Below are 45216 nucleotides of genomic sequence, written 5' to 3'. Positions count from 1 at the left end.
TACCACACCTTATTCCAAAACAGTGATTAGTTAGATGAGTCTTTGAATTCGTATTTTGAACCAGGTTTTGTGGTCTAAGTGTTGTGGATAACCATTTTCACACGTTTCTATAAAGAAAGAATGTTTATTTATGAAACTAGTTGGTATCGATGTTGGAAAGAACAGTCATCATTTTTGTATTATGGACAAAGAAACCGGTGAATTCAATTTTGCACCTTCTTCTTTTTCTAACAACAAAGAAGGATTTGACTTTCTGATCAACTCTCTTAAACCGTATTCTAAAAAATCAATTCTATTAGGTATGGAAGATACCGGGCATTACCATGTCGCGCTTCTTAAATTTCTTCTTAGCAATGGATATACTGTTGCCTTGATCAACCCTAAAACGACTGAGCTTACACGTAAGATGGAAGGTGGCATTACTAACGTTGACCGTTTTGATTTATATGAACAAAGACAATTGACTCTTCATCACCATAATCTAAAGGAAGAACTCAATATATACTGTAATCGACTACAGAAATCAATTGATCTTGTTTTTCCTGAATTCAATACCTTATTCGGTTCTAAATATGGTGTTGTTTACATGAATCTTCTTAAAACGTTTGGCAGCGCTGAAGCAATCGCTTCTACAGACATTCGTACAATCCGTAAATGTTTTGAAATCAAAGGTAAGGGCAATCGCATTTCATTGACACCTGAAAAGTTAAAAGAATGCGCTAAGAATTCTATCGGAATCTCTTCCGAAGTTGAAACTATACAGATCAAACACTTGGTAAGCCAAATCATGCTTATTAAAGAGCAAATCGCTGAAATAGATAAAAAAATAGAAGAGTTATCAATCACAAACAACTCTCCTATCCTAAGCATTCCAGGAATTTCTCATTTCTCTGGTACTTCTATTTTAGCCGAATTAGGAGATATTGGCAATTATTCCAAACCTTCTCAGATCATTAAATTTGCAGGAGTAGCACCCTATCACTATGAATCGAGTCAATTTACCGCCCAACATACTGCCATAACCAAGAAGGGATCCAAATATCTTAGAAAGACTTTGTATCAAATCATATTGTCTGTAATCAACTTTAATCCTGTATTCAAGGAACACTATCAATTGAAAATATCTCAAGGTAAAGGACTCCGTTGTGCTCAAGGTCACTGCATTAGAAAGCTGCTTAGAATCATTTATCATTTACTAGAAACAGGACAATCGTTTGATCCTACATTATTAAGATAAGACAAATGCATCTGAACTTTTAAAAAATCACATTTTAAAAGTTTTTTCGTCATGCCTAAATTTAATCCAATATTCACAATTTCAAAGATCAATTTAAAACTAACTAAAAAATCCAGTTGTTTTATATTTTCAAACTTTTTCATAAAAAATACTTGAATTTTATATAGTTAGCTCCCTCGAGTTGTACAGATATGGTAGCGCAAGCGGAAAACGTTTTTTAGCCTTTTTGACACATAATTTACATTACTTCCAAAAGCTTTCTTTGCACAAAAAAATAGCTAAAGTAATCAAAACCTTAGCTATTCAATCAACTGTTAATACATTCCCTGAGGCATTGTAGGTGCTGGTTCTTCTTTATCAATTTTAGCAACTCCAGCTTCTGTTGTTAAGAACAAAGCTGAAATACTAGAAGCATTCATCAATGCATTACGAGTTACTTTTGTAGGATCAATGATACCAGATTCAATCATATCTACCCATTCACCATGTTTTGCATCAAATCCTACATTTTCACCTGCTTCTTTTTGTCTTTCAACAATCTCTTCACTGTTATATCCAGCATTATCAGCAATCTGTGCAATTGGAGCTAACAATGCATCAAATACAACTTTAATACCTTTTTGTACATCAACTACATCCGATTTTATTTCATCTTTTAATGCCACATAAGCCTTTACTAAACAAGATCCACCTCCAACTACAATACCTTCACTAACAGCAGCACGAGTTGAGTTCAACGCATCTTCAATACGAAGTTTCTTTTCTTTCAATTCACTTTCAGTTGCAGCACCCACTTTAATGATTGAAACACCATTTGATAATTTACCTAAACGCTCTGCCATACGTTTCTTATCATAATCACTTGTTGTATTTTCCATTTGTGCTTCAATTTCAGATACACGGGCAGCCACATCTTCTTTACTTCCAGCTCCACCAATCATTGTCGTATTATCTTTTGTGACAACAATCTTTTTAACTGTACCCAAATCCGATAACTGCATATCTTTTAATTCCATATTCAAATCTTTTGAATAGAATTTAGCACCTGTCATAATCGCAATATCTTGCAACATTTCTTTTTGGTTGTCGCCAAAGCCTGGAGCTTTAGTTGCAACTACATTGAATGTTCCACGAAGTTTATTTAATGCCAAAGTAGAAACTACTTCATTTTCTAAATCTTCCGCAATAATCAATAACGCACGATTTGCCTGAACCAATTGTTCAAGTAAAGGTAAAATTTCCTGAATGTTTGTGATCTTTTGATCCGTTACTAATACATAAGCATTTTCCATTATAGCTTCCATCTTTTCACGATTACTAACCATATATGGAGAAACATAACCCTTGTCATATTGCATACCTTCACTAATCTCAAGTTCTGTTTCAAAGCCTTTTGAATCATCTGTTGAAATGACACCATCACGACCAACTTTTTCCATCGCATCCGCAATAATCTTACCAATTTCTTCCGATCCAGATGAAATTGTCGCAACATTGGCAATATCTTTACTGCTTTCTACTTTCTTAGAAACAGATAAGATATAATCACTTACTGCCTTAGCTGCTTTTTCAATACCTTCTCGCATCAATACAGGATTTGCCCCACGATCCACTTGACGTAAACCATTTTCAATCATACTTTGAGCTAAAATTGTAGCTGTTGTTGTTCCGTCTCCAGCTGTATCATTTGTCTTATTGGCAACTTCATATACCAATTTAGCACCCATATTTTCAAACTTATCTTCCAATTCAATTTCTTTAGCAATACTTACACCATCGTTTGTGATCAATGGGGATCCATATTCCTTTTCAAGAACAACATTACGTCCTTTAGGACCTAAAGTAACACGAACTGCATTTGCTAATGTGTTAACACCTCTTAACATGGATTCACGAGCATCTTTTGAAAAACGTACTTCTTTAGCCATAATTCATTACCTCCTACTACTTACTTACTGCAATGATATCTTCATCTTTGATGACAATGAATTCTTCATCATCAAGCTGCATTGTAGTTCCCGAATATTCTTTATATAAAACTTTATCTCCACAAGCATATCCCGCATCTTTAACATCTGCACCAATACTTGCGACAACTGCAAGCTTTGACTTTTCTTTTCCACTTGTCAAAATAATTCCACTTGCCGTAGTTTTTTCTTCTTTCTCTTTCTTTAATAAAACATAATCATGTAAAGGTTGTAACATAATTCATCCTCCTTTTAGCACTTAGTTATTCTAACTGCTAATTACTATTATACTCATTTTTAGCACTGATGCAATAAGTTTGCTAAAATTTAACAAAAGAAAATGGCGAGGATTACTCGCCATATACATGAATTCTATTAATTGCTCTTTCCAATGATAACTGAGCTCTTTTTAGATTTGTATCTGAATCTTTTTTCTCTAAACGCTCTTTAGCACGTTCCATTGATTTTTTTGCACGCTCAAGATCGATATCTTTTTTTCCTTCGATCGCATCAGCTAGAATCATGCCTTCATTTTTGTTGAATTGTAAAAAGCCACCAGAAATCGCAAAGATTTCTTCTTCATCATTTTCGTTTTTCAAAACAAGCTTACAAGGCACCAAAGATGCAAAGATAGGCATGTGATTTGGTAAAATTGTTGTTTCTCCAACCACCGTCTTTACATGGATACTTTTGACTTCCTGCTTTAAATATTCGCCTTTTGGTGTTACTACTTTAAAAGCAATCATGACTATTCACCAGCCATTTTTTTAGCTTTTTCCTGTGCTTCTTCAATTGTTCCAACAAACATGAATGCTTGTTCTGGAAGATCATCAAATTCACCTGCTAATAAGCGTTCGAAACTGCGAATTGTATCTTCCAAAGGTACATATTTTCCAGGAATACCAGAGAATACTTCAGCAACATTAAATGGTTGCGACAAGAAGTTACGAACACGACGTGCACGGTTAACAACTTTCTTATCTTCTTCACTTAATTCATCCATACCTAAGATGGCAATGATATCCTGTAAATCTTTATATCTCTGTAGAATATTTTGTACTCCACGAGCTACTTTATAGTGCTTTTCACCAACTACAAGTGGATCCAAAATACGTGAACTTGATTCAAGTGGATCTACGGCAGGATAAATACCTAATGCCGCAATGTCACGGTCTAATACCGTTTTTGCATCCAAGTGAGAAAATGTTGTTGCTGGAGCTGGGTCCGTTAAGTCATCCGCAGGTACATAAATAGCCTGTACAGAAGTGATAGAACCATCTTTTGTTGATGTGATTCTTTCTTGTAACTGTCCCATTTCTGTAGCTAATGTAGGCTGATACCCTACAGCACTAGGAACACGTCCTAATAAGGCACTAACTTCAGATCCTGCCTGTGTAAAACGGAAGATATTATCAATAAACAATAATACGTCCTGGTGTTCTACATCACGGAAATATTCTGCCATTGTTAGACCAGTTAATCCAACACGCATTCTGGCTCCTGGACTTTCATTCATCTGTCCATAAACCAATACTGTTTTATCTAATACGCCGCTGTCTTTCATCTCGTGATACATATCATTTCCTTCACGAGTTCTTTCTCCAACGCCTACTACAACGGATTTACCACCATGTTCTTTGGCAATATTGTGGATCAACTCTTGAATCAATACGGTTTTACCTACCCCGGCACCACCGAACAATCCAATCTTACCACCCTTTGCGTAAGGACATAGTAAGTCAATAACTTTAATACCTGTTTCCAATGGTTCGCTTGTTGTACTTTGTTCATCAAATGCTGGTGCTTTTCTATGAATTGGCATAGTTTGAGCATCTACATCACCTAAACCATCAATTGGTTTACCCAAAACATTAAACATACGACCCAATACATTTTCTCCGACAGGAGCCTGAATTGGTTTTTTAGTATCAATGGCATCCATACCACGAACCAAACCATCTGTACTTCCCATCGCAATGCAACGTACTCTATCAGCACCGATATCTTGTTCGACTTCTACAATTAGATTTTCTTCATTTGGGCGTTCAATTTCAATTGCCGTTAATAAATCTGGTAAATTATTTTGTGAAAATTGAATATCCACAACCGGACCAATGATCTCAACGACTTTTCCAATATTTTGACTCATGTTTACCCTCCTTTATGAAAGTGCATTTGCACCACCGACAATTTCAGTGATTTCTTGCGTGATAGCTCCTTGACGTACACGGTTATATGCAAGTTCAAGATTATTCTGCAACTCTTCTGCATTGTCAGTTGCACTCTCCATTGCCATTCTTCGAGAAGCCTGTTCGCTTGTTTTACTCTCTAAATAACGAGAGTAAAGAATTGATTTTGTCACCATAGGAATCATGTTTTGTAGCATTGTTTCCTTATCTGGTTCAAAAATCATATCCGCATGCATGCCTGACTTCTTTTCTTCCTGAGGCTTAGAAACAGGTAAAACCGTTTCTAAAGTAGGAACAAATGTCAATGTGTTTTTATAGTGCGTATATAAAATTTGAATTTTTGAAATCTCTTTCTTTTCAAACAAGTCTAATGCATCCTGCATACATTTCGATAAAGCATTATATACATCATCCTCGTCAAGATCACTTAATACAGTTTCAACATTATAGTCACGTTTTGAAATCCATGCAGAACCACGAATTCCTATCATAACTACATGATCCTTTTCAGAAAACTCATCTTGTATCATACGATACACGTTTGCGTTGTAACCACCACAAAGTCCCATATCACTTGTGATCACAAAGATAAAGCCTGGCTTTCCTTGATTCTCATTTAAATATATAGAATCATCTCCAGTACTACGAAGTACCATTGTGAATAGTTCTTGAAGACCTTGTGCATAACTACGGTTTTCTTCCATAATTTGTCTTTGTCTAGTTAATTTACTTGAAGCAATCAGCTGCATTGCTTTTGTGATTTTTTTAGTTGAACTAACGGAACTGATTCGGGCCTGAATAGCCTGTCTACTCTGTGCCATGTTGCGCACCCTTTTCTAGTGCATATTGTTTTGCGTATGCATCCAAAGCCTTCTTAATATCCGCTTCTAATTCATCGTCAATTGCCTTTTTCATTTCAATCTGATCTAAAACATAAGGATATTCACGATGTGCATACTCCAACATTCCTTGTTCAAATTCACCAACGTGATCTACTTCAACAGGTTTTAAATATCTATTTTTTGCAGCATACAAAGATAATACTTGTTCAGGCACTGTTAATGGTGAATATTGTTTTTGAATCAATAATTGAGTTAATCTTGCTCCATGATCCAATACATCTTTTGTACTCGCATCCAAATCTGAACCAAACTTCGCAAAAGATTCCATTTCACGATATTGAGCTAGTTCAAGCTTTAATGAACCAGAAACCTGCTTCATAGCTTTTGTCTGTGCAGCACTACCTACACGACTTACACTTAAACCACTATCTACACTTGGACGAACGCCTTCATTAAACATATCTGTTTTCAAGAAAATCTGTCCATCCGTAATTGAAATTACGTTTGTAGGAATATAGGCAGAAATATCTCCGGCTTGTGTTTCAATGATTGGTAAAGCAGTTAAAGATCCACCACCATAATTTTCATTTAAACGTGCTGCACGCTCTAATAAACGTGAATGTAAGTAGAAGACATCTCCAGGATACGCTTCACGTCCAGGAGGACGACGAAGAAGTAAAGACAGTGTACGGTAAGCTACGGCATGTTTTGATAAATCATCATAAACAATTAATACGTCTTCTCCGTTTTCCATCCATTCTTCACCCATTGCACAGCCTGCATAAGGTGCAATATATTGTAATGGCGCTGCTTCAGATGCAGTAGCCGCTACGATCGTAGTATATTCCATAGCTCCGTGTTGTTTTAATTTTTCAACGATTTGAGCTACAGTACTTGCCTTTTGACCAATCGCCACATAAATACATTTTACATTTTGATCTTTTTGATTCAAAATCGTATCGATTGCGATTGCTGTTTTACCTGTTTGACGGTCACCAATGATCAACTCACGTTGTCCACGACCAATTGGAATCATAGAGTCAATAATTTTTAAACCCGTTTGTAATGGAACCGATACACTCTTTCTTGTCATTACACCTGGGGCCACACGTTCTACTGGACGTGTTCTATCTGTTTTGATTTCACCTAAACCATCAATCGGTTGTCCTAATGCATTGACAACACGACCCATCAAACTATCACCAACTGGAACTTCAATGATGTGACCTGTACGTTTTACAACGTCACCTTCTTTGATATCGGAATTATCACCTAGTAATACGACACCTACTTGTTCGTCTTCTAAGTTCATGACCATACCATATACATCGTGAGGGAATAACAACAATTCACTCATCATGGCATTTTTCAATCCATATACTGTTGCGATACCATCACCTACTGTTAGGATAGTACCACTTTCATTCATTTCAAGATCCTGGTCGATACTTTGAATTTGAGCTTTGATTAATTTTGAAATCTCTGCTGGATTTAAACTCATCATATCACCTGCTTATCTATTAATTGCTTCCTTCATTGCGTCAATCTTCGCAATGACCGTATTATCCATCACTACATCATTCGCCTGTACTTTAATACCTGCAATCAAAGATGGATCCACTTGTACTTCAAGTTCAAGTGTCTTATTCATTTTTTTCTCTAACATCTCTTTCAATCTTGATAATTGATCTTCATCTAGTTTTGATGCACTCGTTACTTTAACGATTTCAATTCTATGTTTCTTTCGATAACACTCTTCATACGCACCACTGATTTTATCAAGATGAGAAAGTTCATTATGCTCATTTAACACAAGCAAGAAACGAAATACAGTTGTATCTAATTCGGATTCGAAAGCTGTTTGGATGATTTCCTTTTTCTTTACTCGAGAAATACTTGGATGTGCTAGAATCTTGTTTAATTCTGGTACTGAAGTAATCACTTGCGCTACTTGCTTTAGCTCTGACATCCAAGCCATTTCTTGCTTTGAATCTTGTGCTAATTCAAATAGAGCCTGGGCATAAGGCGTGTAATCTACCATTGTTTATCGCCTGCCTGTTCAATAAAATCTTCCACAAACTGCTTTTGTGTTTCTTCATCCATTTCTTTTTTAATCAACTGACTAGCTGCGCTTAATGCGACATCGCTAATTGCTTTTTTCATTTCTTTTTGAGCGTCACGCTTCTGACGTTCAATATCTTCATTTGCGTTTTTCTTAATACGCAAAGCTTCGTCATTTGCTTCTTTTATAATCTGCTGTTTTTCTTGATCCGCATGTGCTCTAGCTGAAACAATAATGGTATGAGCTTCTTGCGATACATTACGCAATTTTTCATCATACTGTTCTTTAACATCTTCAGCCTGCTTTTTAATAGCTACTGAAGAATTGATATTTTCTTGAATTAAATCTTGTCGTTTTTGAATTAATGTTAGTAATTTTTCCCAAAAGAATTTTTTGGCAAACATTACAATCAAAAAAGTAGAAATACAAACTAAAACAACATCGGTCAATGAAATTCGCAAATAATTGTCAATATTAAAGTCAATCATTACCGATTCTCCCAATCATTAACCTTTGATGAAAATCAATAAAATCGCAATGATCAAAGCATAGATACCTGTTGTTTCGGCTAAGGCGATACCTAATACCATGATAGATTGAATTTTACTTGCTGCATCTGGATTACGACCAACGCTTTCTGCACCTTTACTAGCTGCAATACCCTGACCAATACCAGGACCTAAACCAGCAATCATCGCAATACCTGCACCTAAGCAAGCCATACCACGTACGAAAAATTCATTAAACATTTTATTTTCCTCCTATTTATTAATCTTCTTGAATCACCACTTGCTGTCCTAAGAAGAACGAGCTTAGTGTAAAGAAGATATATGTCTGAATTACACCTGAGAATATATCAAAATACATATGTAAAAATGGCGTTACTAATAATCCTAACAATCCTATTGGCATCAACATTTTAATCAATGTATACACCAACATAGAAATGATATATCCTGCCAAAATATTACCAAATAAACGCATTGTTAATGAGATAGGCAACGCCAACTCTCCTATGACATTCAATGGTGTCAACAAGAACATCGGCTCTGTCAACTCTTTCATTCGTGCTAATAATCCACCTTTTTTAATACCATTACCTTGGATCATCAACCACATTGTGACAGCCAATGTCGCATTAAAACTTACATTGCTCGTTGGATTTTGAAGCCCAATCAAACCAATCAAGTTACTTACAATCATCATCACAATCAAAGTGCCAAACATAGGAATATATTTCTTTGTAGTTTCCCTTAAGTTATCTTTAATTACGTAAAGCACTAAGTTGTAGATCTCCTCACAAATATACACAATCCCTTTACTAGCTTTTGAAGGATCTTGTTTTTCAATTTTCTTTCCTGCAAAGTAGAAGAAGAACGCAAAGAAAACACAAATTCCAAGCCATACAAGAATAGATTGTTGAATCTGTAAAGAGAACTTTCCAATGTGAATGATAATTGCACTTACATCACTCATGGAAATCCTCCTTTTCTTTTAGTGCATATAAAAGAATAGCTCCTTTATTGCACATAAGCCCAACAAGAACTGCCAAAATTGGCAACTCCATTAATTGACAAATAACTAAAACTAGACCATACATAAGATATCTTTTCATATATTCTTGTGTACCTATCTTTTTTCCAGCTATTTCATCTGTTGGAATATTTAAAGCCATTTGAACAATCTTACGATACCCCACTAAACCTGTAAGGCAGCCTATCCAAACCGCTATAAATACTTGAATCATTTGAGAATGAAAAATAACTGCACAAACCAAAGAGCAAAATAAACTAAATATCAAAGTATACTTTACTATTTTTTTATTCATTTGCTGCATTGCTTTACCTCGATTTTTTTATTAATAAAATAATACTACCAATAATACTGTACATTAAACCTACAATCACAAATAAAGGCGTAGTATGTAACCAGCCATCAATATTATAACCGATAAGCCCAAATATGAGCATGCTTGTGCATAACATTCCCGAAAAAGCATAAGGTTTCATCAATTACTTCGTACCGAAAATACGATCTCCAGCATCTCCTAAACCTGGAACAATATATCCATGTTCATTTAAATGGTCATCTAGTGAAGCTAAGTAAATATCTACATCTGGATGTGCTTTTTCAACTGTTTTAACACCTTCAGGTGCACCAACCAAACAAACCAACTTCACATTTGTAGCTCCTTGCTTCTTAACCATATCGATTGCTGCTACACTTGAACCACCAGTTGCGAGCATTGGATCCACAACGATTGTGATCGCATCTTCTAAGTTCTTTGGATATTTTTCAAAATAAGTATGTGGCTCTAGCGTTTCTTCATCACGATACATACCAACATGCGCAATCTTTGCGGTTGGAATCAAATCCTGAATTCCATTTACCATACCTAGTCCAGCACGTAAAATTGGCACAATCACAACTTTTTTAGCCAATTCATAACCTGTGTACTGACAAATTGGTGTTTCGATTTCAATTGGTTTCAAAGGCAAATCACGAGTGATTTCATAAACCATTAATCCTCCAATTTCATCTAAGTTTTGACGAAAATCTTTCGTTCCCGTTTCTTTTTTTCGCATAACTGTTAATTTATGCTTAATCAACGGATGATCAATAACTTTTAACATTTAAATTACCTACCTTTATAGCCATAATTATATCATCCTTGTCCATAATAGAAAACACTGAAAGAAATGGAATCCTCCAAAACTTCCAGTGTTATAGTATATGAATATTCTGTTTTTTATCATTAAACAATTCTAATCAATTGTCAAAACTTCAAACTGCTTTGCCGCTCTTACATCAATTCCAGAAGGATGTAAGTCCTTTCGTAATAGTACATTCGAAAATGTATCCAATGCTAGATCTTGCGTATTCGCCTCTTCACTCAAATGCGCAAGAACAATATTTTTTGTCTTCGCATTGATCAAGGAAGTTAAATTTAAACTTGAATCTTCATTATTCAAATGCCCATTATCACTCAAAATACGCTGTTTTAAAAACATCGGACGCTTTGTATGCATCAAACGATCCACATCGTGATTGCTTTCAAAGATATAATGGTCTGCATTCGCAATATACGGTTTAATTTGATTGGGTACATAACCTGTATCCGTTACATACACAAGCTTTTCTTTATCCGACTCTACCACAAAACCAATTGTATGTGGCGAATCATGAGACAAACCTAGAAATTGAATGCTCAAATCTTTGATAATCAACTTTTGATTCGGTACTACATCATGTTTATCTAACGCATCCTTTAAATCACAATAAGAATACACATCCAAATGCTTAAAATGCTTTAACTGCGAAACATGATCCGAATGAGCATGACTAATCAAAACACCATTTGTATCATCAACACAAGCTCCAACCTTTTTAAAGCTTTCCATCAAATACTTTTTTGTTGAACCACAATCAATCAACAATTGCGTATCTTCATGACGAATCAAACAACTGTTGCCTTTTGAGCCGCTACACAATAAATCAATGCGCATAAATATCATCTCCAGAGGCTTCTAAATTTGTAAAACGAGATATATTCTTTTCAAAAGCCAATTGAATCTTTCCAATACCGCCATTACGATGTTTTGCTAAAGATAAATCAACAACTTCTGTTTCTTCTTGTGATTCCTTATCTTTATCATAATAATTACTGCGATATAGAAACATTACGATATCGGCATCCTGCTCGATTGATCCAGACTCACGTAAATCAGACAATTGCGGTTCATGATCCGTTCTTTCTTCAACCTTACGAGAAAGCTGAGAAAGTGCAATAACTGGACATTCCATTTCTTTTGCCAAAATCTTTAAATTACGCGAAATATCACTAACCTCTTGTTGACGAGAATCTGCGCGTGTTCCCGTAATCAGCTGCAAGTAGTCAATTACAACTAAAGAAATAGAGCCATTTTCACTCTTTAATTTACGACACTTCGAGAAAATCTGAGATACCTTGATACTACTTGTGTCATCAATATAAATCTTTCTTTCACTCAAATGTGAACCTGCCTCATATAAACGAGACATTTCCTCATTTGTCAATTTACCACTACGAAGCTTATCCGAATATACCTGAGATTCCGAACTCATTAAACGCTTCATCATCGAATCACTAGGCATTTCCAGTGAAAATATCGCAACAGCTCCTTCATTACGTTTCGCAACTTGAGCTGCAAAATTTAAAGCCAAGGCACTCTTTCCCATGGCAGGACGAGCTGCAAGAATAATTAAATCACCACGCTGAAAACCATTCGTCATACGATCCAATAAGACATAACCCGTTTCAATTCCAGTTACACCTTTCATCATACGAAGCTCTTTTAATTCATTAATGACACGAGTAACGATTTCTTCACTTGATTCAAATTCGCTTCCCCTACGATGTCTAGTTACATCCATAACTAAGCGTTCCGCATCATCTAAAACTGTATCAATATCTTCGCCAGATGAATAGCCTTCTTCACTAATTTTATCCGCAACATAAATCAACCTTCTTAGCTGCGCCTTATTTTTGATCGTTTCAATATAAGATCTTGATGTTGCACTCGAAATAGCTGAGTCTGCCAAACGAATAATATAATCTGCTCCTTGACTAGACTCTAACTGATCTGTTTCCTGTAAACGATTGACCACCGTATTCATGTCAATAGGTTGGCCATTTTCATGAATTGTACAGATAGCCTGATAAATCTGCTGATGAGAAGGCAAATAAAATTCTTCTACATGTAGATCGAGTTCCTGACAATCTTGAATGACTTTAGGATATACCATCAAAGAGCCAAGCACTGATTGTTCTAAGGAAACTGCGTTAGGCATTTCACGCGACATATTATGCCTTTTCACTTACATGAACAACAATTTCACCAATCACTTGTCCACGATATAAATCCACAGGAACACGAGTCACCCCTAAAGATGCGATAGATTGTTCCAATTGAAGTTTTCTTTTATCAACACGAATCCCTTTTTTAGATAAAGCTTCCACAATTTGTTTACTAGAAACAGAACCAAAAGTAGCTCCATTTTTACCTGTACTCAAAGTAAACTCTAAAGTAATACCCTTTAAAGTTTCACTCAAAGCTTCAGCTTCTTTTTTTAACTCAGCCTCGTGTTCAGCTCTTTCTTCCATTTGTTTATCTAAAACTTTGGCAGAACCCTTTGTATACGCAATCGCCGATTTATTCTTAAATAAGAAATTTCTTGCGTAGCCATCACTTACCTCAACTACATCATCTTTCTTTCCTAATTTACGAATATCTTTAAGCAATATTACCTTCATTTTTAAGTTCCTCCTCTATACAATTTAAGATCATATCCTTCATCTGTTGCACGGATACACCTTCTCTTTCGACAGCAGCCGCACTAAAGTGGCCGCCACCATTTAATTTTTCCATAATTTTTTGAACATTATAAGACCCATCACTACGAGCACTTATCGCAACGGCATTCGGATTTGTCTTTACCTTTGCGATGGTAAAACTAGCAACACAGCCTTTAATCAATAATAGAGCTTGTGAAACCTGAGCCATCATCGTCTTATCTAATGTTTCATCATCAATCGCTGCAATCATAAAATGATTGTAATAAGGCTTTGCCCGCTGAATCAATGCATTCTTCATAGAGAAATACAAATAGTCTTCACACAAAGCTTTTTCAGCACGACTTGTATTAGCTCCCCAATTTTGTAAGGCAGCTGCTGCTTCAAACGTACGGGCATCCGTATGCATTTTAAAACGATTTGTATCCACTAAAATACCCAAATACATAATCGTCGCTTCCATTTCATAAATAGGAATATGATTTGGAATATTTTGAAGCAATTCAACAATTAATTCACACGCTGAACTTGCACTGCTTTCAACATATGTCAACAAAGTATTCTTAACAAACGCATCACTACGTCTATGATGATCAATCACAAGAATACGATTGCATCGATCCACAAATTCTTTGACACTTGATATTGCAGGAATACCATGATCAGCCATAATCAATAAATCTTTATTATAATCTATAGAATCCATCGCCTCATCTGGAGTAATCAAAGTATGTCTTTCTTGAATGACAGTAACAAATGAATTCATCATTTCTTGAAGCTGCTCATCTCTAGGAACATCCTTTAAAACAATAAATACTTCCTTGCCTAACGCATGTACCCAGCTAGATAAAGCTAGACATGCTCCCATACAGTCAAAATCACTCATAACATGTCCTGCAATATAGACACGATTCGATTCCATAATAGCTTCTTGAATAGATTGTGCCATAATGCGTACACGAACTTTAGAACGTGTTGAACTTGTTTCGGAGTTTCCACCCACAAATTGAACCGTTCCTCCACTTGAACGAATAGCCGCCTGATCTCCACCACGACTTTGTGCAAGTTCAATCAATTCATTGACCATATCATCTAGTACCGTAAAATCATTTGATCCATACGCAAAAGCCATACTTAACGTAATTGAAACATCTAATTTATTTGCCTCATCCTTAATAAGTTGTAAAATAGTAAAATTCTGTTTCCGTACTTCCGTTAAGATTTCTTTATTCAAAATCACCAAAAAACGATCTGAACGTAAACGTCTAACAAACATCTTATTATCTTTAGCCCACGTTACTAAAGCAGCTCTTAAATGTGTATTGATTTGGGCCATGATTTCTTCATTTTCATAAGACTGATATTCCATATAGTTATCTAACTGCAATAACCCAATCACTATTTCATTGTCTAAATACTGCTGACGCATATTATAGTAATCTGTAATATCCTTCACATATAAAATTTGAGCATCTCTTTTTCTCGTGATTTCGTAAATTCGACCTTCCGATTTACCAATAACCATATCCACATCGTCATCAAACAAAGTACGAATATTACTGATCCAGCTAGTTAATTTACTATTAGTCAACGTAATACCCTTCTCTTTAAAGAAAGGCGAAGCCCAAGTTACAATGTATTCTTCGTTATAAGTTAAGATACCCACATTTCCAAAATTCAAAGCATCTTTGGCATCTTTACCTAAAACTCTTGAAATATCTACTTCCGTCTTCATTCCATGTTCTTTTAAAGATTTCCAAAAGCCAAAGAAAGCACAGATAAAAACAATCCATACAATCAAAGCAGCAATCATATATATATATTCTTTCTTTAAAAACAACAGGATTGATAGTATAAGGCCCAAAGCTAGACCTGTAACGCATAGACTACGCCATTTTTCAAACTGTTTCATATAGAAAACCTCTATTCTTTTCGTAACTGTAAAAGACAGTCCAACTCTCCCATAAACATCCACAATAAATTAAGTCCAGGCACAAACGCACCAAAAATAGAAAGAAATGACCATTTCTTCTTTTGGTATTTGACACATAAACTCATAAAATAAACAACTCCAAAATATAATAACAAGGTACAATCCAAAAAGAAAATAACTTGTGCTAAATCAACGATCCCCGTTGGACATTCTATCACATTTTGAACAAAAAAGAACGCAATCCACACCACAACAGAACCTATCCCTATCCATCTTGGGCTTTGTACCTTAGATAATGGTTGTGGAGGAATAATGTCCATATGCATACGTAAGCACACCATTAATGCTACTAAATGAATACATAACGCCTGTAATAGACCTAGTAATCCTATCATCAAGTATGTAAATACTTTTAAGCTTATACCAGGAATATATTGTGAAATCAAGCGGAAATCTTCATAAAAATCAATACCAAACAAAGTACTCCACAATAGAATGATGCATAAATTAGCTATAATAGAAAGAATAAAACAAATAATAAAATTAGTCATATTCTTAGCATGCTTAAACACGCCCGCCCCATATATAAATCCAATTAATAATGAGGTCCAACTATAAAACCAGGTTGTAAAGCCACCAAAAAACATCGTCATCAAACCCATGCATATGGTAACCAATGCACCCATTTTAACACCACTCATGACTGTATAAATAAGTACAGGAAATGCAAAAATCCAAGAAGCACTGGATTCAATCATCAATGCACTCTGTTGATTTAAAAATAATAAAGCTCCATAAATAGCGCAAACCATCGCACCTGTAGTAATTTGTTTCGTTTTTATCATACGACTATTATATAAAATAAAAAAAAAGACTTCAATATATGAAGTCTAATTAGTCAACCACGTAAGGTAACAAAGCCATTTGACGAGCACGTTTAATAGCTGTTGCTAACATTCTTTGGTATTTTGCACGAGTTCCAGTCACACGTCTAGGAATGATTTTCCCGTTAGCGTTGATGAAACGTTTTAATAATTCTACGTCTTTGTAGTCGATTTCCTTAATTTTGTTCTTAGTGAAGTAACAAACTTTTTTACGACCCATACGTTGTTTTTTAAATGCCATAAGTAAGTCCTTCCTTTCTAAAATGGTAGATCATCACTAGCAATATCTAGTGAATCATCTGCATTGAATGTTGATTCAAATGCGTTATTTGTATTCTGCACAGGATTTGAATATGGATTTTGATTATATCCATTCTGTACAGGAGCAGCATATGTATTTTGAGCAAAACCTTGATTCATTCCATAATCCTGGCTTGGAGCTGAATAACCTGATTGTGCATTTTTAGGTTCTAAGAATTGAACACTTTCTGCGACGACCTCTGTAACATATACCCTTTGTCCTTGTTGATTGTCATAAGAACGAGTTTGAATACGTCCTTCTAAACCAATCAATGAACCTTTGTGTAAATACTGTGTCATTAAATCAGCTGTTTTATTCCAAGCAACACAGTTAATAAAATCTGCATCTGGCTGTCCTTGTGTTGAAACACGACGACCAACTGCCATTGTGAATGAGCAAACACTTGTTCCACTTTGCGTTTTACGTAATTCAGGATCACGTGTCAAGCGCCCGACTAATACTACTCGATTAATCATATTTATTTAACCTCGATTATTTTTCGCCTTCAGTTTTAACAACCATAACACGAATTACATTGTTGCTGATACGAGACAAACGTTGGAATTCGAAAACTCCTGCATTGTTTGCAGTTACATTGATAACTACATAGTGTCCCTTTTTCATGTGATCGATTTCATAAGCGAATTCTTTCACACCCCAGTCATCTACTTTGTCAATTGAACCACCGTTATCAGTGATTGTTGCATGTAAACGATCTGAAACTGTTTTGAACGCTGCATCATCTAAAGATGCATTCACAATGTACATAATTTCATATTTTTTCATGTGTACACCTCCCTTTGGTCTTTTTGGCTTCTTACGAAGCAGAGAACAGGCATAAACCTGCCTATTTATTATAACAAAAAAAGACTTTGCTTGTAAACCACAAAGTCTAATATTTTTTTAATTGATATTGAGCATTATAGTAAAGCTCATTATATTTTGTTCCTTCAAACACTTCTAGAACATCATTTAAACCTGAAATCAACTTATAATCATGAATATTTGACAGTGGAATCCACTTTGATTCTTCATTTTCGATTCCATTAAACACATTTGTTTTATATAAGAAAACAATATGTCTGCAATTATCACTCGAGATAAATTGTTTTGTTCCACACAAACATAACTGTTCAACATTTAAACCAGTTTTTTCTTTCACATCACGCATTGCTGATTGTACAAACGATTCACCAAGTTCAATATGACCGGTTGGTAATGTATATCCATTTGGATTTTTGCTATTTTGTACTAACACATTACCTTTTTCATCCTGAATCATAACCATATTTGTTAATTCGCAATATTCAGCTTGCTTATTCGCATTTAATCGTCTTCTTTCAAGTGCTAATTTACCATCCGCTACAATATTACGAATTTCTGTAGAAATATGACGTTCTGGGAAAGCCTTTGAAATATGTTTTTTTGCTTCTAAAGAAAAGTTTTCCAAACTGCTTTGGAATTCTTCTATACGTTCGGATAAATCAGGACGAGATAACATCCATTCTTGGAAAGCTTCTTGCGCCTCTTGAACACGCAATTGACTTTCTGCTTCGAAATCCTTTTTGAAAGCTTCCATTTGAACTTGCACTTTCTGGAATACTTGTTTGCGACGAAGTAAGGCAAGTACAGTAAATACACAGTCGATACCAAATCCAATTGTAAAAGCCGATAAAAAACTCATCAATGCCGTAAAAGGAATATCCATTACGATATCTTGAATTATAGGATGAATGATATAAATCACCACAATAGACATAATGCCAAATAAAGTGGAATTCAACAAACATACGCGCCCATTAATATTCATAAATCTTTCCGAATAATCCCACCATCTTGTTTTAAATAAAATTTCCATTACCCAACTTGTAATATATTCCAATGCACTCGTAATAATGACGCCTAAAACAAACACAAGTATAGGATAATCTTTCACAAACAATAAAGGATATAAAACCAGTAAAGCACCTACTCCATAGATTGGGCAATACGGGCCATAAAAGAAGCCTCGGTTAATAAATTTCTTTGTGGGAATTCCACAATATAAATCTTCACAAACCCAACCTAAAAAGGCATACAAAATAAAGTAGGCATAGGCATATACAAATTCCATCATATACTTGCCTTCATTTCTTCACTTAACTTGGCATTTGCCAACATCAATCGAATACGATTTTCCTGATTTACCTTTGATGCACTTGGATCATAATCAATCGCAACAATATTCGCTTTCGGATATTCATCCTTAATCTTACGAACCATACCTTTGGCAACAATATGATTTGGCAGACAACCGAATGGCTGTGCACTAATCACATTGGTAACGCCAGATTTAATATGTGAAACAACTTCACCTGTTAAAAGCCAACCTTCACCCATTTTTACACCTGGATCAATAAATGCTTTTCCGTTATCAATGACTTCACTAAAATCGTCTGGTGCAATAAAAGTTCCATCTTTTTTAACTATATCTCTAAATGTTTTTTGCATACGCATAATCACATCTTTTACTATATTGTATATATAGTGATTTTTTTCGTGCATATGATAATACTCATAATCAATAATTGAATTTTCTACACAATATAGTGCAAAATCCATAACACCAGAAAGCACTGGTTCAAAGCCTTCTTCAATTAAATAATCTTCTAAGTGTTGATTTCCTAATGGAGAATATTTCATATAGATTTCTCCAACAATTCCAATACGAATCTTTATCTGACTACGATCTTGTGGAATTGTCTTAAATATTTCCAACATCTTTTTATAAATACGCTTTGATTGTTTATAAGCACCATGTTCAAACATTGGAATCAATTCATCAATAAACTGATTTACCGCCTTATCTGTGGCTCCTTTTTCAAGTTCATAAGGCTTCACCTGATTGCTTAACCACATTAAAGCATCACCATATAAAGCTCCATAAAGAATGCGAAGAATCAAAGGCATTGTAAATTCAACGCTACTGCCTTTTTCTAGACCATTCGCATTGGCAGATAAACAAGGAATGCGTTGCCATCCTTCCATAGCCAAAGCTTTTCTCAATAAAGAAAGATAATTACTTGCACGACACCCTCCTGCCGTTTGTGTAATAGCACAGGCTACATGATCTATATCATATTTTCCGCTTTTTAACGCATCAATCATCTGTCCAATAACCAACAACGCTGGATAACAAGTATCATTATGCACATGTGCTAAACCTTCTTCACGTACTTGCTCCCCTTCATTTGTCAAAACTTCTAATTTATATCCGCTTTTCGCAAAGACAGGTGTCAATAAGCGAAAGTGGATAGGAAGCATAGACGGAACTAAAATTGTATAATCCTTCTTCATATCTGAATTAAATAATGTATATTCTAAACTCAATTTTATGCTCCTTTCTGTTGGCCAATCGCCTCTTTCAACGAACGCAAACGAATTTTTGCTGCACCTAAATTATCAATTTCATCAATTTTGATTTGAGTATAAAATTTATTTCCATCCTTTAATATATCTCGAACCTCATCACTTGTAATGGCATCAATACCGCAGCCAAAGCTAACAAGTTGAATTAAATTCATATCTTTATTCTCAACTACATAATGTGCTGCTTGATAAAGTCTTGCATGATACGTCCATTGATTTAAAACATTCACTTTATGATTCTTTTGACGAGGGACACTTTCCTCACTAACAACCACAAAGCCAAGTTGTGTCAACAACTGATTCATTTGATGATTAATCAGTGGATCTAAATGATATGGGCGTCCACAAAGCACAATAATTGGATGATTGTTTTCGCGTGCATACGCTACAGCTTTTCGATGTTCCTTTACTAATTGTTCATGGAATGCTTCATACTCATTTGTAGCTGCATTTTTCGCAATAATAATATCTTTTTCACTAAAATGAATACCCACCTTTTCAAAATGCATACGAATGGCCTTCGCAAAAGTCGCATCATGATCAAAATTAATAAATGGATATACAATTTTTGCCTTATCAAAATCCATATTGGCCGCAATCACTTCTGGATAGTAGGCAACCAATGGACAATTATAATGGTTATCCGATTGATGTTCATCTACATTATAGGTCATACATGGATAGAAAATTACATCCACACCTTTATCAATCAATTGTTGAATATGTCCGTGCACAACTTTAGCAGGAAAACATGCCGTATCACTAGGAATGCTTTGTTGTCCTGAATGATACATTTCTTTAGTACTAGGTGTTGACCACACAATTTCGTAGCCTAAACTATCAAAGAAACGCGTCCAGAAAGGCAATAAGTCATAGTTATTTAAAACTAAAGGCATACCAATTTTTTTATCATGTTTAATTTTTTTCTTTTGTGCATTCAACATGTCCGTTTTGATTTTGTATAAGTCTGGTAACTCTTCCTTTTTTATATCTAAATTATGAACCATCTTTTCACATTTGTTTCCCGCAACTAAGCGCGTTCCATCATTGAATGTATTAATTGTCAATGAACAATGGTTGTTGCAGCCTTGGCAAGCAACAGATTGTGATTTATGCGTAAATTTAACAAGTTGTTCATAATTCAAAATATTGCTTCTTGTTCGATGTAATTTTTTCGCATATAAAGCTGCCCCATAAGCCCCCATTAAAGGTGCAATGCTTGGTCGAATGACTTCAAGTCCAAGTTCTTGTTCAAAACAACGAAGTACAGAATCATTTTGGAAAGTTCCACCTTGCACAACGATATGCTTTCCAATATCGTTCTTATTTTTTGCACGAATAACTTTATATAACGCATTCTTTACAACAGATTTACAAAGTCCAGCCGAAATATCTTCAATACTTGCCCCATTCTTTTGGGCTTGTTTAACCCCTGAATTCATAAACACTGTACAACGGGTTCCTAAATCAACAGGGTGTTTCGATTTTAATCCAAGTGTCGCAAATTCTTTCGCATCATACCCCAATGATTTTGCGAACGTTTCAATAAATGAACCACATCCACTTGAACAAGCTTCATTCAATACAATATCATCAATGTGTCCATCACGAATTTTAAAACACTTAATATCCTGCCCACCAATATCTAGAATGTAGTCTACTTCCGGATTGAAAGATCGAGCAGCTGTATAGTGTGCCATTGTTTCAACGATTCCACCATCCAAATGGAAAGCATGACGCATTAATTCTTCACCATAACCTGTCGCATAGGATCCATAGATTTTAATATTTGGATTTGTTTCATAAATTTTCTTTAAATCTTCTAACACAACATCCAATGGATTTCCCTTATTTGATGTATAAGAATCATATAGAATCGCATCGTTTTCATCGAGTAAAACGAGTTTTGTGGTCGTTGAACCCGAATCAATTCCTAAATAAGCTTTACCTGCATAATTTTTTAAATCTGTGAACTTCGCATCATGTGATTTATGACGTTCAATAAATTTTTGATAGTCTTCGTCACTTTCAAACAAAGGTTTTGATTCAGTTAATTTAGCCGGTGCATGCACCAAATCTTCTAAAGCCTTATACAATTCATCATATGTATATTCTTGATCTGCACAAATGGCAGTTCCTAAAGCTACAAAGTTAATGGCTGTGTCAGGACAATTCACTTGTACATCACTTAATTTTAAAGTTTCAACAAATCGATTTCTTAATCCACTCATAAAGTAAAGTGGTCCGCCTAAAAACAGAATGTTTCCTTCAATTTTTCTTCCCTGTGCTAGTGAAGTAATGGTTTGATCCACTACCGCCTGGAAAATACTGGCACATAAATCACATTTATCCACACCTTGATTGATCAATGGCTGAATATCTGTTTTCGCAAACACACCACAGCGAGATGCGATGGGATATAAACGATGATAGTTTAAACTAGCTTCATTCATTTCTTCCAAAGACATATTTAATAAGGTAGCCATTTGATCAATAAAAGCTCCTGTTCCCCCAGCACAAGTTGAATTCATTCTTTGTTCTACACTTCCTTGAAAGAAAAGAATTTTCGCATCTTCTCCACCAAGTTCAATAGCACAATCTGTTTCCGGGTATAATTTACTAACTCCAGTCGCACTCGCAAATACTTCTTGAACAAAAGGTAATTCTCCTTGTTCGCTTAATCCTAAAGCCCCTGATCCGCTGATTGCGAATTTAAATGGTTCTTTTGTATATTTCTTTAATTCTACTAATTTATCTAAAGCTTTTTGACGCACTTGCGCCTTGTGCCTTTCATAACTTTTATAACAGATTTGGTTATTTTCATCTAAAACAACCGCTTTGATTGTTGTACTTCCAATGTCGAATCCTATACGATAACCCATAATCTCCTCCATTTTCTTTTATTATCAGTATTATTATACTCATTTTTCATTAATTTTCATGTATTCAAATGAAAATAACAACAACTTACAAAATATGTTCAGTTTGTTGTAGATTATTCGAGACAAAACATATATCATTGAATTAACGAATAGTTAACATGTTCAATACATGGGATTGTTATAATTATTTTTGGAAAGTTGGTAAATCAAATGAAAAACAAATTAACAAAACTTGAATTCAAGTGGATTTGTTACGACATGGGAAACTCTGCCTTTATTTTATTAGTCGCGACAATTCTTCCTATCTATTTTAATTATCTTTCAAGCTCACAAGGTGTAGCCGAACACAACTACCTAAGTTATTGGAGCTATGCAGCAAGTCTTTCAACATTAATTGTTGCACTTGCTGGTCCAATTCTTGGAACACTGGCTGACTATAAAGATCACAAGAAAAAAATCTTCTTAACTTGTGCAATGCTAGGTGCATTAGCATTAGCTTGTTTCTGGATCCCAAGTTCTTGGCTTGCATTTCTAGTCCTATTTATTGCTGCCAAAGTTGCCTATTCTTTATCTTTGATTGTATATGATTCAATGCTTACAGACATTACTACAGAAGAAAGAATGGATGCCGTAAGTTCAAAAGGATATGCTTGGGGGTATATCGCTAGTGTTGTTCCTTTTATTATTAGTTTAATCTTTGTATTAATGTATGACAAAATAGGAATGACATTAAAGACAGCCATGATGATCGCATTTATATTAAATGCGGTATGGTGGATATCATCTACACTTCCTTTAGTAAAAAGCTACAAACAAAAATACTATATTGAACCAGAAGCACATCCTGCTTTAGATACGTTTGTTCGTTTAAAAGACACTTTAATGAAAGCAAAAGAACAAAAGAAAGTCTTCTTATTCTTATTTGCATTCTTCTTCTATATTGATGGTGTTTATACAATTATTGATATGGCTACCGCCTACGGAACAAGTTTAGGATTAAATACAACTGGTCTTCTATTAGCCCTATTATTGACTCAAATTGTTGCCTTCCCTGCAAGTTTAACATTCGCTGTATTATCCAAAACAAAAGATACTGCTTCATTGATTAAAGTTGCGATCATCGCATACTTCTTAATAGCTTTATTTGCCGTACAATTGGATAAACAATGGGAATTCTGGGTATTAGCGGTTGCGGTTGGATGTTTCCAAGGTGGTATTCAAGCTTTATCTAGATCATACTTCGCAAAAATCATTCCAGAAAATGCCAGTGGTGAATACTTCGGACTATTTGATATCTGTGGTAAAGGCGCTAGCTTTTTAGGAACTATGTTGATTGGTGTTGTAACACAGATTACGGGTAAACAAAACATAGGTGTTGCCGCTCTCTCCATCATGTTTGTGATTGGATACCTAATTTTTAATAAAGTATCTAAAATGGACGACTAAAAAAGATTGTACAAGTAACGTACAATCTTTTTATTTATCTAATTTCATGACCATTCTTACAATTCCATACAATGCTGCATATAAGACGGCAGCAACAGGCCAAATCATATAGGTGATATCCCATTGTTTTGTCCATAAGCTCCAACCAAGATAAACAGCTGTTACAAGACACCAATATACACCTGTGAATGTTTCAGTTTTCTTCTTTGCACGCTTTTCTTTTTTCGTATAATCACCTTCTTGCAGCAATGTTTCATAGCTACTTTTTATTGTGGAAACACGAATTAGAATATTCACGCCAACGGAAACCAAAATTAATAATACAGCTAAACATAATGTACACACATAATCAGATGCTTCCATGCAACCTACAATGATCAATGGGACTACAGATAAAATACACAAAACAACACCGCATGCTAGACAGAAAGAATAATGTTCTTGATAGTTTTGATTCTTTTCTTTGACAAGTCCTGTTACACCATATTCTGTTTCAAAAGGTTCTTGTTCTAAATATTGTAAAGAACTCAATTTAATTCCTGTTTTAATGAAGATAAATACTGCAAGTGCAACCATACCTAATAATATGGCACATGCAATTCCAATGGCTAAGCCATCATTGAAAGTTGAAATCAGAAACAAAGGAATTGGACTTAAGATACATAATGTTGTCGCATTCGCAAGCATAGGTGCTGCTTTTTTCTTTTCATCCATATATGTATTCGCCTCTTCCATACTTACACGATGTAATTCACAATCTGTATCGCATATTGTCTCTGTATTTTCTTTTTCAACTTCATCTTTTAACAAGTAATCTGTGCTCACTCCAAATAAGTCAGCTAACTGAATAATCTTTTTTAAATCTGGAATTGCTCCTGCACTTTCCCATTTTGAAACCGACTGTCTAGATACGCCTAATTTTTGTGCCAAATCTTCTTGTGTCCACCCATTCTTTTTTCTTTCTTCAATTATTTTATCAGCTAGAATCATTGTTCTTCCTCCTTAGCCAAAGTTTACTAAAATTTGCGGTTGCATTCCACCAACCTGACTTGTCAATTTATCAATTTACAGTTGCATAGACTAGAAAAGACTTGAATTCAAATCAAGTCTTTATCTATGCCACATATTTACTTAATATATGATTAAGCTTTTGTTCATCAATTGGTTTTGAGATCGAATCATTCATAATCGTTTGATTCATACTATATTCTGATTGCGCACTCATGGCGACAATTGGAATGGATGGATGGATTTTACGAATGCATTTAGCAGCTTCATCCCCATTCATTTTTGGCATCATAATATCCATCAAAATCAAAGAATACTTATTTGGTTGTTCCTTAACTTTTTCAACTGCTTCTAATCCATTCCATGCCTTATCTACATTGGCATGTACGGCATTTAAATAAAACTCTGCCACTTCCATATTGATTTCATTATCTTCTACTAAAAGAATTCTTTTATCCTTTAAATCCAATTTTGAAGTATCTTGTTTTGCGGTATTGGATGTATCCAATTGATAAGCAAGAATGACCTTAATTTGTGTACCTACACCCACTTCACTTTTGACTTCAATACTTCCGCCAAGCTTATCCACTAAGCCTTTCACAATCGACATACCTAAACCAGTTCCTTCATATCTTGTTCTGGCATCTTGTTTAACTTGTGAAAACGGCGTAAACAAGTGATTCTCAATATAATCTTCACTCATACCAATTCCCGTATCTTTAATTTCAAATTCAAATGTAACTTTTGAATCATCGCTCGATATTTCTCTGACATACGTATCAATCGTGCCATTTGACTTATTGCACTTAATGGCATTCGTTAATAGGTTTACGAGAATTCTTCTAAGTTGTAATGCATCTCCAATTAAATGCGTATGGACTACATTCTCCATATGCTTGTGATATGTAATATTTTGAAGGGATACTTGGGCATCAATCAAACTATTCAATTCTTCAACCAATTCATTTAAGTGTTTTGTCAAAACTTCCATCTTATTTAAAGAATCATCCAACTTATCCATATCACCCCAGTTTTTACTTTTTCTTTTCTCTATCTTCTTTCTCATGAAATGCCGATGTATTTCTGAACAAAATAATAGCACGTACTATATTACGTTCCTTTTGAATATCTATATCATAAATAACATCTTCACTCATCAATATCATTTCTTGAATCCAGATCACACCTTGATGTGGTATTTGAATCTGATATTCAACCGTAACATGTTTGTCCCCTGCTCTATATCAATTTAAAAGGCTTTGACTCGATTCAACAACGCTAAAGCTTACCAAACAATCCTCTAACACATTCGCTTTTAATTGTTTAAAATATGCATTATAATCACATGGTAAATTTGGCTTTTTATCTGCACACATATAATTGTCGTAAATACCATCGATTTGATTCTGCGTTAAATTCACGGAGAAAATTAATTGTGCAATTGCCATCAAAGCTTCAATATAATGATCGTTTTCTAAAATAGATTGTTTCAACTGATCATAATAACGCATCAATTGTTGCTTCTCATCCATTTCAATTTTGTCATAATAAATTTTAAAACCTAACGCAAAATGATGCAGATGATTCTTTTCATCGCTATCTAAATAAACGGCTATAATTTTCCCTTTTAATTTTGTACGCTTAATTTGATGACAAAATGAAATTTCTAATACAGGATTTTACTTTGTGAGACACTCATTTAAATAGTCAAGCTGTAACACATGACGATACTCTTCCTTCTTATTCTCTTCAAACAATTCATTTAGAATTTGCTCAACTGCACCCGAGTAGATGCCATCTTCTGCTAAGAAAAAGGAATAGCTAGCCCGTAAAGTAAAATATGCATCGATTTTGGCATCACAATAAATACAATCCGAAAAATTATACCCTTTATCTTTTAATTGTTGTATAACACGAAGAATCAAATCACGTTTTTCTGTAGCCTCATTGATTTTCGACTGGTTTTTATCAATATACATATTTTTATCTGCCTGACAAAACAATTCGCGCATTGTTAATTTTGAAAAAATCATTTGAATACGCAAAACCAGCCGGATAACTTAATGGAATTTCTGAACATTTAGTACATTCTTTTTTGATATTTTCTAAATTTCTTTTTACGTCTTCCTTTGTCACATTTTTAAAGAAGGCAATAAATTCATCACCGCCACAGCGACCTACAAATTGATTTTCATCCACACCTTTACGAAGATTTTTCGCAAACGAATTGATATATAAATTACCTCTTTCGTGTCCTTGTTGATTGTCGATGATTCTAAGGTTATTTAAATCAAACACACAGATTGACATATTTTGTTCAGCTTCTAAAGTTAAAATCTCTTCACACTTATTTTTATTTGGCAATCCCGTTGCTTCATCTAAATAAACTTTGTTCTTTAACTCACGATTCACTCTGGCATAACGCAAAACCTTGATAAGCTCATATAAAATCATAAAGATGAGGATTACAATATCAATGATTGTCAATGCTTCAAATTATCCTAAGCGTGTTGCGATTCTTTGTGCATATGTTTCCCTGTGGCCACATCACATAGAGAAAAGAAAGTTTCACTCTTTTGAATAATATTCGTATTCTCATATCCAACTTGTAGAACAAGATCAATTTCTTGTTTTAATGTATCAAAATACGCATCTAATTCTTCCATCTTGACCTGAAAAGCCTTATCATCTAAAGATACTAAATCTAGTACTTCACTGCCAAAACGAAGTCCTTTAATATATCTATCCACATCCGCAATCATTTCATCTGGAGGCATTCCTGCATCTTCCAATTAAATAATCCGCCGTGTTTTTCCACGTACTAATCCTGCATAATTGACAACACGAGCCATCCCTTGAATACGTGATGTCATCAAAATGATGATTAAAATCAGTATAATCAAAATACAGGCTGAAGCCATCATTTAAAAACGTATTATTTTTGAGAAATGATTCATTTTCTTATTCTTCATACTATTATTGTATTAAGAAAATGAAATTATCACAAAAAAAGGATGAATTCATTTATTCATCCTGCAACTAATCCATATTACAATCCATATGCACATTCCGACAACCATGAAACTAAATCCAATGAGTGCCAAAGCCATTCCTTCATGCTTTAAGCCATCTACTCCTACATATGCGTTTATTTTCCCCTTTAAAAGCAAGAAAACAGTTCCTGCAATCAAAAATAAATTCGCAACAAATGCAGGTGTAAATACACGATCCTTTTGATCCATAATAACATCCCCTTATTGTTACCGATGTATTATATCATTTCATTCCTTTATTAAACCTTAAATTTCTCTTAACTTTCTTAGCATTTGATTGTACAATAGATAAGAATAAAAGAAGGAAGGATTCTTATGCAAAACATTGATGAATTAGTTAATTTACACGAATGCCCTCTATGTGAAGGTGGTTCGATTCTAGAAGAAGAAGGAAACGGATTCTATGCACAATGCATGGATTGTGGCTGCTATACAGTTCATGTTGATTATAAAAACGAAGAAGATCGTTTAGAAGCTGCTAAAAGAGCCGCTGAATTATTTAATACAGGTAAAGTATTAAAATCAAATCCTGGTGAATAAGGAAATGAGTGGAATTTTCCACTCAATTTTTTTATTTAACTGAATTTTGATCTAACCACTTACCTCGAACCATACGGATCAAGAATATAATACCTCTAAATACCAGTTCGAAAGTCATTGTAGCCCATACACCAATAACACCATATCGCTTTGTGAAAATAATAATTGGTAAAACACGCATTCCCCACATGCTCAACGCATTTAGAATAAAAGGACGTTTACTATCTCCAGCCCCACGTAATGCCCCCATTACTACAATACTAATCGCAAATAATGGTTCAGAAAAAGAAACAATTCTTAAGCACTCACTAGCTCCATCAATAACTCCTTGACTATTCGTTAGTGTTGAAGCCAAAAATGGGGCAAACACAAACATGATAACACTCATAAATATCACTAGAACAAAAGATAATAAGGTTGTTAAATACGCAAATCGTTTTGCCATATCCTTTCGATTGGCCCCAATACTTTGTCCAACCAATGTAGTTGCAGCACCACCAATTCCATAAGCTGGCAAATAACATAATCCTTCTGCTGAAACAGCCACATAATTAATAGCCACACTGATTGCACCCATTCCTGAAACGACACCCGTCATCACAACTTGAGCTAAGGATAGTGTCACTCTTTCAAGACCTGCTGGAATTGAAAGATTCACTACATTCTTCAAGATATCTTTATCAAATTTCCACGATTCATCACCTAGAAGTCGTAATGATTTTTCCTTTTTGACTACAATATACATTAAGATAAAGCCTACAACCAATTGCGCCATTCCCGTTCCTAGTGCAGCTCCGGCAACGCCTAAATTTAGTATATAAATAAAGAAATAGTTAAAAATAACATCAAATACACACATTGAAATATTCATAAGACTTGGAAGCACGGCATTCCCTGAACATCTTAACATTCCTGAATGTAACATCGCCATCATATTAAATGGAACAAAAGCACCTACTATTGCCAAATATAAAGTGGCATCTCTACAAATTGATGGGTCTGCCCCCAATAATTTTGGCAAATAAAAACTGGATGCTACCACAACCAATGCCATACATAAACCAAAGATGATATTAAAGAGAATCGACTGACATACTACCTGTCTTGCCAATTTATTTTTACCAGCCCCTAAATATTGAGCTACCTGCACTGAAAAACCTAATACCGCAGCTGTACAAATTCCTCCAAAAAGCCATGTTGTACTAGCAACAACACCAATGGCTGCCGTAGCCTTATAACCTAGTGATCCAACCATAGCTGTATCAATATAACTCATGGCCGTTCCAACTAATTGTTCTAATATTGCAGGTACAGATAATAAAATGACGATTTTTAATTGATCTTTGAATTCTATTTTTTTATTTTCGCGCATCTGCGCCGTTATTTCCATCATGTTCATAAGATGATTATACAAAGAAAAAAGATGTATGTCACCATACACCTTTTAATCTTCTACCTCTTCACGCCACATTTTGGCTCCTAAATGAGCTAACTTTCCGTCCAAGTTATCATAACCACGATCAATATGATAAATATCATGGATTTCTGTCACACCATCAGCCATTAAAGCTGCGATGACAAGTCCAGCACCACAACGAAGATCTGTTGCAGTTACTTTAGAACCATGTAACTTTGTCTTTCCGTTGATAAACGCACTTGGTGTGTGTACATCAATGTCAGCACCCATCTTATTTAACTCTGCACAATGTTTGAAACGTTCTGTATAAATTGTTTCTGTTACTACAGATTGGCCTTCACATTGTGTTAATAATACAGTAAATGGTTGTTGAACATCTGTGGCAAAGCCTGGATATGGTTTTGTCAAGATTTCTGTACGTTTCAAAGGTTTATCTGTTTTAAATACATGAATAAAATCCGAACCAACTTCCATATTGATTCCCACTTCTTGAAGTTTCATAACAATGGCTTCCAAGTGTTGAGGAATAATATTTTCGATGCGCATGTCATTGGCTATAGCAGCTGCCATAATCACATAAGTTGCTGCTTCAATACGATCTGGAATGATTTCATGAATACAGCCTTTTAAATATTCAACACCATCAATCACAAGAGTACTTGTCCCCATACCATGAATTCTAGCACCCATTTTATTTAATAATGTTGCGATATCAATAATTTCAGGCTCACGCGCGGCATTTTCAATAACCGTTCTACCTTTTGCGTAAACAGCTGCCATCATAATGTTGATTGTAGCTCCTACACTCGAAATATCTAAGAAAATATTTGTTCCTTTTAATTCTTTCGCATCCAATATATAACATCCATTTTCATATTGAATATTTGCACCCAAAGCCTCAAACCCTTTTAAGTGCAAATCAATAGGTCTAGGACCCAAGTAACATCCACCAGGCATCTTAATTTCTGCATGACCAAATTTTCCTAACAAAGCTCCCATAAAGTAGTAGCTTGCTCTTAATTTTGAAACAGCCTTAGATACCATAGGAATATTTTCCATATGAGTAGGATCTATATATAATGTTTCTTCATCTCGTTTTTCAACATAAACACCAAGTTCATTTAATAAAACGATCAAAGACTGTACATCTGAAATATTAGGTACACCATAAATTGTAACCGGCTCATTTCCTAAAACACATGCTGGAATTAAAGCCACAGTCGCATTCTTTGAACCACTAATACGTACTGTTCCATTTAAATCATGTCCACCTTCAATTTTAATGACTTTTTCCATTCATTTTCCCCCATTTCAAGGTAATGCCTATCTATTATAGCCTATTCAATCCGGATAATCTAGAAAAATATTGTAAATTCCAAAAGCCATCTATTTTAAATGTTTTTCCATCCAATTTGTGATTTCATTTAAACGACGCAAACGATGTTGAGGAAGTCCCGTACGTGATAAATCATGATTTTCACCATGGAACAAGCACATGCGAGCTTCAATATTCTGATCTAATAAAGCATTCAACATTTGTAGGCCTTCACAAAGTGGACAACGATAATCTTCATCAGAGTGAATAAACAATGTTGGTGTTTTCACATTACGTGCATATTTCAATGGTGAATGCCACCACAATTTTTCTGGATTTTCATCATATGTAGCAGATTGTTGATCTTGTGCAAAGTATGGTCCAATATCACTTGTCTGAGAGAATGAGATCCAGTTGGCAATACTTCTTTGACTAGCAGCACACGCAAAACGATCCGTATGACCAATGATCCAGTTTGTCATAAATCCGCCATAGCTTCCTCCAGTTACACCAACTCTGCTTGAATCAATTTGAGGATATGTTTCTAAGACTTTATCTGTAAACTGCATCAATTCGTCATAATCAATCGTACCATATTTTCCACGAATGTCCATAAACTCGTTGCCACGTCCATCTGAACCATGAATATTACAGAAGAATACAAAGTATCCCTTACTTGCCCACACTTGCATTTCATGATAGAACACTTTTCCATATACTGTTTTAGGTCCACCATGAATATCTAAAATAGCCGGATATTTTTTTGTTTCATCATAATCTTTAGGCAATAATACCCATCCTGTTAAATCTTCACTAAAATTAACTTCTACAGGATCTGCCACATATGTATCTTCCATTTTATTAAAATCAGATAATTGAACGGCTTTACCATCTACAACTTTATACAATTGTTGAAGACTTGCCACATCAGCTCCAATAAAATATAATGTGTCATCTTCAAATGCGAAAGATTGAATTGTTCCTGGCCATTCAAATACAAGTTCAATAGTTCCATTTTCTAATTTATACAAATTATTGTGATCATAGATTGTAGAAACAAAATATAACGCATCTTTATTTACTAGAGTCGCATTACCTGCAACTAAAGCACAATCTGTACCTACACTGTTTCCAACACATTCTTGCCAATCAGCAATTAAATTAAAGTCTTGATCAAAGAATTTTGGATTCTCATTCAAACCATATTTTTCATGTGTGCTTGCGATAAGAACCAATTTACCATCCACAAAATCAAAACTTTGAATACTTCTTTCCTTAGCATCTACAACTGTACTTACAGACCCATCATATTTATAAAGATTTTCATATAAAGCTTGTTTTCTTGTCCAATTTTGTCCTGTATAATACAAAGCACCATCATGAATCTTTGCGTTTGACACATCAAAAGTACCTTCTGTAACACAAACAAGTTCTTTTGTGTCTAAATCATATGTATATAAATGTGTACGATGTTTATTGGTGATTCCCTGACCATTCATATAGAAAGGAATCTCATCAAACACTTCATAATCACTTTCTTCTTCAACAAGTTTTTCTTTAGTCATCAAAACCAAAGTATTCTCGTTTAAATATCCCAAAACATTCATTCCTGGTTTATCAAAGCGAGCAATTTCTTTGGCTTCTCCACCATTTAATGATAAACGATATAAAGAAGTAGATTTTTCAATATTTTTACGATTTCCACAGAATAGAACCGAATTTTCATTTTCGATATAAAACCCTGCTTCTTTTCCAAAAGAAGTTAAATCATATACTTTATCGTCCTTTACGCATTTTAAAGTATATTCATAAGCATTTTCTTTTTCTGCTACTACTCCATCAACAAAAACTTTTACTTCATCTTTCACTTTTAAATTTCCATAAAAGTGATAAGACAATAAATCATTAATTTCAACTGACTTCATGTATTTTCCCTCCAAATTATGCAAAAAGCAGGCTTAAAGCCTGCTTTATTTAAAAACTTTAATTATTCAGCTTTTCCAGCAGAACCAAAGAAGTTTTCCATCATTTCTTTACATAATGCTGTGATTGCATCAGCACCTGGTTTTAATAATTTACGTGGATCGTATCCTTTTCCTTCTTGGTCTTTTCCAGCTTCGATGTATTTACGAGTTGCTTCAGCAAATACTAACTGACATTCAGTATTAACGTTAACTTTAGAAACACCTAATGTGATAGCTTTTTGAACTTGTTCACGAGGAATTCCTGAACCACCGTGTAATACTAATGGTTTTCCGTTTGTTGCGTTTTGGATTTCTCCTAAACGATCAAAGTTTAATCCAGCCCAGTTTGCAGGATATTTACCGTGGATATTTCCGATACCAGCTGCTAAGAAGTCTACACCTAAGTCAGCGATAGTTTTACATTCTTCAGGGTCAGCTAATTCACCAGCAGATACGACACCGTCTTCTTCTCCACCGATTCCACCAACTTCACATTCAATTGATAATCCTTTTGAGTGTGCTAAGGCGATCATTTCTTTTGATTTTTCTAAGTTTTCTTCAAATGCATAGTGAGAACCATCGAACATTACAGAAGTAAATCCTGCTTCGATAGCAGCTTTTGCACCTTCATATGAACCGTGGTCCAAGTGTAAAGCTACAGGAACTGTAATTCCCATTGCATCGTGGATTTCTTTTACCATAGCAGCAACTGTTTTGAAACCACACATGTATTTAGCAGCACCTTCAGATACTCCTAACATAACTGGTGATTTAGCTTCTTCAGCAGCAGCTAAGATAGCTTTTGTCCATTCCAAGTTATTGATGTTGAAAGCACCAATCGCATAGTGCCCTTCGTGAGCTTTGTTGATCATTTCAGTAGCAGATACTAACATTACTCTATTCCTCCTTTAAACATTTCTGTCATAACTATTCTACTCCATAACGCCTAATTTGAAAAGTGAAATTATTAACTAACGACGTGATTTTCCGGATAATTCAACAGGTTTGGACAAAGTACGAATTCTTTCTAGAATTCTTAGACTCGCAATTGTATTATTCGGTTTATTCACAAGACGATACTGCTGTTCTAATTCTTCCATTGAATAATTTGATGTAAAGTATGTTTTCATTCCTTTATTCATACGCTCATCTAAAACAGGAAGTAAGATTTCATCTCGCGTCCATTGCGTAATACTTTCAGCTCCAATATCATCTAAAACCAAAACATCACTGTAGCGTAAATGGTTCATCACTCTTTGACGATATTCATTATCTGTCATAAACTGTTTCAATTCCTGAATTAATAATGGAACCTGTACAAAAGAAACACTCTTATTATTTTTGGCATAGTAATTACAGATTCCTTTCATTAAATAAGACTTTCCAGTCCCTGGATTTCCATATAAATACACACCTTGATTTAGTGGTATACTACTCACACTTTGGGTATAAGCTGTCATATAATCTTTTTCTTTGGCAGCACTTAAAAAGCAGGCATCATTTAAATCGATTAAATAATCATTTAAAGACATATGAGAAAAGCGAAATTTACTTTGATGAGCCAATTGCTGATCTCTTTTTTGTTCATACTGACAAGAAGCATAATATTCATTCAAGAAACCAGAATCGTCAATTTTTAATTTTGTAGCTTTACCACGAATCTTCTGTACACAATAATCCAATCCTTTACAGTTTCTACATGCGCTCACACTCTTGATCCACTGCAACAAAACGCCACTATTTTCTTCTACAAAAGATGCATCTAAATGATTCTGTTCAAGAAATATTTGAATCCATTCATTCTCTTTTAAACGAGCAATATTCTTTTGTCTTTCCATCATTTGCTCTTCTGAAAGTTTAATATTTAAATTCACTACAACTTACCTTCTTTCAACATCTTTTGAAGTTCTAACATCTCCTGTTGGATTTGCGTATCTGATTTTTCTTCCTTTTGCGTATAGAACTTCTCATCAAGTACAACCTTTTCTTCTTTTTTCTCTCTTTTATTTTCTGTTGGCGCTTGGTTGATAATTTCCAATGCTTTCTTCCTAGAATCCACGCCCAGGCGAACCCAGCTTGCCGCAACTTTTTCTACGTAATTTCGAGAAAATTGTTGATGTGTTTGATGTAAAGTATATTCAATCAAAGTATTCACAACTTCAACTGAAAGCTGGAATTGTGTGCATAAACGTTCAATCAATGCCTGATCCGATTTCACAACAGGAATACCATTTTGTTTATTCTGCAAAAATTTAACAGGTGGCATCTGATATGGATCTTTACTTGTTTCCATAACCTTACGATTACGCATAACCATCTCTTTTAATTTGTCCAAATCAAATACATGTGTTGAAGGATTAATACTTCTTTGCACGTATCTACGCATATCTTTGGCATCAATTCCATATATTTGTGCCATCTGTGCAATACGATCTAAATTTTCATTAGTTCGATAACGTACCGGAAAAACACGATCCATCCCTTTGAAGAGTGTTGCAAAATCAAAATTATATTTTTGGTTGATTGTCGGTTTCACCTTTTCGTACGCAATCTCTTTAGACTCGTTCCACGAATCTAAAATTGAAACATCCAAAGAACTTTCTACTTTGGTATATACAGAAGAAATCGTCTTATCTTTATGAAGCATTGCCTTTATTTTATCAAAACACTTTGATCCTACACTTGCCAAATACAATCTTGAATACGTATCGTGACATAAAAATTTATCTGGTAATAATGGAGCATACAATAAAATCAACATGTCATCTTCATGAACATAGGTTTCAATTAAATGATATTGCTCTAAATAATTTCGTGCCTTATCAAATTGTGAAGCATTTATATTCAACAGTAAATATACGTCTTCTAATTCAACAGAATTTTGAATAGAACCTAAAAATTCATATAGACAAATTGAACTTTTCCCCATCAAAGGACCATACAACAAATGCAAAGATTGTCTTTGTTCAACAGATAAATGTTCTATGCAACGCACTTCAATCGCCATGTACCTTCTCCTCTTTTAATGCTTCTTCTATTTGTTTATGCAACTGTTCTACCGTACTATTATTTTGCAGTACAATATCACTTTTTGCCATCTTCTCTTCCGGATTCATCTGTGATACAAGTCTTGCCAAAGCTTGTTCCCTAGTAAAATTGCGATAGGTTTGTAGGCGCGATAAGGCTACATCTAAATCAGCCACAACGCACCATATTGAGTCAAAATGATCTTGTGCAGAAATCTCAAATAAAATTGGCATTTCCACAAAGACAATCGAACTCTCTTGTTCATAAATCCATTTATGCATCTGTTCAAAAATCAAAGGATGCAAGATGGCTTCCACTTGTTTTCTATGTTCTGCCTTAGAAAACATATATGAAGCTAAACTTTCCTTAATGATTTGTCCATTTGAATCCAATTCAACAATACGCAAATCATTTAATTTCTGATAACCCAAATTTCCCTTTTTTAATAAATCCGCATTAACCTGATCGCAATCTAAAACAGGATATTTTTTTCTTAAATATCGAGAAATCTCACTCTTTCCTGAACCCATAGATCCAGTGATTCCTATTACTTTCTTTTTTGACAATTTGGACATAGATAAGTCCCCCTTTGTGATACAGTTAATTTTTTAATAGCATGATGACACACTTTACATTGTGTTTGATCATGTACATTCAAATAGAGTTGAAAACGTCCCGTTACCCCTAAACTTGAGGTATAAGAACGAATGGTTGTTCCGCCAAAACGTGTAGCTCCCTGCAAGATTCGCTTTGTCTGAAAAACTATTTTCTCACAATCTTTCTTTGAAAGCTTTGAGGCACGGCTTCTTGGATCTAATCCTGAGGCAAAACATATCTCATCCGCATAAATATTTCCAACACCTGCCATAATCGATTGATCTAACAGGCAGGATTTCAAATTTCGTTTTAACGAATGAACACAGGTATAGAAATACATTCCATTCACTCTTTCATCCATATAATCATATCCAACATTTTTAAAACAAGGATATGCATGAATATCTTCTTTTTTAGAATACAAATACATTCTTCCAAATTTTCTTGTATCATGATACGACATATAGGTTCCACTATTTAATTTAAACACTATATGAATATGTTTATTCTCACAAAGCATATTATAAAGATAAAATTTACCTTCCATTCTTAAGTGAACAACTAGATCATAGTCATCCAGACCAAAAATCAAATATTTTCCAAGTCGATTAAATGAATGGAATGTTTGCCCAATTAATTGATTTTTAAAAGTTTCTACTTCTACATTATCAATAATCTTAGGATAATATATCAATACATCTTCAATTGAAACATCTTTAATTTGTGTTTCCAACGTACTTAATACGGTTTGTACTTCTGGTGCTTCCGGCATTATTTTGCCTCATACCATGACTTTCCAACACTAATACTTGCCTTTAATGGAACCTTTAATTCCATTGCACTTTCCATTGTTTCTTTAACAAGTTTTTGCATCAAGTCCAATTCTTCATCTGGCACCAAGAAAATCAATTCATCATGGATTTGAAGAAGCATTTTTGATTTTACATTAGCATCCTTTAAAGCTTGATCCATTTTCAACATCGCAATCTTGATCAAATCGGCTGCACTACCTTGAATTGGTGCATTCATGGCAGCTCGCTTACCGAATTCTCGTGTCATAAAATTCTTATCGTTGATTTCAGGAATCTCTCTTCTTCTGTGGAATAATGTTTCGACATATCCATGTTCTTTACAGAAATCAATCAATTGATTCATATATTCGTGAATCTGAGGATAACTTTCAAAGTACATCTTCATAAATTCACCCGCTTCTTTTCGTGTGATATTTAATTGTGAAGATAAACCAAATTCAGTTTGTCCATATACAATACCAAAGTTAACTGTCTTGGCAATTCTTCTTTTATGTTCATCTACCTCTTCTGGTGAACACCCAAAAATTAAAGTTGCCGTTTTTGTATGAATATCCAAACCCTCATTAAACGCTTTTATCATGTGATCCTCATTGGCCATATGTGCCAACATTCTTAATTCAATCTGCGAATAATCAGCAGACAATAAGTGATAGCCATCTTCGGCGACAAACGCCTTACGAATTTCTTTACCTAACTCATCTCGAATACTAATATTTTGTAAGTTTGGTTCACTACTTGAAAGTCTTCCAGTTTGTGTCATTGTCTGATTAAAAGAAGTATGAATCTTTTGATCCGAACGAATATGTTTTTTCAAGCCATCAATATATGTACTGGATACCTTCGCAATTTTTCGATACTCAAGAATATCATCAATGATTGGATGTTTTCCACGAAGCTTCTCTAATACATCTGCGGATGTTGAACGTTTTTTTCCACCTGAACTTAAATTCAACTCATCAAATAAGACATTCGCCAATTGTTTTGGTGAATTGATATTAAAAATCATACCTGCATGTGAGTAGATTTTTTGAGCAAGAGCATCCAATTTCTCGTTTAATGAAGCTCCATACTCATCTAAAAAACTTTCTTGAATCGAAATACCTTCTTGTTCCATTGAAAACAAGACATGTGTTAATGGCATTTCAATATCTTCATATAAAGACAATACATTTTCTTCTTTTAAAGAAGCACGAAGCTTATCCTTTTTTTCATATAGTTGCTGAGTCAAGCTATGATAGATTGCCTTTTCTCTTTCCAAACTATAAGCAGGAGACTCTTTTGTCTTCTTAGATACATCATGGAAAGATTCTGGAAGGTGAATTTGAAGTGCTTCTAAGACTGCATCACTATCTGTTGCGGTAGAATTCAATAAGAATCCAGCAATATGCAAGTCATTACTAAAAGTATTCCATTTAAATCCATAGCGATCTAATAGATGCATCATTTCCTTTGTATCCCATGTACTCATTTCTTTTGTTTCCAACAATGTTTTAAAATTTGTATCCTCTAATGCGTTTTCTACTGAAATATAATAAACAGTTTTATCTTTTGGAATCATAAAACCATACAATTTTTGATCTAAATAAGGCTCTTGAGTACATACTGGCATAACCATAACGTCATCCATATTTTCAAATTCAAAATGGTCCACTTCTTTTAAAGGCCATTTTTCCTCTTTAGTCTGTTTAGTACGATTTACCAATGATCGCATTTCATATTTCTCATAGAATGCATTCACATTATCTTGAATTCCTGTAAACTCACAATCGCATAATTCAAATGGCAATTCCATCTTTGTATAAATAGTAGCCAATTCTAAAGACATGAAGGCATTATCTTTATCTTTTTCTAGCTTTTCTTTTAATTTCCCTTTTACCTCATCAATATGAGCATAAACATTTTTTACAGTGGAATATTGATTCAATAAACGCAAGGCTGTCTTTTCACCAACACCGGTTACGCCTGGAATATTATCGGCTGTATCACCCATTAATCCTTTCATATCAATAACTTGACTTGGAGTAATTCCATACGTATCCATTAAATTTTGTTCGTCCATTAGATCCATTTCACTTAAGCCCTTTTTCATCAAAAGAACATGTGTACTTGAATCAATCAACTGTAATAAATCACGATCACTAGTCAGAATTGTAGTTTGAACATCTTTGCAGCATTTGGCCATACTTCCAATAATGTCATCAGCTTCATAGCCTTCTTGTTCATAACGTTTGATTCCAGCCGCATCCAAGTATTCTCTAACAATTGGAAATTGTACAATCAATTCTTCATCCAATGGTTTTCGTGTTCCTTTATACGCTTCAAATTGTTTGTGCCTAAACGTAGGTTTTCCTGCATCCCAAGCCACTAAAATCTTATCTGGTTCAATAATATCAATTGCCTTGTTCAACATCATCACAAAGCCATAAACCGCATTGGTTGGAATGCCATTGGATGTAGTCATTCTATGTGTATATAACGTTGCATAATATGCACGAAACAGCATGGAGTTTCCATCTAATAATAATAGTTTTTTCATACGCGTACCTCTTTTCTTCTATTTTAACATATATGAAAAGAAGGAAACGAATCCCTGACTCATTTCCTTCGAATATTTTGCATTTTCAACTTTTCCATCCGCTTAAATCGAATATCTTTGATTGTCGCATATCGCATGAATACTGTAATAATATAGATCAACACGAATATAGCCACACCATTAAAAATCAAAGTCAAAGCTTCAATGTGAATAAACCATTTCACAAAGCTCATTGTGAGATATCCGAAGATCTTTGCGCCAAAAAAACAAATTAAATCATTCGCAAACATCATTAGGAATACAATACCGAATTGTACCCAGTGATCTTGATCCATCGCTTCTTGAAAAAAGCCAATAGCCCAGCCAAACAATCCAAACAAAAGCATCTTAACAAGCCAGTCTGAAGTAAAAAACATTCCCACACAAAGGCCACATAAACAAGCATATAGAAACCGATTTAAACTTCTTTCATGAAACACTACTAATAGACATCCACAAAAACATAGATGGCTAACTAAAGATAGTGAGGAATATGTAAAATCAACGCCAAACAAAGAAGCAATCAATTGATCTAACATCGCTAAAATGGCTAAGAAAATAAATGAATAACGTTCCTTATTTATCATTTACTCTCCTCTTTTCCAATCACAAGACAATAGTCAAAACTTTTCATATTGGATACAGGTGATACATAGACAGTTGAAATAATGGAGTCATCATTTAAAGATACATCTTTTACTTCACCTATCAAAATTCCACTCGGATAGTTTCCACCTTTACCACTTGTCGCAACTTTTTGTCCTTTTGTGACAATCGCATCATTGTCAAACAAAGATACTCGATATGCCTTTTTTTCTGTATCATACGATTGTAAAACACCTTCTACACTTGTACCATCTTCCAAAGACATCTTTATCGCAATATCATTACTTAAATGCTGGCTTGTCAACAATTGTACAGCGCTCGTCATTGTTTGAACACTTTCTACCAAGCCAATGGCACCATCACTTGTTGCCACAAGCATATTCTTTTCTACCCCTTGTTTTTTGCCAGCTGAAATTGTCACTGTCTGCAACCACGAATCACTTGAACGTTCTAAAACAGATACACTAATTGTTTTAGCATCTCCAAATCCGCCTTTCATTTCAAGCAACCCTTCAAGTTGTTTATTTTTATTTCTTTCATCTTCATATGCCGTCTGATAATTCTTTTGTTCTGCCAATTGTTTTGACAAATATTCATTATCATCATAAGCATGCCAAAGATTCGCAAAATCATTAACTGCATTTCCGATTGAAGACAACGGATATTGAATTAATCCATATTTTAAGTATGTCCATGCACTATATCCAATATTCGTGATGGAGTTTTGTCTTAAGCCAAACATTGCACATGCTAGTATACATAAAACGACAATTGTCGTAAGTAATCTTTTTTGAATTCGAGTAAATTTACGCATAATATCCCCCAAACTAACTTATATTATAGCGATAAAGCCTCCTTCTTTCAATCGAGATATTTATGCTCTTTAAATGAATAATATTGATTTTGTCCTACAATAATATGATCAATTAAATTCACTCCCATTGTCATTGCGACATGAACCATTTTATAGGTTACCTCAAAATCTGCTTTGGATGGTGTACAATCACCAGAAGGATGATTATGGGCAAGTAAAACGGAGTTTGCGTTTTGAAGAAAAGCCTCTTTAAACACTTCTCTAGGATGTACTACACTTTCATTCAAAGTTCCCTTAAACAAAACACGATGAGAAATGAGTTTACTTTTTGTATCTAAATACAGAGCAATAAAACATTCTTGTGGCATAGAGCCATACTCAAATTCAAACCATTCAATCACATCTTCAGGTCTCATAATGGAGGCATGATACACCTTTGATCTAATGACACGTTTACTGAGTTCCACACTTGCCAGAAGCTGTAAAGCTTTAACTTCTCGTATTCCTTGAATCTGCATCAGTGTATTTACATGCATTGACATTAATTTTGATAAACCTTCACTTTCTTTCAATACATCGGATGCAATTTCGAATACAGAACGATTTTTATTCCCGCTTTGAAGAATCAAGGCAACCAACTCTAAATCGCTCAAGGATTCTAAGCCATAGCGTAGCGCTTTTTCTCGTGGGCGCTGTTCCACTTCCATCTCTTTTACCTTCATATACTCTTATACGAAAAAAAATACACTTTTTTTAATTTATTTTGTTTTTTTACTTGCAAAGTACAGAATCACATGGTATATTATTTAAGCGTCAAGCAAACATGGCGGTTGTGGTGAAGTTGGTTAACACAGCGGATTGTGGCTCCGTCACTCGCGCGTTCGAATCGCGTCAGCCGCCCCACTAAGATTTTTAAGCTTCGAGAAATCGGAGCTTTTTCTTTACTTTTTTTTGAATTGTTTGTATATTAGGGACATGAAAAAATTATTATTGATTCTTTTAAGTTTAACGCTATGTGCCTGTCAGTCGCAGACAAAATACACAGCTTCATCTTCAAAAAAAGCTTGTGATGTCACAAGCGAAGAAGAAACGTGTAATTCAAAAGATGATACAAAGACAACATTCAATGAAATCAGCTTTGATGAAGCCATTCAATATTTCACGCAAGAAAAATCGGGTGTTTTATATTTCGAATTTTCAAGTTGTCCTTGGTGCAAAGAAGCTAAACCCATTTTAAAGAAAGTCGCAAAAGACAATGGAATCGACATCCAATATGTAAAAGTAAGAGACGAAGAAAAGAATCGTCTTTATACAGATGAGCAAAAAGCGATTATTGAACCATATATCCAAGATTATATGTCAAATAACGATGAAGGTATTCTAACCTTATATGTTCCTCTAGTGTTGGTTGTAAAGAATGGAAAAGCCATTGATGGACATGAAGGAACATTAGAAAGTCATGATGCGACCGAAAGAAAAATGACAGATGACGAAAAAAAAGAATTAACACAAATCTATACAAAATTAATGGGTGAAGCAAAATAGCTTCACTCTTATTTTTTACGTATCTTGATTTGATCATCCAAGCTCAAATGTCCAATCAACAAACTAGAATTTATATCATGCATCTTATAGTTTGACGCAATTTGTCTCGAATCAAAATTGGCGTAACAATATTTGCAGCCATGTAAACAAGAATTATAAGCTCCTATATCCACCATATTTACGCAATGGCAGTCTCTTGCCTTCCACTCTTTAAAGAGCTTGCCAGTTCTTTCAAAGGCATATTTAATGCTGACGCAACAATCGTTTTCATCACCAATATGATATTTATTTTCCATGCAACTCACAACTTTTATATCATTCTTTTCAAAAGCTTCTTTTAATTTAAGATATTCCTCATTAAAGGGTTCATGATAATCCAAATGATTATTTCGAACATTTTTATAATCATCCACAAAAGAGACAATCACTTTAGATACATATCCTTTTAACATTTTACATAATTTATTAAAGGCACGAATATGATAATCAACATTATATTTGGAATTCAAAAGGATTGGATCATATCGCACACATACATTTTCTTTGCCTAAATAGGATGATAGCTTTTTAATACATTCAATGACTTGTTTCTTATCTGGAACATTAGGCTCTATATCTTTAAAGTATCCGGTGATAGTGACTTGTAGTTGAATGGGCACAGGAAATAAATGAATCGCATCTAACAATGGCAATGGATTTTTTGTACAAAATACAATCATATCTACATCAGATACAAAGATACGACTGACAAGTTTTGGATTAAAAGGGTTTCTTACATCAAAATATCCTTCATTCCATCGGTTCACAAACCAATCCATATAATATGCTACAATATCTGTTCTTCCACTCGCATTAATAATCATAGTTTTATTAAACTAAGAAACAAAATAATAGTCAATATAAAGAAAAAAAGTCATCCTAAGATGACTTAAATGAATATATAAAACTGGATAGGGATAAATCAACCTTTAAAAGTCATAGGGATTTTAACTCTGAGAAAGAGATATCCTTTAAACACTTTTAGGGTGAACATTTCCTATCTTTTTGTTACAGTATTCTTAGAAGGGATTGGACGTAAATAAAAAAGGTAGAAATCCTTCACCGACCAAAGTTGCGATTTCTACCCGTCCTCTTAGACAATATTATGATACTGAAAATTACCAACGACTTCAACCTGATTTTGAACAAAGATGATTATCAAGCATTTGTTGCTTCGATTGATCTGCTTTCTTTACATTGTCCTGTTTGTGGTGTCGTTGGTCTTTTTATCTTATATGGACACTACAAAAGATTTGTGATTATTGATGATATTTCCAGTGGTGATTGTAAGATTCAAATTCCTGTTCAGCGTATCCAGTGTACTCAATGTAAATCCACTCATGCCTTGCTTCCAACTAATTTTGTTCCTTATACTCAGTTCACTTATCTTTTCATTTACTATATTGTCACGCTTGATGAGA

General features: G+C 34.4%; 50 protein-coding genes and 1 tRNA gene. 6 read left to right on the top strand and 45 right to left on the bottom strand.

Annotated elements, in window-relative coordinates:
* Window positions 1-130 precede the first annotated feature (130 nt).
* Window positions 131-1237, top strand: coding sequence for a transposase (locus H8911_RS04550; RefSeq protein ID WP_186998838.1), 1107 nt, complete (start codon window positions 131-133; stop codon window positions 1235-1237).
* Window positions 1238-1551: 314 nt separating this feature from the next.
* Here the strand turns inward: H8911_RS04550 and groL are convergent, their stop codons facing one another.
* From groL to H8911_RS04430, 24 genes are all read right to left on the bottom strand, one after another.
* Entirely contained in the window at window positions 1552-3165 is a 1614-nt protein-coding gene (gene groL, locus H8911_RS04545) for a chaperonin GroEL (protein WP_186998837.1), read from the bottom strand.
* A gap of 16 nt (window positions 3166-3181) precedes the next feature.
* Entirely contained in the window at window positions 3182-3442 is a 261-nt protein-coding gene (locus H8911_RS04540) for a co-chaperone GroES family protein (RefSeq protein WP_117926251.1), read from the bottom strand.
* A 112-nt stretch (window positions 3443-3554) separates the two neighbouring features.
* Window positions 3555-3950, bottom strand: a complete 396-nt coding sequence (gene atpC / locus H8911_RS04535) for an ATP synthase F1 subunit epsilon (RefSeq protein ID WP_117926253.1) — start codon at window positions 3948-3950, stop codon at window positions 3555-3557.
* Window positions 3951-3952: 2 nt separating this feature from the next.
* Complete coding sequence (gene atpD, locus H8911_RS04530; RefSeq protein WP_117926255.1) at window positions 3953-5353, bottom strand: F0F1 ATP synthase subunit beta; 1401 nt, start codon at window positions 5351-5353, stop codon at window positions 3953-3955.
* Window positions 5354-5365: 12 nt separating this feature from the next.
* The gene (gene atpG, locus H8911_RS04525) at window positions 5366-6214 is read right to left on the bottom strand and encodes an ATP synthase F1 subunit gamma (RefSeq protein ID WP_117926257.1); all 849 of its coding nucleotides are present in this window, start codon (window positions 6212-6214) and stop codon (window positions 5366-5368) included.
* On the bottom strand, window positions 6201-7736 hold the full coding sequence (atpA, locus tag H8911_RS04520) for a F0F1 ATP synthase subunit alpha (RefSeq protein WP_117926259.1): 1536 nt from the start codon (window positions 7734-7736) through the stop codon (window positions 6201-6203). Before atpA ends, atpG begins: the two co-directional genes overlap by 14 nt.
* 12 nt (window positions 7737-7748) lie before the next feature.
* Window positions 7749-8276 (bottom strand): ATP synthase F1 subunit delta, encoded by a 528-nt coding sequence (atpH, locus tag H8911_RS04515; protein ID WP_186998836.1) that lies wholly within the window; start codon window positions 8274-8276, stop codon window positions 7749-7751.
* A complete protein-coding gene (gene atpF, locus H8911_RS04510; RefSeq protein WP_117926263.1) occupies window positions 8270-8785 on the bottom strand; it encodes a F0F1 ATP synthase subunit B in 516 nt (171 codons plus the stop codon). Before atpF ends, atpH begins: the two co-directional genes overlap by 7 nt.
* A gap of 18 nt (window positions 8786-8803) precedes the next feature.
* Window positions 8804-9046: an ATP synthase F0 subunit C gene (gene atpE, locus H8911_RS04505; RefSeq protein ID WP_003864774.1), complete on the bottom strand. Its 243-nt coding sequence runs from the start codon at window positions 9044-9046 to the stop codon at window positions 8804-8806.
* Window positions 9047-9065: 19 nt separating this feature from the next.
* A complete protein-coding gene (atpB, locus tag H8911_RS04500) occupies window positions 9066-9773 on the bottom strand; it encodes a F0F1 ATP synthase subunit A (RefSeq protein WP_117926265.1) in 708 nt (235 codons plus the stop codon).
* Window positions 9766-10125 (bottom strand): hypothetical protein, encoded by a 360-nt coding sequence (locus tag H8911_RS04495; protein ID WP_186998835.1) that lies wholly within the window; start codon window positions 10123-10125, stop codon window positions 9766-9768. Before H8911_RS04495 ends, atpB begins: the two co-directional genes overlap by 8 nt.
* A gap of 13 nt (window positions 10126-10138) precedes the next feature.
* Complete coding sequence (locus tag H8911_RS04490; protein ID WP_227402493.1) at window positions 10139-10282, bottom strand: AtpZ/AtpI family protein; 144 nt, start codon at window positions 10280-10282, stop codon at window positions 10139-10141.
* Window positions 10283-10309: 27 nt separating this feature from the next.
* A complete protein-coding gene (upp, locus tag H8911_RS04485; RefSeq protein ID WP_117926269.1) occupies window positions 10310-10930 on the bottom strand; it encodes a uracil phosphoribosyltransferase in 621 nt (206 codons plus the stop codon).
* Window positions 10931-11062: 132 nt separating this feature from the next.
* Window positions 11063-11803, bottom strand: a complete 741-nt coding sequence (locus H8911_RS04480) for an MBL fold metallo-hydrolase (protein WP_117926271.1) — start codon at window positions 11801-11803, stop codon at window positions 11063-11065.
* Complete coding sequence (gene dnaB, locus H8911_RS04475) at window positions 11793-13139, bottom strand: replicative DNA helicase (protein WP_117926273.1); 1347 nt, start codon at window positions 13137-13139, stop codon at window positions 11793-11795. Before dnaB ends, H8911_RS04480 begins: the two co-directional genes overlap by 11 nt.
* A gap of 1 nt (window position 13140) precedes the next feature.
* The gene (gene rplI, locus H8911_RS04470; protein ID WP_117572076.1) at window positions 13141-13590 is read right to left on the bottom strand and encodes a 50S ribosomal protein L9; all 450 of its coding nucleotides are present in this window, start codon (window positions 13588-13590) and stop codon (window positions 13141-13143) included.
* Window positions 13571-15541: a GGDEF domain-containing protein gene (locus tag H8911_RS04465; RefSeq protein WP_255466287.1), complete on the bottom strand. Its 1971-nt coding sequence runs from the start codon at window positions 15539-15541 to the stop codon at window positions 13571-13573. The genes rplI and H8911_RS04465 overlap by 20 nt, the downstream gene beginning before the upstream one ends.
* Before the next feature lie 11 nt (window positions 15542-15552).
* Window positions 15553-16407 carry a YybS family protein gene (locus H8911_RS04460; RefSeq protein ID WP_117926278.1) on the bottom strand — a complete coding sequence of 285 codons (855 nt, stop codon included), beginning with the start codon at window positions 16405-16407 and terminating at the stop codon, window positions 15553-15555.
* Between the two features lie 49 nt (window positions 16408-16456).
* Window positions 16457-16687 carry a 30S ribosomal protein S18 gene (rpsR, locus tag H8911_RS04455; protein ID WP_003864783.1) on the bottom strand — a complete coding sequence of 77 codons (231 nt, stop codon included), beginning with the start codon at window positions 16685-16687 and terminating at the stop codon, window positions 16457-16459.
* Window positions 16688-16704: 17 nt separating this feature from the next.
* Window positions 16705-17223, bottom strand: coding sequence for a single-stranded DNA-binding protein (gene ssb / locus H8911_RS04450; RefSeq protein WP_117926705.1), 519 nt, complete (start codon window positions 17221-17223; stop codon window positions 16705-16707).
* A gap of 16 nt (window positions 17224-17239) precedes the next feature.
* The gene (rpsF, locus tag H8911_RS04445; protein WP_117926704.1) at window positions 17240-17533 is read right to left on the bottom strand and encodes a 30S ribosomal protein S6; all 294 of its coding nucleotides are present in this window, start codon (window positions 17531-17533) and stop codon (window positions 17240-17242) included.
* Window positions 17534-17639: 106 nt separating this feature from the next.
* Window positions 17640-18863 (bottom strand): putative ABC transporter permease, encoded by a 1224-nt coding sequence (locus H8911_RS04440; RefSeq protein WP_117926703.1) that lies wholly within the window; start codon window positions 18861-18863, stop codon window positions 17640-17642.
* A complete protein-coding gene (locus H8911_RS04435) occupies window positions 18860-20116 on the bottom strand; it encodes a 2-hydroxyacyl-CoA dehydratase (protein ID WP_254242894.1) in 1257 nt (418 codons plus the stop codon). The genes H8911_RS04440 and H8911_RS04435 overlap by 4 nt, the downstream gene beginning before the upstream one ends.
* 2 nt (window positions 20117-20118) lie before the next feature.
* Window positions 20119-23037, bottom strand: a complete 2919-nt coding sequence (locus tag H8911_RS04430; protein WP_186998833.1) for an acyl-CoA dehydratase activase — start codon at window positions 23035-23037, stop codon at window positions 20119-20121.
* 210 nt (window positions 23038-23247) lie between these two features.
* Here H8911_RS04430 and H8911_RS04425 point away from each other — a divergent pair, with 210 nt between their 5' ends.
* The gene (locus H8911_RS04425) at window positions 23248-24483 is read left to right on the top strand and encodes an MFS transporter (RefSeq protein WP_186998832.1); all 1236 of its coding nucleotides are present in this window, start codon (window positions 23248-23250) and stop codon (window positions 24481-24483) included.
* A 30-nt stretch (window positions 24484-24513) separates the two neighbouring features.
* Here the strand turns inward: H8911_RS04425 and H8911_RS04420 are convergent, their stop codons facing one another.
* From H8911_RS04420 to H8911_RS04410, 8 genes are all read right to left on the bottom strand, one after another.
* Window positions 24514-25473 carry a helix-turn-helix domain-containing protein gene (locus tag H8911_RS04420; RefSeq protein WP_117926795.1) on the bottom strand — a complete coding sequence of 320 codons (960 nt, stop codon included), beginning with the start codon at window positions 25471-25473 and terminating at the stop codon, window positions 24514-24516.
* A gap of 124 nt (window positions 25474-25597) precedes the next feature.
* Window positions 25598-26557, bottom strand: a complete 960-nt coding sequence (locus H8911_RS12405; protein ID WP_222620950.1) for an ATP-binding protein — start codon at window positions 26555-26557, stop codon at window positions 25598-25600.
* On the bottom strand, window positions 26526-26675 hold the full coding sequence (locus tag H8911_RS12400) for a hypothetical protein (protein ID WP_222620949.1): 150 nt from the start codon (window positions 26673-26675) through the stop codon (window positions 26526-26528). Before H8911_RS12400 ends, H8911_RS12405 begins: the two co-directional genes overlap by 32 nt.
* Window positions 26676-26735: 60 nt before the next feature.
* Window positions 26736-27023: a hypothetical protein gene (locus tag H8911_RS12395; protein WP_222620948.1), complete on the bottom strand. Its 288-nt coding sequence runs from the start codon at window positions 27021-27023 to the stop codon at window positions 26736-26738.
* Between the two features lie 147 nt (window positions 27024-27170).
* A complete protein-coding gene (locus tag H8911_RS12390) occupies window positions 27171-27470 on the bottom strand; it encodes a hypothetical protein (protein ID WP_222620947.1) in 300 nt (99 codons plus the stop codon).
* 4 nt (window positions 27471-27474) lie between these two features.
* Window positions 27475-27978: a GGDEF domain-containing protein gene (locus H8911_RS12385; RefSeq protein ID WP_222620946.1), complete on the bottom strand. Its 504-nt coding sequence runs from the start codon at window positions 27976-27978 to the stop codon at window positions 27475-27477.
* Window positions 27979-27992: 14 nt separating this feature from the next.
* A complete protein-coding gene (locus H8911_RS12380; RefSeq protein WP_222620945.1) occupies window positions 27993-28268 on the bottom strand; it encodes a hypothetical protein in 276 nt (91 codons plus the stop codon).
* Window positions 28269-28511: 243 nt separating this feature from the next.
* Window positions 28512-28733, bottom strand: a complete 222-nt coding sequence (locus H8911_RS04410; protein WP_117926847.1) for a DUF3955 domain-containing protein — start codon at window positions 28731-28733, stop codon at window positions 28512-28514.
* 126 nt (window positions 28734-28859) lie between these two features.
* Here H8911_RS04410 and H8911_RS04405 point away from each other — a divergent pair, with 126 nt between their 5' ends.
* Complete coding sequence (locus H8911_RS04405; RefSeq protein WP_117926846.1) at window positions 28860-29084, top strand: Lar family restriction alleviation protein; 225 nt, start codon at window positions 28860-28862, stop codon at window positions 29082-29084.
* Between the two features lie 31 nt (window positions 29085-29115).
* On the opposite strand, the gene H8911_RS04400 is transcribed toward H8911_RS04405, so the two are convergent.
* The 12 genes from H8911_RS04400 to radC form a co-directional block, all read right to left on the bottom strand.
* Window positions 29116-30483, bottom strand: coding sequence for an MATE family efflux transporter (locus H8911_RS04400; protein ID WP_147346774.1), 1368 nt, complete (start codon window positions 30481-30483; stop codon window positions 29116-29118).
* Between the two features lie 45 nt (window positions 30484-30528).
* Entirely contained in the window at window positions 30529-31797 is a 1269-nt protein-coding gene (gene murA, locus H8911_RS04395; RefSeq protein WP_117925065.1) for a UDP-N-acetylglucosamine 1-carboxyvinyltransferase, read from the bottom strand.
* A gap of 90 nt (window positions 31798-31887) precedes the next feature.
* Complete coding sequence (locus H8911_RS04390; protein ID WP_186998831.1) at window positions 31888-33741, bottom strand: alpha/beta hydrolase family protein; 1854 nt, start codon at window positions 33739-33741, stop codon at window positions 31888-31890.
* Window positions 33742-33803: 62 nt separating this feature from the next.
* Complete coding sequence (gene fba, locus H8911_RS04385) at window positions 33804-34673, bottom strand: class II fructose-1,6-bisphosphate aldolase (RefSeq protein WP_117925061.1); 870 nt, start codon at window positions 34671-34673, stop codon at window positions 33804-33806.
* Window positions 34674-34751: 78 nt separating this feature from the next.
* The gene (locus H8911_RS04380) at window positions 34752-35654 is read right to left on the bottom strand and encodes an ATP-binding protein (RefSeq protein ID WP_117925060.1); all 903 of its coding nucleotides are present in this window, start codon (window positions 35652-35654) and stop codon (window positions 34752-34754) included.
* Window positions 35654-36787, bottom strand: coding sequence for a DnaD domain protein (locus H8911_RS04375; protein WP_117925058.1), 1134 nt, complete (start codon window positions 36785-36787; stop codon window positions 35654-35656). Before H8911_RS04375 ends, H8911_RS04380 begins: the two co-directional genes overlap by 1 nt.
* Window positions 36777-37382, bottom strand: a complete 606-nt coding sequence (coaE, locus tag H8911_RS04370; RefSeq protein WP_186998830.1) for a dephospho-CoA kinase — start codon at window positions 37380-37382, stop codon at window positions 36777-36779. Before coaE ends, H8911_RS04375 begins: the two co-directional genes overlap by 11 nt.
* Entirely contained in the window at window positions 37355-38176 is an 822-nt protein-coding gene (mutM, locus tag H8911_RS04365; RefSeq protein ID WP_186998829.1) for a DNA-formamidopyrimidine glycosylase, read from the bottom strand. Before mutM ends, coaE begins: the two co-directional genes overlap by 28 nt.
* Window positions 38176-40752 (bottom strand): DNA polymerase I, encoded by a 2577-nt coding sequence (gene polA / locus H8911_RS04360; protein ID WP_186998828.1) that lies wholly within the window; start codon window positions 40750-40752, stop codon window positions 38176-38178. Before polA ends, mutM begins: the two co-directional genes overlap by 1 nt.
* A gap of 59 nt (window positions 40753-40811) precedes the next feature.
* Entirely contained in the window at window positions 40812-41378 is a 567-nt protein-coding gene (locus tag H8911_RS04355; protein WP_186998827.1) for a hypothetical protein, read from the bottom strand.
* The gene (mreC, locus tag H8911_RS04350) at window positions 41375-42211 is read right to left on the bottom strand and encodes a rod shape-determining protein MreC (RefSeq protein ID WP_186998826.1); all 837 of its coding nucleotides are present in this window, start codon (window positions 42209-42211) and stop codon (window positions 41375-41377) included. The genes H8911_RS04355 and mreC overlap by 4 nt, the downstream gene beginning before the upstream one ends.
* 47 nt (window positions 42212-42258) lie before the next feature.
* Window positions 42259-42933, bottom strand: coding sequence for a RadC family protein (gene radC / locus H8911_RS04345; RefSeq protein WP_117925046.1), 675 nt, complete (start codon window positions 42931-42933; stop codon window positions 42259-42261).
* Between the two features lie 104 nt (window positions 42934-43037).
* Between radC and H8911_RS04340 the strand changes: the two genes are divergently transcribed.
* Window positions 43038-43114 (top strand) — tRNA-His (locus tag H8911_RS04340).
* 72 nt (window positions 43115-43186) lie between these two features.
* A complete protein-coding gene (gene traF / locus H8911_RS04335; RefSeq protein ID WP_186998825.1) occupies window positions 43187-43756 on the top strand; it encodes a conjugal transfer protein TraF in 570 nt (189 codons plus the stop codon).
* 8 nt (window positions 43757-43764) lie between these two features.
* Here traF and H8911_RS04330 read toward each other — a convergent pair whose 3' ends face one another.
* The gene (locus tag H8911_RS04330) at window positions 43765-44619 is read right to left on the bottom strand and encodes a DUF1848 domain-containing protein (protein WP_186998824.1); all 855 of its coding nucleotides are present in this window, start codon (window positions 44617-44619) and stop codon (window positions 43765-43767) included.
* A 281-nt stretch (window positions 44620-44900) separates the two neighbouring features.
* On the opposite strand from H8911_RS04330, the gene H8911_RS04325 reads away from it, so the two are divergent.
* On the top strand, window positions 44901-45216 hold a 316-nt coding region (locus H8911_RS04325), incomplete at its 3' end, for a DUF6431 domain-containing protein (protein WP_255466286.1).

This window comes from Holdemanella hominis (assembly GCF_014306155.1).
Classification (GTDB): Bacteria; Bacillota_I; Bacilli_A; order Erysipelotrichales; family Erysipelotrichaceae; genus Holdemanella; species Holdemanella hominis.
This window is presented reverse-complemented; position numbering and strand designations above follow the sequence as displayed.

Excerpts from the sequence above, each read along its gene's own strand:
- H8911_RS04550 (WP_186998838.1), top strand. The coding sequence starts at position 131 with ATGAAACTAGTTGGTATCGATGTTGGAAAGAACAGTCATCATTTTTGT.
- groL (WP_186998837.1), bottom strand. The coding sequence starts at position 3,165 with ATGGCTAAAGAAGTACGTTTTTCAAAAGATGCTCGTGAATCCATGTTA.
- H8911_RS04540 (WP_117926251.1), bottom strand. The coding sequence starts at position 3,442 with ATGTTACAACCTTTACATGATTATGTTTTATTAAAGAAAGAGAAAGAA.
- atpC (WP_117926253.1), bottom strand. The coding sequence starts at position 3,950 with ATGATTGCTTTTAAAGTAGTAACACCAAAAGGCGAATATTTAAAGCAG.
- atpD (WP_117926255.1), bottom strand. The coding sequence starts at position 5,353 with ATGAGTCAAAATATTGGAAAAGTCGTTGAGATCATTGGTCCGGTTGTG.
- atpG (WP_117926257.1), bottom strand. The coding sequence starts at position 6,214 with ATGGCACAGAGTAGACAGGCTATTCAGGCCCGAATCAGTTCCGTTAGT.
- atpA (WP_117926259.1), bottom strand. The coding sequence starts at position 7,736 with ATGAGTTTAAATCCAGCAGAGATTTCAAAATTAATCAAAGCTCAAATT.
- atpH (WP_186998836.1), bottom strand. The coding sequence starts at position 8,276 with ATGGTAGATTACACGCCTTATGCCCAGGCTCTATTTGAATTAGCACAA.
- atpF (WP_117926263.1), bottom strand. The coding sequence starts at position 8,785 with ATGATTGACTTTAATATTGACAATTATTTGCGAATTTCATTGACCGAT.
- atpE (WP_003864774.1), bottom strand. The coding sequence starts at position 9,046 with ATGTTTAATGAATTTTTCGTACGTGGTATGGCTTGCTTAGGTGCAGGT.
- atpB (WP_117926265.1), bottom strand. The coding sequence starts at position 9,773 with ATGAGTGATGTAAGTGCAATTATCATTCACATTGGAAAGTTCTCTTTA.
- H8911_RS04495 (WP_186998835.1), bottom strand. The coding sequence starts at position 10,125 with ATGAATAAAAAAATAGTAAAGTATACTTTGATATTTAGTTTATTTTGC.
- H8911_RS04490 (WP_227402493.1), bottom strand. The coding sequence starts at position 10,282 with ATGTTATGCACAAGCATGCTCATATTTGGGCTTATCGGTTATAATATT.
- upp (WP_117926269.1), bottom strand. The coding sequence starts at position 10,930 with ATGTTAAAAGTTATTGATCATCCGTTGATTAAGCATAAATTAACAGTT.
- H8911_RS04480 (WP_117926271.1), bottom strand. The coding sequence starts at position 11,803 with ATGCGCATTGATTTATTGTGTAGCGGCTCAAAAGGCAACAGTTGTTTG.
- dnaB (WP_117926273.1), bottom strand. The coding sequence starts at position 13,139 with ATGTCGCGTGAAATGCCTAACGCAGTTTCCTTAGAACAATCAGTGCTT.
- rplI (WP_117572076.1), bottom strand. The coding sequence starts at position 13,590 with ATGAAGGTAATATTGCTTAAAGATATTCGTAAATTAGGAAAGAAAGAT.
- H8911_RS04465 (WP_255466287.1), bottom strand. The coding sequence starts at position 15,541 with ATGAAACAGTTTGAAAAATGGCGTAGTCTATGCGTTACAGGTCTAGCT.
- H8911_RS04460 (WP_117926278.1), bottom strand. The coding sequence starts at position 16,407 with ATGATAAAAACGAAACAAATTACTACAGGTGCGATGGTTTGCGCTATT.
- rpsR (WP_003864783.1), bottom strand. The coding sequence starts at position 16,687 with ATGGCATTTAAAAAACAACGTATGGGTCGTAAAAAAGTTTGTTACTTC.
- ssb (WP_117926705.1), bottom strand. The coding sequence starts at position 17,223 with ATGATTAATCGAGTAGTATTAGTCGGGCGCTTGACACGTGATCCTGAA.
- rpsF (WP_117926704.1), bottom strand. The coding sequence starts at position 17,533 with ATGAAAAAATATGAAATTATGTACATTGTGAATGCATCTTTAGATGAT.
- H8911_RS04440 (WP_117926703.1), bottom strand. The coding sequence starts at position 18,863 with ATGATGGAATTTGTATATGCCTATGCCTACTTTATTTTGTATGCCTTT.
- H8911_RS04430 (WP_186998833.1), bottom strand. The coding sequence starts at position 23,037 with ATGGGTTATCGTATAGGATTCGACATTGGAAGTACAACAATCAAAGCG.
- H8911_RS04425 (WP_186998832.1), top strand. The coding sequence starts at position 23,248 with ATGAAAAACAAATTAACAAAACTTGAATTCAAGTGGATTTGTTACGAC.
- H8911_RS04420 (WP_117926795.1), bottom strand. The coding sequence starts at position 25,473 with ATGATTCTAGCTGATAAAATAATTGAAGAAAGAAAAAAGAATGGGTGG.
- H8911_RS12405 (WP_222620950.1), bottom strand. The coding sequence starts at position 26,557 with ATGAGAAAGAAGATAGAGAAAAGAAAAAGTAAAAACTGGGGTGATATG.
- H8911_RS12395 (WP_222620948.1), bottom strand. The coding sequence starts at position 27,023 with ATGGATGAGAAGCAACAATTGATGCGTTATTATGATCAGTTGAAACAA.
- H8911_RS12390 (WP_222620947.1), bottom strand. The coding sequence starts at position 27,470 with ATGTATATTGATAAAAACCAGTCGAAAATCAATGAGGCTACAGAAAAA.
- H8911_RS12380 (WP_222620945.1), bottom strand. The coding sequence starts at position 28,268 with ATGCCTCCAGATGAAATGATTGCGGATGTGGATAGATATATTAAAGGA.
- H8911_RS04410 (WP_117926847.1), bottom strand. The coding sequence starts at position 28,733 with ATGGATCAAAAGGATCGTGTATTTACACCTGCATTTGTTGCGAATTTA.
- H8911_RS04405 (WP_117926846.1), top strand. The coding sequence starts at position 28,860 with ATGCAAAACATTGATGAATTAGTTAATTTACACGAATGCCCTCTATGT.
- H8911_RS04400 (WP_147346774.1), bottom strand. The coding sequence starts at position 30,483 with ATGAACATGATGGAAATAACGGCGCAGATGCGCGAAAATAAAAAAATA.
- murA (WP_117925065.1), bottom strand. The coding sequence starts at position 31,797 with ATGGAAAAAGTCATTAAAATTGAAGGTGGACATGATTTAAATGGAACA.
- H8911_RS04390 (WP_186998831.1), bottom strand. The coding sequence starts at position 33,741 with ATGAAGTCAGTTGAAATTAATGATTTATTGTCTTATCACTTTTATGGA.
- fba (WP_117925061.1), bottom strand. The coding sequence starts at position 34,673 with ATGTTAGTATCTGCTACTGAAATGATCAACAAAGCTCACGAAGGGCAC.
- H8911_RS04375 (WP_117925058.1), bottom strand. The coding sequence starts at position 36,787 with ATGGCGATTGAAGTGCGTTGCATAGAACATTTATCTGTTGAACAAAGA.
- coaE (WP_186998830.1), bottom strand. The coding sequence starts at position 37,382 with ATGTCCAAATTGTCAAAAAAGAAAGTAATAGGAATCACTGGATCTATG.
- mutM (WP_186998829.1), bottom strand. The coding sequence starts at position 38,176 with ATGCCGGAAGCACCAGAAGTACAAACCGTATTAAGTACGTTGGAAACA.
- polA (WP_186998828.1), bottom strand. The coding sequence starts at position 40,752 with ATGAAAAAACTATTATTATTAGATGGAAACTCCATGCTGTTTCGTGCA.
- H8911_RS04355 (WP_186998827.1), bottom strand. The coding sequence starts at position 41,378 with ATGATAAATAAGGAACGTTATTCATTTATTTTCTTAGCCATTTTAGCG.
- mreC (WP_186998826.1), bottom strand. The coding sequence starts at position 42,211 with ATGCGTAAATTTACTCGAATTCAAAAAAGATTACTTACGACAATTGTC.
- radC (WP_117925046.1), bottom strand. The coding sequence starts at position 42,933 with ATGAAGGTAAAAGAGATGGAAGTGGAACAGCGCCCACGAGAAAAAGCG.
- traF (WP_186998825.1), top strand. The coding sequence starts at position 43,187 with ATGAAAAAATTATTATTGATTCTTTTAAGTTTAACGCTATGTGCCTGT.
- H8911_RS04330 (WP_186998824.1), bottom strand. The coding sequence starts at position 44,619 with ATGATTATTAATGCGAGTGGAAGAACAGATATTGTAGCATATTATATG.